The 57,671-nt window shown below is 73.2% G+C and carries 47 protein-coding genes (2 of these 47 only partly in view); 22 read left to right on the top strand and 25 right to left on the bottom strand.

Translation table 11 applies throughout. The features are described 5' to 3' along the window. Positions 1-1,008, bottom strand: the 5' portion of a protein-coding gene (locus IE207_RS18655) for a phosphatase PAP2 family protein (RefSeq protein ID WP_190185358.1). The gene continues 15 nt to the left of window position 1, outside the view; 1,008 of the gene's 1,023 nt are visible here — the first part of the coding sequence; its start codon is at positions 1,006-1,008; its stop codon lies off the left edge, out of view. Positions 1,009-1,247: 239 nt separating this feature from the next. Then, entirely contained in the window at positions 1,248-2,357 is a 1,110-nt protein-coding gene (locus IE207_RS18650) for a glycosyltransferase family 39 protein (RefSeq protein WP_190185357.1), read from the bottom strand. Positions 2,358-2,638: 281 nt separating this feature from the next. Here IE207_RS18650 and IE207_RS18645 point away from each other — a divergent pair, with 281 nt between their 5' ends. Together IE207_RS18645 and IE207_RS18640 are read left to right on the top strand one after the other, a co-directional pair. Then, positions 2,639-4,303, top strand: a complete 1,665-nt coding sequence (locus IE207_RS18645) for an MFS transporter (RefSeq protein ID WP_190185356.1) — start codon at positions 2,639-2,641, stop codon at positions 4,301-4,303. 151 nt (positions 4,304-4,454) lie between these two features. Continuing rightward, positions 4,455-5,624, top strand: coding sequence for an acyl-CoA dehydrogenase family protein (locus IE207_RS18640; RefSeq protein ID WP_190185355.1), 1,170 nt, complete (start codon positions 4,455-4,457; stop codon positions 5,622-5,624). Positions 5,625-5,633: 9 nt separating this feature from the next. Here the strand turns inward: IE207_RS18640 and IE207_RS18635 are convergent, their stop codons facing one another. Continuing rightward, on the bottom strand, positions 5,634-6,095 hold the full coding sequence (locus IE207_RS18635) for a cell division protein SepF (protein WP_136214944.1): 462 nt from the start codon (positions 6,093-6,095) through the stop codon (positions 5,634-5,636). 283 nt (positions 6,096-6,378) lie between these two features. On the opposite strand from IE207_RS18635, the gene IE207_RS18630 reads away from it, so the two are divergent. From IE207_RS18630 to IE207_RS18615, 4 genes are all read left to right on the top strand, one after another. After that, positions 6,379-7,704 carry a DUF5685 family protein gene (locus IE207_RS18630; RefSeq protein ID WP_190185354.1) on the top strand — a complete coding sequence of 442 codons (1,326 nt, stop codon included), beginning with the start codon at positions 6,379-6,381 and terminating at the stop codon, positions 7,702-7,704. Positions 7,705-7,783: 79 nt separating this feature from the next. Then, complete coding sequence (locus IE207_RS18625) at positions 7,784-8,617, top strand: DUF1684 domain-containing protein (RefSeq protein WP_190185353.1); 834 nt, start codon at positions 7,784-7,786, stop codon at positions 8,615-8,617. A gap of 144 nt (positions 8,618-8,761) precedes the next feature. Then, positions 8,762-9,643 (top strand): S1 family peptidase, encoded by an 882-nt coding sequence (locus IE207_RS18620; protein ID WP_190185352.1) that lies wholly within the window; start codon positions 8,762-8,764, stop codon positions 9,641-9,643. A gap of 89 nt (positions 9,644-9,732) precedes the next feature. After that, a complete protein-coding gene (locus IE207_RS18615; protein WP_190185351.1) occupies positions 9,733-10,212 on the top strand; it encodes an OTU domain-containing protein in 480 nt (159 codons plus the stop codon). 24 nt (positions 10,213-10,236) lie between these two features. On the opposite strand, the gene IE207_RS18610 is transcribed toward IE207_RS18615, so the two are convergent. From IE207_RS18610 to fxsA, 6 genes are all read right to left on the bottom strand, one after another. Then, positions 10,237-11,133 (bottom strand): DUF4231 domain-containing protein, encoded by an 897-nt coding sequence (locus tag IE207_RS18610; RefSeq protein WP_190185350.1) that lies wholly within the window; start codon positions 11,131-11,133, stop codon positions 10,237-10,239. Between the two features lie 94 nt (positions 11,134-11,227). Next, on the bottom strand, positions 11,228-15,202 hold the full coding sequence (fxsT, locus tag IE207_RS18605; protein ID WP_190185349.1) for an FxSxx-COOH system tetratricopeptide repeat protein: 3,975 nt from the start codon (positions 15,200-15,202) through the stop codon (positions 11,228-11,230). Then, positions 15,186-16,598, bottom strand: coding sequence for a TIR-like protein FxsC (locus IE207_RS18600; RefSeq protein WP_190185426.1), 1,413 nt, complete (start codon positions 16,596-16,598; stop codon positions 15,186-15,188). Before IE207_RS18600 ends, fxsT begins: the two co-directional genes overlap by 17 nt. Before the next feature lie 43 nt (positions 16,599-16,641). After that, positions 16,642-17,439, bottom strand: coding sequence for an AAC(3) family N-acetyltransferase (locus tag IE207_RS18595; protein WP_190185348.1), 798 nt, complete (start codon positions 17,437-17,439; stop codon positions 16,642-16,644). Beyond that, complete coding sequence (fxsBH, locus tag IE207_RS18590; protein WP_190185347.1) at positions 17,436-19,712, bottom strand: radical SAM/SPASM protein FxsBH, inactivated beta-hydroxylase extension form; 2,277 nt, start codon at positions 19,710-19,712, stop codon at positions 17,436-17,438. Before fxsBH ends, IE207_RS18595 begins: the two co-directional genes overlap by 4 nt. A 29-nt stretch (positions 19,713-19,741) precedes the next feature. Continuing rightward, positions 19,742-19,906 (bottom strand): FxSxx-COOH cyclophane-containing RiPP peptide, encoded by a 165-nt coding sequence (gene fxsA, locus IE207_RS33215; protein ID WP_229873806.1) that lies wholly within the window; start codon positions 19,904-19,906, stop codon positions 19,742-19,744. A gap of 297 nt (positions 19,907-20,203) precedes the next feature. Between fxsA and IE207_RS18580 the strand changes: the two genes are divergently transcribed. Further along, a complete protein-coding gene (locus IE207_RS18580) occupies positions 20,204-21,388 on the top strand; it encodes a hypothetical protein (protein WP_190185345.1) in 1,185 nt (394 codons plus the stop codon). Between the two features lie 17 nt (positions 21,389-21,405). On the opposite strand, the gene IE207_RS18575 is transcribed toward IE207_RS18580, so the two are convergent. Next, positions 21,406-22,269 carry an alpha/beta fold hydrolase gene (locus tag IE207_RS18575; protein ID WP_373304732.1) on the bottom strand — a complete coding sequence of 288 codons (864 nt, stop codon included), beginning with the start codon at positions 22,267-22,269 and terminating at the stop codon, positions 21,406-21,408. Positions 22,270-22,473: 204 nt separating this feature from the next. Here IE207_RS18575 and IE207_RS18570 point away from each other — a divergent pair, with 204 nt between their 5' ends. Then, positions 22,474-22,899, top strand: a complete 426-nt coding sequence (locus tag IE207_RS18570) for a VOC family protein (RefSeq protein WP_190185343.1) — start codon at positions 22,474-22,476, stop codon at positions 22,897-22,899. Positions 22,900-22,917: 18 nt separating this feature from the next. On the opposite strand, the gene IE207_RS18565 is transcribed toward IE207_RS18570, so the two are convergent. Then, the gene (locus IE207_RS18565; protein WP_190185342.1) at positions 22,918-24,015 is read right to left on the bottom strand and encodes a YhgE/Pip domain-containing protein; all 1,098 of its coding nucleotides are present in this window, start codon (positions 24,013-24,015) and stop codon (positions 22,918-22,920) included. A gap of 177 nt (positions 24,016-24,192) precedes the next feature. Between IE207_RS18565 and IE207_RS18560 the strand changes: the two genes are divergently transcribed. The 3 genes from IE207_RS18560 to IE207_RS18550 all read left to right on the top strand — a co-directional run bounded on the left by IE207_RS18560 (position 24,193) and on the right by IE207_RS18550 (position 29,779). Then, positions 24,193-27,651, top strand: coding sequence for a DNA polymerase III subunit alpha (locus IE207_RS18560; protein ID WP_190185341.1), 3,459 nt, complete (start codon positions 24,193-24,195; stop codon positions 27,649-27,651). Then, positions 27,648-28,631, top strand: coding sequence for a DNA polymerase Y family protein (locus tag IE207_RS18555; protein ID WP_190185340.1), 984 nt, complete (start codon positions 27,648-27,650; stop codon positions 28,629-28,631). The genes IE207_RS18560 and IE207_RS18555 overlap by 4 nt, the downstream gene beginning before the upstream one ends. A 287-nt stretch (positions 28,632-28,918) precedes the next feature. Then, positions 28,919-29,779, top strand: coding sequence for an esterase/lipase family protein (locus IE207_RS18550; protein WP_190185425.1), 861 nt, complete (start codon positions 28,919-28,921; stop codon positions 29,777-29,779). 19 nt (positions 29,780-29,798) lie between these two features. Here the strand turns inward: IE207_RS18550 and IE207_RS18545 are convergent, their stop codons facing one another. The 5 genes from IE207_RS18545 to IE207_RS18525 all read right to left on the bottom strand — a co-directional run bounded on the left by IE207_RS18545 (position 29,799) and on the right by IE207_RS18525 (position 34,666). Next, complete coding sequence (locus IE207_RS18545) at positions 29,799-30,824, bottom strand: lytic polysaccharide monooxygenase (protein WP_190185339.1); 1,026 nt, start codon at positions 30,822-30,824, stop codon at positions 29,799-29,801. 212 nt (positions 30,825-31,036) lie between these two features. Then, positions 31,037-32,533, bottom strand: coding sequence for a M4 family metallopeptidase (locus IE207_RS18540; RefSeq protein ID WP_190185424.1), 1,497 nt, complete (start codon positions 32,531-32,533; stop codon positions 31,037-31,039). Positions 32,534-32,785: 252 nt separating this feature from the next. Next, complete coding sequence (locus IE207_RS18535; RefSeq protein WP_190185338.1) at positions 32,786-33,091, bottom strand: hypothetical protein; 306 nt, start codon at positions 33,089-33,091, stop codon at positions 32,786-32,788. Positions 33,092-33,218: 127 nt separating this feature from the next. Then, positions 33,219-33,701 carry a ribonuclease FAU-1 family protein gene (locus tag IE207_RS18530; RefSeq protein ID WP_190185337.1) on the bottom strand — a complete coding sequence of 161 codons (483 nt, stop codon included), beginning with the start codon at positions 33,699-33,701 and terminating at the stop codon, positions 33,219-33,221. Then, a complete protein-coding gene (locus IE207_RS18525) occupies positions 33,698-34,666 on the bottom strand; it encodes a GNAT family N-acetyltransferase (protein ID WP_190185336.1) in 969 nt (322 codons plus the stop codon). Before IE207_RS18525 ends, IE207_RS18530 begins: the two co-directional genes overlap by 4 nt. Positions 34,667-34,736: 70 nt before the next feature. On the opposite strand from IE207_RS18525, the gene IE207_RS18520 reads away from it, so the two are divergent. Next, on the top strand, positions 34,737-35,129 hold the full coding sequence (locus IE207_RS18520) for a GntR family transcriptional regulator (RefSeq protein WP_229873805.1): 393 nt from the start codon (positions 34,737-34,739) through the stop codon (positions 35,127-35,129). A 175-nt stretch (positions 35,130-35,304) separates the two neighbouring features. Here the strand turns inward: IE207_RS18520 and IE207_RS18515 are convergent, their stop codons facing one another. Then, positions 35,305-35,847 (bottom strand): heme-binding beta-barrel domain-containing protein, encoded by a 543-nt coding sequence (locus IE207_RS18515; protein ID WP_190185334.1) that lies wholly within the window; start codon positions 35,845-35,847, stop codon positions 35,305-35,307. 96 nt (positions 35,848-35,943) lie between these two features. After that, positions 35,944-37,044, bottom strand: coding sequence for a DUF5925 domain-containing protein (locus IE207_RS18510; RefSeq protein ID WP_229873804.1), 1,101 nt, complete (start codon positions 37,042-37,044; stop codon positions 35,944-35,946). 205 nt (positions 37,045-37,249) lie between these two features. Here IE207_RS18510 and IE207_RS18505 point away from each other — a divergent pair, with 205 nt between their 5' ends. Then, a complete protein-coding gene (locus tag IE207_RS18505) occupies positions 37,250-38,056 on the top strand; it encodes an SGNH/GDSL hydrolase family protein (protein WP_190185423.1) in 807 nt (268 codons plus the stop codon). 22 nt (positions 38,057-38,078) lie between these two features. On the opposite strand, the gene IE207_RS18500 is transcribed toward IE207_RS18505, so the two are convergent. Then, the gene (locus IE207_RS18500) at positions 38,079-39,695 is read right to left on the bottom strand and encodes a serine/threonine-protein kinase (protein ID WP_190185332.1); all 1,617 of its coding nucleotides are present in this window, start codon (positions 39,693-39,695) and stop codon (positions 38,079-38,081) included. Between the two features lie 286 nt (positions 39,696-39,981). On the opposite strand from IE207_RS18500, the gene IE207_RS18495 reads away from it, so the two are divergent. Next, positions 39,982-40,251 (top strand): hypothetical protein, encoded by a 270-nt coding sequence (locus tag IE207_RS18495; protein WP_190185331.1) that lies wholly within the window; start codon positions 39,982-39,984, stop codon positions 40,249-40,251. 184 nt (positions 40,252-40,435) lie between these two features. On the opposite strand, the gene IE207_RS18490 is transcribed toward IE207_RS18495, so the two are convergent. The 3 genes from IE207_RS18490 to IE207_RS18480 form a co-directional block, all read right to left on the bottom strand. Continuing rightward, positions 40,436-41,695, bottom strand: coding sequence for a CaiB/BaiF CoA transferase family protein (locus tag IE207_RS18490; RefSeq protein ID WP_229873803.1), 1,260 nt, complete (start codon positions 41,693-41,695; stop codon positions 40,436-40,438). Positions 41,696-41,782: 87 nt separating this feature from the next. Further along, entirely contained in the window at positions 41,783-42,571 is a 789-nt protein-coding gene (locus IE207_RS18485; protein ID WP_190185330.1) for an ABC transporter permease, read from the bottom strand. Next, positions 42,568-43,542, bottom strand: a complete 975-nt coding sequence (locus tag IE207_RS18480; RefSeq protein ID WP_190185329.1) for an ATP-binding cassette domain-containing protein — start codon at positions 43,540-43,542, stop codon at positions 42,568-42,570. The genes IE207_RS18485 and IE207_RS18480 overlap by 4 nt, the downstream gene beginning before the upstream one ends. A gap of 78 nt (positions 43,543-43,620) precedes the next feature. Between IE207_RS18480 and IE207_RS18475 the strand changes: the two genes are divergently transcribed. Next, positions 43,621-44,337 carry a TetR/AcrR family transcriptional regulator gene (locus tag IE207_RS18475; protein ID WP_190185328.1) on the top strand — a complete coding sequence of 239 codons (717 nt, stop codon included), beginning with the start codon at positions 43,621-43,623 and terminating at the stop codon, positions 44,335-44,337. Between the two features lie 30 nt (positions 44,338-44,367). Here IE207_RS18475 and IE207_RS18470 read toward each other — a convergent pair whose 3' ends face one another. Beyond that, positions 44,368-45,495, bottom strand: coding sequence for a type ISP restriction/modification enzyme (locus tag IE207_RS18470; RefSeq protein ID WP_190185421.1), 1,128 nt, complete (start codon positions 45,493-45,495; stop codon positions 44,368-44,370). Between the two features lie 148 nt (positions 45,496-45,643). On the opposite strand from IE207_RS18470, the gene IE207_RS18465 reads away from it, so the two are divergent. Beyond that, entirely contained in the window at positions 45,644-45,811 is a 168-nt protein-coding gene (locus IE207_RS18465; protein ID WP_190185327.1) for a hypothetical protein, read from the top strand. 25 nt (positions 45,812-45,836) lie between these two features. Here the strand turns inward: IE207_RS18465 and IE207_RS18460 are convergent, their stop codons facing one another. Together IE207_RS18460 and hmgA are read right to left on the bottom strand one after the other, a co-directional pair. After that, positions 45,837-46,586: a GntR family transcriptional regulator gene (locus tag IE207_RS18460; RefSeq protein ID WP_190185326.1), complete on the bottom strand. Its 750-nt coding sequence runs from the start codon at positions 46,584-46,586 to the stop codon at positions 45,837-45,839. 92 nt (positions 46,587-46,678) lie between these two features. Next, a complete protein-coding gene (gene hmgA, locus IE207_RS18455) occupies positions 46,679-48,010 on the bottom strand; it encodes a homogentisate 1,2-dioxygenase (protein WP_190185325.1) in 1,332 nt (443 codons plus the stop codon). A 795-nt stretch (positions 48,011-48,805) separates the two neighbouring features. On the opposite strand from hmgA, the gene IE207_RS18450 reads away from it, so the two are divergent. The 6 genes from IE207_RS18450 to IE207_RS18425 form a co-directional block, all read left to right on the top strand. Beyond that, positions 48,806-50,950 (top strand): right-handed parallel beta-helix repeat-containing protein, encoded by a 2,145-nt coding sequence (locus tag IE207_RS18450; RefSeq protein WP_190185324.1) that lies wholly within the window; start codon positions 48,806-48,808, stop codon positions 50,948-50,950. 107 nt (positions 50,951-51,057) lie between these two features. Beyond that, positions 51,058-51,918, top strand: coding sequence for a cupredoxin domain-containing protein (locus tag IE207_RS18445; protein ID WP_190185420.1), 861 nt, complete (start codon positions 51,058-51,060; stop codon positions 51,916-51,918). Next, on the top strand, positions 51,915-53,285 hold the full coding sequence (locus IE207_RS18440) for a hypothetical protein (protein ID WP_229873802.1): 1,371 nt from the start codon (positions 51,915-51,917) through the stop codon (positions 53,283-53,285). The genes IE207_RS18445 and IE207_RS18440 overlap by 4 nt, the downstream gene beginning before the upstream one ends. A gap of 36 nt (positions 53,286-53,321) precedes the next feature. Further along, complete coding sequence (locus IE207_RS18435; RefSeq protein ID WP_190185323.1) at positions 53,322-53,942, top strand: TetR/AcrR family transcriptional regulator; 621 nt, start codon at positions 53,322-53,324, stop codon at positions 53,940-53,942. A 153-nt stretch (positions 53,943-54,095) separates the two neighbouring features. Then, entirely contained in the window at positions 54,096-56,387 is a 2,292-nt protein-coding gene (locus tag IE207_RS18430) for a molybdopterin-dependent oxidoreductase (protein WP_190185322.1), read from the top strand. 73 nt (positions 56,388-56,460) lie between these two features. After that, positions 56,461-57,671: the 5' portion of a CitMHS family transporter gene (locus IE207_RS18425; protein WP_190185321.1), read on the top strand. 268 nt of this gene lie beyond the right edge of the window; 1,211 of the gene's 1,479 nt are visible here — the first part of the coding sequence; the start codon lies at positions 56,461-56,463; its stop codon lies off the right edge, out of view.

The following is a 57,671-nucleotide window of genomic DNA, read 5'->3' as shown; positions in this document are numbered from 1 at the left end:
CGGGCGGGCCGCCGTGCTCCGGGCTCCGGCCCGTTCGGTGTGCGCCGGACGGCGGCTGCCGACCGGGGTGACCGGAGTGCGCTCGGACCGGATGACGTGCGGCCGGGCGGCGCCGTGCGCGACGGTCCGCGGCGCGGGGGCGTGGCCGCCGGCCGGGGCGTCGGCGGTGCGCCGCAGCTGCCACTTGCCGCCCGCGGAGACCAGCGGGATGAGCGCGGCGGCGACCGGCTCGGAGACCTGTCCCTCCTCCAGGCGGCTGCGCAGCCGCTCGCGCAGCTCGAAGACGTAGGCCTCGGTCCGGGCGATCAGCGGCTCGAACCAGGGCAGGGCGAGCAGCACCAGCAGACCGGCGGACCAGCCGAGCAGTACGTCGCTGACCCAGTGGGTGCCGAGGTAGACGGTGGTGGCGCCGACGCTCAGCGAGACGATGGCCGAAACCAGTGAGAGCACCCGCCGGGTGACCACGGTGGAGGCCAGGTAGGCCAGGATCCCCCAGGTGACGACGGCGTTGGCGGTGTGGCCGGAAGGGAATATATCGCCGCCCGCGAAGAGCTCGGCGGAGCCGATCTGGGTGGCGTAGTGCGGACCGAGCCGCCCGAGGCCGAGCTTCACGGAGCCCACGGTGATGTTCAGCAGCAGCAGAGCCACGCCGAGCGTGATCAGGGGCCGGAGCGTGTGCTGGCGCCAGGAGCGCCAGCCGAGCCAGGCCGCGACCATGACGGCGGTGGGCCCGCGCTGACCCAGGACCACGAGGTAGTCGAGGAAGGCGTGCAGCTGCGGCCACTGCTCGTAGGGCCGGAAGAACATGATCTGCCAGTCCAGCCGGACCAGCCAGGACGTGGTCAGTACGGCCACCACGATCGCGATGTAGAAGGCGAGGGTCGATGCCAGGAGCACGACGCGATGCCGGCTCATCCGCGGGGTTTGCAGATGGGCCGGTCGCTCTGGTTCCCGGTCCAGCCGGGCGAAGACCCGCTCCAGACGGGTCAGGATTTGGTCGGTACGCACTCAATCGACGTTACCGCGCGGCGAAGGGCGGCCCGGGCGAATCGCGGGCTTTGTGATGACCATGTGATGTGGAGTTGGTCTCACGCGGTACTTAATTCCCGTTATTCCGGCAGTGGTTGGAACTCGCGCGCGGTAATTGTCTGCACACTTACTCGCAGTTTATCGCCGCCGCTCGATCACTTTGCTCAAACATGGATCGGAATGATCCATTCCGTGATCACCCCGCCGGTCCGCGGCCCTTACGGGGGCCCCGACCCGTTCAGCCAGAAGGCCCCGTACACCGCCGACACCAGGGCCAGTGCACCCGGCACGGCGCCCGCCCGCCCCGTCCGCCACTCGGCCAGAGCCGCCGCCACCGGAAGCAACAGCGGGAAGGCGGGCAGCAGCAGCCGCGGCTTGGAGCCGAAGTACCCGGACGCGCACAGCGCCAGCGCCACCACGATCCCGCAGTACACCAGCAGGGCGGCGGGCTGGCGCTGCCGGACGCACAGCCCGTACAGCCACAGCACCAGCAGCACCCCGGCGACCAGCCCCACACCGGCGGGGAACGCCGGCGACGCCAGGCGGGCCCCGATGAACCGGGCGAAGGCCAGGCCCCCGTCGAAGCCGTTGCCCCAGCCGGCCTGCACGTCCAGGTAGCCGAGCAGTCCGGTCCCCGTGCGCGCGCCGACCCACAGGACGTACGCCGCCGCGCCCAACGGGGCCAGCAGGACCCCGGCCGCCATCCGCCAGGACCGCTCGCCGCGCCGCACGGCAGACGCGGCCGCCACCCACACCGCCGCGACCACCGCGGCGCCGACCGGGCGGGTCAGTCCCGCCCCGGCCGCGAGCAGGCCGGCCGTCAGCCACCGCCCGCGCAGCGCCCCGTACAGAGCCCAGGCGGCCAGCGCGGTGAACAGCGACTCGCTGTACGCCATGGACTGCACCACGGCGACGGGCAGGGCCGCCCACAGCGCCACCGCCAGAACCCCGGCCCGGCGCCCGTAGAGGTGGGAGGCGACGGCGAAGATCCCCCAGGCCGCCGCGAACCCCGCAACCGCCGACACCACCAGGCCCGCGGAGCCGTACGACAGACCGGTGGGCGCGGCGACGAGCCGCTCCAGCCAGGGCAGCAGCGGGAAGAACGCCAGGTTGGAATGGACGCCGCCGTTCGGCAGGACCACCTCGTACCCGTAGCCCTCGACGGCGATGCGGGCGTACCAGAGCGAATCCCAGCGCGCCGAGAGCAAGGTGTGCGGGCTGCTGCCGGCCGCCGCGCACCACACGGCGAGCACGGCCAGCCCGAGCAGCCGTATCGCCGCGAACGCGGTCAGAGCGGGCGCGGCCCGGCGCAATACGAGGTCTTTCACGGGGACGATTATCGACGCGCCGCGCGGGGGCCCCGGACCGCAACCCCGGACGGCCGCCGTGCGTGCAAGGAGAGGGGAGAAGCGGAGTGGCACACACCACAGGGAGGCCGTCGGGGCGATGAGAGCTTGACCACGTGTCGGACGGACGAACTCGCGTACGCTGACCCTTCACTCGCGCGAGTCGATGCCGGACCCCGCAGGACGCCGCAAGCGCACCACCCTCCGCGGCTCCACAAGACGCTGGTCCGCCGGGTGCGAGGGATCATCTGGGAGGTACATGCATGTCGGGGACGAACACGACCGGCGACGGTGAGCGCCCTCCGGTTTCCCCCGCCGCTGCCTGGCAGCGGATCAGCGCCGTCTCCGGCGGGACCAACCGCTGGCTGGTGCTGGGCGTGCTGTGCGTGAGCCTCGTGCTGGTCGCGCTCGACGCGACGATCCTGCACGTCGCCGTCCCCTCCGTCACCGAGGACCTGCGCCCCGGGGCGATGGAACTCCTGTGGATCGTCGACGCCTACCCCCTGGTGTGCGCGGCGCTGCTGATCCTCTTCGGCACCCTCGGCGACCGGGTCGGACGCCGCCGCATACTCCTGTGCGGCTACGGACTCTTCGGCGTCGCCTCCGCGATCGCGGCCCTGGCCGACAACGCGCAGGTCCTGATCGCCGCGCGCGCCCTGCTCGGGGTCGGCGGCGCGATGATCATGCCGGCCACCCTGTCGATCCTGCGCCAGGTCTTCCCCGACCGGCGGGAGCGGGCGCTCGCCATCGGGATATGGACCGCCGTCGCCGCGATCGGCGCGGCGAGCGGACCGGTGCTCGGCGGGTTCCTCGTCCAGCACTTCTGGTGGGGTTCGGTCTTCCTCATCAACATCCCGCTGATGGCACTGATCCTCCCGGTCGGCCGCTGGCTGCTGCCCGAGTCGAAGGGCTCCGCCGACGGGCCCTGGGACGTGCTGGGTGCGCTGATGGCGGCCGGCGGCGTGCTCGGGGCGGTGCTCGGGGTCAAGCGGCTCGGCGCGGAGCGGGCGCTCGCCGACCCGCAGGCGCTGCTGCCGCTGGCGCTCGGCGTGGCGCTGCTCGTGCTGTTCGTGCGGCGCCAGAGGCGGCGGGCCCACCCGCTGATCGACATGCGGATGTTCTCCCGCGCCGCCTTCTCGACGTCGGTCGGCTGCATCGTGCTGGCCATGCTGGCGCTGGTGGGCCTGGAGCTGATCGCCGTCCAGTACCTCCAGCTGGTGCTGCACCTGAGCCCGCTCCGGACGGGCCTGCGGCTGCTGCCGCTGACCTTCGCCGCCATGGCCGCCGGCGCGACCGGCTCGTACACGCTCCAGCGGATCGGGCCGCGCACGATGGTCTCGCTGGGCTTCGTGCTGACCGCCTGCGCGGTGCTGCTGCTGACGCTGATGGGCCAGCAGGACCGGCCGGTGCTGCTGACGGTCGGGTTCGTGCTGCTGGGCTTCGGGCTCCAGACGACGCTGTTCGCGGCGTACGAGTCCATGCTCAATGAGGTGCCGGCGGCCAAGGCGGGCGGGGCCGCCTCAATAGGGGAGACCTCGTACCAGCTCGGCGCGGGCATGGGCATCGCGCTGCTGGGGAGCGTGATGAACGCCGCGTACGCTCCGGGGCTGACGCAGGTACCGGGCGTGCCGGCCGGCGACTCGGAGAACGCGGCGCACTCCCTGGGCGAGGCGTACCGGATCGCGGCGCGGCTGGGCGGGGCGGCGGGGGAGTCGCTGTACGCGGCGGCGCGGAACTCGTTCGTGCACGGGCTGCACGTGACGCTGCTGGTGAGCGCGGGGCTGCTGTTCGTCGGGGCGGTGATGGCGTTGAAGCTGCCGAGGGTGATGGAGTGCGGTGAGCCGTCGGGCGAGGCGGTGCGGGTGCCGCCGCAGGGCCGCCAGGCCGGCGCGCAGGCCGAGTGCGACGCGGCGGGGCGCCGGGCCTGAGAGCGGCTCGAACGGAACGGCCGGCTCGCGAAGGGCCGGCTCGCGAACGGCCGGACCGGGCAGGGCCGGACCGGGCAGGGCTGGACCGGCGGGTCCCCGAGGGAGAAACTTGCGGCGCTAGGTTTCCGTCCCACGGCCGCCGGGAGGCCACGTGTCCTTCGTACCCACCGATCCGCTCGGGCTCGACGAGTTGCTCAGCCCCGAGGACCTCGCCATCCGCGACACCGTGCGCGGCTGGGCCACCGACCGGGTACTGCCGCAGATCGCCGACTGGTACGAGCGCGGTGAGCTGCCCGCGATCCGGGAGCTGGCCCGGGAACTCGGCGGCATCGGGGCGCTCGGGATGTCCCTGCAGGGCTACGGGTGCGCCGGGGCCAGTGCCGTGCAGTACGGGCTGGCCTGCCTGGAACTGGAGGCCGCCGACTCCGGGATCCGGTCCCTGGTCTCCGTACAGGGCTCGCTCGCCATGTACGCGATCCACCGCTACGGCTCCGAGGAGCAGAAGCAGCGCTGGCTCCCCGGCATGGCGGCCGGCGAAATGATCGGCTGCTTCGGGCTGACCGAGCCCGACGTCGGCTCCGACCCGGCCGCGATGCGCACCTACGCCAAGCGCGACGGCACCGACTGGGTGCTGAACGGCCGCAAGATGTGGATCACCAACGGCAGCGTCGCCGCCGTCGCCGTGGTGTGGGCGCAGACCGACGAGGGGATCCGCGGCTTCGCCGTCCCCACCGACAGCGCGGGTTTCTCCGCGCCGGAGATCAAGCACAAGTGGTCGCTGCGCGCGTCGGTGACCAGCGAGCTGGTGATGGACGACGTACGGCTGCCCGCGGACGCGGTACTGCCAGGCGTCACCGGCCTCAAGGGACCGCTGGGCTGCCTCAGTCACGCCCGTTACGGGATCATCTGGGGTTCCATGGGCGCGGCCCGCGCCAGTTTCGAGGCCGCGCTCGACTACGCGAAGACGCGCGAGCAGTTCGGCAAGCCGATCGGCGGCTTCCAGCTCACCCAGGCCAAGCTCGCGGACATGGCACTGGAACTGCACAAGGGCATCCTGCTCGCCCACCACCTGGGCCGGCGCATGGACGCGGGCACCCTGCGCCCGGAGCAGATCAGTTTCGGAAAGCTCAACAACGTCCGCGAGGCCATCGACATCTGCCGCACCGCGCGGACCATCCTGGGTGCCAACGGGATCTCGCTCGAATACCCCGTCATGCGGCACGCCACCAACCTGGAATCGGTCCTCACCTACGAGGGGACCGTGGAGATGCACCAGTTGGTGCTGGGCAAGGCGCTCACCGGCCTCGACGCCTTCCGGTGAAGGCCCTGCTCAGCTCTGGTTGAAGAAGTCGCGGGCGCGGCCGCCCGCTTCGCCGCTGACGATCTGGGTGTCGGCCGGGGTCAGCAGGAAGACCCTGGTCGCCACCCGCTCGATCGAGCCGCGGAGCCCGAAGGTCAGACCGGCGGCGAAGTCGACCACGCGCTTCGCGTCGGCCGGCTCCATGGACGACAGGTTCACGATCACCGGGACGCCCTCGCGGAACAGCTCGCCGATTCCACGCGCGTCACGGAAGCCGTCGGGGGTCACCGTCGCGATCCGCCGGCCCTGTTCGACCGCGGACTCCGAGGCCACCTTGACGCGCGGGTCGGTGACCCACTGGTCCCCGGGTCCGGACACCGAGCCGCCGTGCTGACGCTCCACGGCCTCCGCGTAGTCGTCGTCGTAGTACCGCTCGTCGTCGTTGTCCTCCACGAGACCCAACCAGGCACTCGCCTTGCGCACCGAACCCATGGACGCCTCCTTTCACCGCGGTCAGTTGTCTTCTCTTCCGCTGCCCCTATGGTCGTCCATGATGCTGACAACGCGCCAAGTGGATAGTCGGCGCGCACGGGTTTCGTGACGGTACTGGTGCAGAACATCCGTTGCACCGTCAAGCTCCCAGGCGCCTGCCGCTGCTGACTGAGTGAAAATACGACTGCGGACGCCGTCCGAGTGAGGGCTGCGGGCGTACGGGTGAACGGCCGGGCTCGGTACCATGCCCGCCGGGCACACGTATGACACGGGGGAAGCGCACTTGTTCGGCATCGTCAGACCTTGTACGCACCGGCTCGGTGAGCGGTTCAAGGCCGAGTGGACGGCCCATCTCTGCGGACTGTGCCTGGCACTTCGCGGTGACCACGGCCAGTTCGCCAGGGTGGTCACCAACTACGACGGGCTGCTGGTCTCCGTTCTGACGGAGGCTCAGTCGGCTCCGGCAGCCGGCTCCCGGCGCACCGCCGGGCCGTGTCCGCTGCGCGGGATGCGCAGGGCCGCGGTGGCCGACGGGGAGGGCGCCCGTCTCGCAGCCGCCGTCTCCCTGGTGCTGGCCTCCGCCAAGGTACGGGACCACGTCGCGGACCGGGACGGGCTGTTGGCGCGGGCCCCGATCGCGGCCGCCGCCCGCAAGGTCGCCCGGGGCTGGGACCGGGCCGGCGCCCGTACCGGGGCCTCGCTCGGCTTCGACACGGCGGTGCTCGTCGACGCCGTCGACCGGCAGGGCGGCATCGAGGCCCTGGCCGGGCCCGGCACGCCGGTGCTGGCGGTCACCGAGCCGACGGAGACCGCGACCGCGGCCGCCTTCGCACATACCGCGGTCCTCGCCGGACGGCCAGGCAACACCGCCCCGCTCGCCGAGGCGGGCCGCTACTTCGGGCGGCTCGCGCACCTCCTGGACGCCGTGGAGGACCAGGCCGCCGACGCCGCGGCGGGCGCCTGGAACCCCCTCACGGCCACCGGCACCTCCCGTACCGAGGCCCGGCGGCTGTGCGACGACGCCCTGCACGGCATCCGGCTCGCCCTGCGCGAGGCGGAGTTCACCGACGCGGGCCTCGCCCACCGGCTGCTGGTGCACGAACTGCGCGCCTCCGTGGACCGCGCCTTCGGGTCCGGCTGCGGTCACACCGGCGCCCACCCCGCCGGCCCCGGCGCGCCTCAGGGCTACGCGCCGCGCGGTCACGGGGATCCGGGGGCGGGCGGCGCCCCCTACGGCGGTGGTCCCTATGGCGGCGCCCCCTACGGCGGCGGTCCGTACGCCCCGGGCGCCCCGTACCCGCCGGCCGGGCCGGGCACGCCCCCGCCGATGGGCCCGGGCGGCCCCGGCGGCCCCGGCGGTCCCGGCTGGGGCGGTGGGGGCGGGCTGCCGCCGCAGAAGCCGCGCCGCGGGCTGCTGGCGGGCTGCGCGGTCGCCGTGGGCTTGTTCTGCACGTGCCAGCTGTGCTGCACCGACCACGAGGGCCCCTGGTCGCGCAAGAAGCGGGACGCGTGGTGCGACGACTGCGACTGCGGCAACTGTGACTGCGGCGGCTGTGACGGGTGCGGCTGTGACGGGTGCGACTGCTGCTGTCCCTGCGACGGCTGCTGACCGCCTGTCAGGTGACCCGCAGCCCCGGACGGAGTACCGGACGGTTCCCCCCGGGGCCCGTGTGGAAGGGCTGAGGGCCATGAGCGATCACGAAGCGGGCGGCCTCGCGGCGGACGGCCCGGACACCGCCTGGAAGCAGTGGCACGAGCGCCGCCTGGCATCCGTTTCCGCCCCTTACGGACCACTCTCCCTGACAGGCACGCACTGGCTCGCCGACGCCCCGGAGGGTCGAATTCCGGCCGTTCCGGGGCGCTGGCGCGCCACTGCGGGCGGGGTGGTCCTGAGCGCCGGACCCGGGGACGGGCTCAGCCTCGACGGCGAGCCCTTCGCGGGGGACGCCGTACTCGCCGCCGACGAGGGACCCGCCGGCGAAGCGCGGGTCGCGGCCGGGGACGTGCGCCTCGTCGTGATCCTGCGGGAGGGGGAGTGGGCGGTGCGCGTCTACGACCCGGCCGCGGAGGCCCGGCGCGCCTTCGGCGGTATCGAGGCGGGTCCCTACGATCCCGGCTTCGTGCTCCCGGGCCACTTCCGCCCCTATGGCGAGGACCAGACCGTCCAGGTCGAGAACGTCGACGGGCGCACCCGCGGGCTCGGCCTCGGCGGTGAGCTGAGCTTCGTGCACGGCGGCGTGGAGCACACCCTCCAGGTCGCGGTGGACCACGGGGACGGCAGCCTCTGGGCGGTCTTCGCCGACGCCACCAGCGGCACGTCCAGTTACCGCTTCCGGTTCCTGCGGCCCGGCGTCCCCACCGCGGACCGCTCGGTCACCGTCGACTTCAACCGGGCGCTGCTGCCGCCCTGCGCCTTCGCCGAGCACTTCATCTGTCCCTTCCCCCCGCCGGGCAACACCTTGCCGTTCGCGGTCGAGGCGGGTGAGCGGAGGCCGAAACGCGCCCTTGCCGCAGCAATCTGACGCCAGGACACTCCCGTCAGCGTCTCTCTAGGGACTTGTCAGGGGCACGGCGAACGCGAAGCGCTCCCCCGCCCCCGGCCGCTCCCTCACAGGCACCGGCACCCCCACAGCCGCCGGGCCCCGATCCCTTACCGGGAGGACGAAGTGAGGACCAAGATCACCCGCACCAGGCTGCTCGCGGCCGCCGTAGGCGCGGCTGCCGTCGCCGCGCTCGCGCTGCCCACCGCCGCCAGCGCGGACACCAAGGACAGCGGCTTCAGCGCCGCCCGGCTGGCTTCGGCCGAAGCCTCGGTCCTGCGTGCCGACGTCGCCGGCACCGCGTGGAACACCGACCCCGCCACCGGGACCCTCGTGGTCACCGCCGACTCCACCGTCACGGCCGCCGACATCGCCAGGATCCGCCGCGAGGCCGGGGCCGACGCCGCGGCCCTGCGCATCGAGCGCACCTCCGGCAAGCTGAGGAAGCTGCTCTCCGGCGGCGACGCCATCTACGCGTCCAGCTGGCGCTGTTCGCTCGGCTTCAACGTCAAGAGCGGCAGCGACTACTACATCCTCACTGCCGGGCACTGCACCGACGGCGCGGGCACCTGGTGGACCAGCACCTCCCACACGACCACCATCGGCACCACCGTCGGTTCCAGTTTCCCCACCAATGACTACGGCCTGATCAAATACGCCAGCAACTCGCCGGTCCCGCCCGGCACCGTCGGCAGCCAGGACATCACCAGCGCCGTCAACGCCACCACCGGCATGTCCGTCACCCGGCGCGGCTCCACCACCGGCATCCACGGCGGCACGGTGACCGGCCTCAACGCCACCGTCAACTACGGCAACGGCGACATCGTCTACGGCATGATCAAGACCAACGTCTGCGCGGAGCCCGGCGACAGCGGCGGCCCGCTCTACTCCGGAACCCGCGCGGTCGGCCTCACCTCCGGCGGCAGCGGCAACTGCTCCTCGGGCGGGACCACCTTCTTCCAGCCCGTCGTCGAAGCCCTCAACGCCTACGGCGTCAGCGTGTACTGAGCCACCCGCCCCCGTACCCCTGGACGTCCTCCCGCCTTCTGGGAGGATGTCCAGGGCGTCCGTGTCCCCGGGGGGAGGCAGGTTTGCGTATGAAACGCATCGGGGTGACCGGGCACCGGTCGATTCCCGTCGAGGCGCTCTCACACGTCAGGCAGGGTCTGCGTGGAGTGCTGTGCGGCCGCCAGGGGCCGTTGGAGGTGCTGTCCAGCCTCGCGGAGGGCGCGGACCAGCTGTTCGCCGGCATCGCCCTGGAATGCGGCGCCGACCTCACCGTGGTGATCCCCAGCGAGGACTACGAGGGCGACTTCACGGACGCCGGGGCCCTGGCCCGCTACCGGCAGCTCAGGCACCGGGCCGCCCAGGAAGTACGGATGGGCTTCGCCCGCTCCACCGACGAGGCCTACTACGCCGCCGGCACCTACATCGCCGAATCCTGCGACCGCCTCGTCGCCGTCTGGGACGGGCTGCCGGCCCGCGGGCACGGCGGCACCGCCGAGATCGTCGCCTACGCCCGGGCGCTCGGCAAGCCCGTCACCGTCATCTGGCGCGAGGGCGTGACCCGGCAGTGAGCCACGCCCCGTCCGGCAACGCGCTCAACTGCTGTGCCGGGCCAGCCAGTCCGTGTGCTGCGGAGAGACGTACCGCTCCGTCTCGTACACCGCGGACGGCCACTGCGACTCGGTGATCGTCGTCTGCATCACCACCATCATCGCCGACAGGTCCTGCTCGATCAGCGTGTGCGCCTCGATGAGCGGATGGTGGCGCCGCACCTCGTTCCAGGCGATCGCCGCCGCCGCGGCCGCGCTCAGCAGCGCCGTCAGCTCCGAGCCCGGACCCGAGCCGAACGCGCCGAACAGCGCGAACAGCAGCGCCAGGCACGTCAGCAGCACGATCGTCCACGACCAGAGCGTCGTCGCCCGCCGCGACACCTCCGTCTTGCGCTGGTACCAGTTGCGCTGCTCGATCAGCCGGTCCCGTACGTACGTCTCCCGGCGCACCTGGTACCCCAGTCCGCGCAGCCGCTGCATCGCCCCGGTGATCTCCCCGCCCTCCGGCACCAGGCCCGCGGCCCGGGGGTCCTCCCAGCCCATCTTGCGCAGCTCGTCCAGCCCGGCCTCCAGCCGGGTCCGGTACGTCGCCTCGGGGGCGCCGACGTCACTGCCGAACGGTGCCCCGTGCACCGCGTACCGCCAGGCCAGGGACTTGATGAACTCGGCCGCGCTCCGGTTGAGCTGCCACTGCGGGCGGGCCCGGCGCCGGGTCGCCCGTACGCCCACCGCCAGCACCCCGGCGTAGGCCAGCGCGCTCAGGGCGCCGAACAGGTGCAGCGAGCCCACGGCGGGCCCGGACGGCAGGGCGGCCGCCGCCGCGGCCGCGACCAGCAGCACCAGCTGCCGGCGCGTGGCCCGGGTGGACTCCCGCTGCCGGGAGATCGCCGCCTGGTCGGTGTGGTGGAAGAGGGCCGGCAGGTCCTCGTTCCGGAAAGTCATGCTGTCGCTCACAGCGAACCCCCAGGTCTGCTGTAGGGGCGCAGGGCGGCCCGTGCGGGGGCCGCCCTGCGTCGGATCACACGGCGGGGCCGGATCACACGGCGAGCGGCTCCAGGTCGCGGTGGACCCGGCGCTCGTCGCGGGCGTAGCGGGTCAGGCCGTGGTCCTCGCCGAGCAGTCGCGTCAGCTCGGCCACCGCCTCCGCCCGCACCCGGGCCGCTTCCTCCTTGCGGCCCATCATGTCCAGGCTGACCGCCATGTTGGAGGCGGCCGCCAGGGTCTCCGGGTGGTGCGAGCCCAGCGCCTCGCGCAACCGCAGCACCACCATCCGCTCCAGCTCCAGCGCGCCCTCCGGGTCCCCCAGGTCGGCGAGGGCGTTGGCGAGGTTCAGGTTCCCGAAGATGGTGTGCGGGTGGCTGTCGCCCAGCACCTCGCGCATGTGCCGGATCGTCTGGCGCAGCATCGGCTCCGCCGTGTCCGCGGCGCCCGTGCCCCAGTGGAACACCGCCAGGTTGTTGACGGCGGCGAGCGTGTACGGGTGCCGCTCGCCCGGCACCTTCACGTACTCGTCCACCACTTCCTGCGCCAGGTCCCGCGCCGCGCCCGGGTCTCCGGTCGCGAACAGGTCCGCGGCCAGGTTGAGTTCACAGGCCAGCAGGTCGGGGTTGACCGAGGTGTACTTGGCGCGGTAGCGGTTGCGGGTCGCGGTCGTCAGCCGCAGCGCGTCCTCCAGGTCGCCCGCCCGGCGCAGCGACACCGCCAGGTTCTTCGCCGCGGACAGGGTGCCCGGGAAGGCCCGGCCGAGCGTCCGCTTGTAGATGTCGTACGTCCGGCTCAGCAACTGCACCGAGTCGTCGTACCGGCCCACCTCGCGCAGGTCCCGGGCCAGGTTCTGCGCCGAGGACAGGGTGTACGGGTGGTCCGGGCCCAGTACCTCGGTGCGCCGGTCGAACACCTCCTGGTCGATCTCCCGGGCCCGGGAGTACTGCCCGACCATGCGCAGGTTCAGGGCGAGGTTGTTGGCGGCGGCCAGGGTGCGCGGGTGCGCCTCGTGGAATATCTGCCCGAAGCCCTCGTGCGCGGCCGTCGCCAGCTCCATCGCCTCGCCGTAGCGGCCGAGCGCCCCCAGGTCCATGGCCAGGCCGCTGGTGGTCATGTACGTGTGCGGGTGTGAGGGGCCGAGCGCGGTCCGCTGCCGCTCCAGCGTGACCTCGTCCAGTTCCTTCGCCTCCACGAACCGGCCCTGCGAGCGCAGGATGTTCGACAGGTGGAACCGCAGGTACAGGTACTGGAGGTCGCTGTCGCCCAGCATCTCCTTCCACACCTCGCGCAGCTCCTCGCCGAGCTGGTACGCAGCCTTGAAGTCGCCGCGCTTCCACAGGTAGCGCACGCGGTCGATCAGCAGCCTGCGGGTCTCAGGCTCCTTGCAGAACCGGGCCTCGGAGGGCGTCAGGTGCGGCCAGATGGTGTTGAAGCGGGGCCAGGTGGCCGGGTTGTCTATGGGCTCGTCGTCATCGGGCCGGGCGCCCGCCAGGATCCGGTGCACGGCGTGCCGGGCCTCGCGCTGTTCCTCCTGCGACAACTGCGCCCGGATCACGGCCTGGACGAGGCGGTGCACCTGGATGCTGTTGCCGACCTGGTCGACCTTGGCCATCGCGAACCGGCCGATCTCCCGGATCACCCGGCCCAGCATCAGCTTCTCCTGGAGCGAGGAGTCGTACGGCTTGAGGGCGTTGATCATCTCCTTGCTGTAGAGGAGGTTCGCGGATATCGGCTCCGGCGCGAAGAAGGCGCACAGCTGCAACAGCCGCACCGCGGCCGGGGAGCGCTGCTGGAGCCGCTCGATGGAGACGTTCCAGGTCGCCGCGACCGGTTCCGGATAGCCGGCCGGCTGGTTCAGCCCCAGCACGCTCGCTGCCTGCTGGGCCAGCTGTTCCAGGTACGCGGACACGGGCGTGGCGGTCTCCGCGATCCAGGCACCCGCCTGCTCGACGGCGAGCGGCAGGTCACCCACCGCCACGGCCACCTGCTCGGCGTCCTCGTGCGAGAGCCCGGGGGCGCGTCGCTGGAGGTGCTCGATGGACTCCTCGCGCAGGAACACGTCCACCGGCAGCGCGTCCCCGTACTGCGACCAGGACTGGTTGCGGGAGGTGACCAGCACGTGCCCCGGGCCGCCCGGCGGGAAGAACCGCTTGAGCGTCTCGGGGTCGTCGGCGTTGTCGAAGACCAGCAGCCAGCGCGAGGTGGGCACGCCCCGGCGCAGCAGGTCGATAGCCTCCTGGGACGCGGCCGCCATGTCCTCGCCGGTCTGGGCGCCCAGCCGTACGGCCAGCTCCGCGAGGGCCGCGACCACGTCGTCGGTCTGCTCCGAGGAGATCCACCAGACCAGGTCGTAGTCCGCCATGAACCGGTGGACGTACTCCAGGGCCACCTGCGTCTTGCCGACGCCGCCGAGCCCGTACAGGGTCTGCGGCTGCGGCAGCACCACGGCCATCCCCCCGCCGAGCTGGTTGCGCATCCGCTCCAGCACGATGCTGCGCCCGGTGAATCCGGTGTTGCGGGGCGGGGCGTTCCAGATCTTGGGCACGGTCCCCGGGAACCGGGGGCCGGGCTGGGAGGCGCTGTTGACCGTGTCGTTCAGGGCCATGGGCCGCTCCACCGCGCGCAGCAGAGCCGTCGTCGCGTGCACCTCGTCGAGACGGAAGAGGTCCACCGGGTTGCGGTCGATGTAGGGGGTCGCGAGCCGTACGTCGCCCACCCGCAGCGGCACCAGCTGGCGCCGGCCCCCCGTCGGGTCCTCGGCGGCGGCCCGGTTCCACACGTCGACGGCGCGCGCGGACTTGAGGAAGGCGCTGGAGAGCAGCACGACCGTACGGGCGGCGCCGTCGACGGCGATGCCCGATCCGCCGAGGGTGTCCCCGGACGGGGCGGGCGCGGCTTCCGCCGAGACGTCCTTGGGCACCACGCGGAAGCCGGCCCGGGTGAGCACCGACTCGATCCAGTCGGCCCACATCCGGTTCTCCGCGACGTAGCAGAGGAACAGGTCGGCCGGCAGGGCCGGGCGGCGCCGGGTGAAGGCGTCGCGGATCCGCATCCGCACGTCCTCCGCGATGGCCGGCATGGAGGTGATCTCGCCCTCGGTGACCACGGCGGTGAGCCGCTCGAACGCCGAGAGCAGGGAGTTGGTGAGCCCGGCCTCGTCGCCGAAGGTGGCCAGGGTCTCCTCGTAGGCGTAGTAGGGCCGGTACGGGATCTCCACCGCGCCCCAGTAGGAGGTCAGGTCGTCCCCGACGAGGCCGCCCGGGAAACGGTCGAACTTGATCCGGGCCAGGGCCCGGCCCGCGTCGGCCTTCTCCTTCTCGCCCTCGTCGATGCGCATCGGCACCGGGTAGATCTTGATGCCGCGGTCGTTGAACCGCTCGTCGATCTGCCGGGCCACGGAGGCGGCGCCGTCTATGGACTGGTCGGAGAGGGTGAAGCAGTCGACCAGGACGTCGGGCAGGTGCACGGTGCAGATGTCGGCGATGTCGGACAGGCCGGTACGGCTGTCGATCAGCACGTAGTCGTAGTTCTTCTTCATGTCGGCGCGTAACGCGTCGAAGAAGAGACCGCCGCCGAGACGGTCGTAGAAGTTGTCCCAGTCGAAGGTGGACACGGTGGCCGAGTACTCGCGGTTCTGGCGGCCCGCCGAGACGAAGTCGAGGGTGCCGCCGTCGGGGAACTCCCAGCCCAGCGTCTCCGGGGTGAGGGAGACGGCGTGCGGCTGGATCCGCGCGTAGTCCTTGTGCCAGTCGTCGGCGCGCTGCACCGGGCTGGTCGCGGCCCAGGCGTACTCGCTGATCAGGTCGATGACCCCGGTGGTGGCCCCGAGCGTGGAGGGGTCCAAGAACGGGTGGAAGAAGCGGTGCAGACCCGGCGCCTCCAGGTCCCAGTCCACGGCGAGCACCCGCTTGCCGTTGGCCGCCAGGATCCAGGCGGTGTTCGCGAGCGCCATGGTGCGGCCCGTACCGCCCTTGTAGGAATAGAAGGTGACGATGCGTCCGCCACGGCTGTCACGACCGGCTGTCATCCGTGTCCCCCCGCTCTGTGTCGCTGACGTCGTTGGTGTCGGTCCCGCGCGGTGCGTCACCGCCCGCCTCGGTGTCGGGCGGAAAGGGAACGCGCGGCGGCAGTGGCGGGGGCGGCTCGGCCATCCCCATCGGCCCGATCAGCCGCGGCCGTTCGGTGTGGGTGCCGCCCGCGGGCGGGTACACCTGGGCGTGTCTGAGGAACTGCTGGGCGGCGGCCTCGACCACCTGGGGCAGGATCTGCCCGAGCATCTCCATGTTGGCGACGCCGTTCGCGGCGGCCCGGCAGGCGGCGCGGCCCTGGCTCATCTTGACCGGCATCGTCCCCTCCAGCCGGTCCGCCAGTTCGCTCTCCTTCGCCCGGCCCTGGTGGTCGTACCGGTTCCAGGGCACCACCACGTTGATCCACGGCCGGTGTTCCTGGTCGAAGGCGGCCAGGCGCTGGCGGCGCTGCTCGTCCTCCACCGCCCAGCGGTCGACGATCAGGATCTCCGGGCGCGTCGGCGGCTGCTTGCTGTCGAAGTGCCCCGCCTCGTCGTCGAACGAGCCGAGGCTGGTCTGGTAGTTGAGGTTGCGGATCACGTCCTCGGCCACGTAGGCGATGGGCCGTTGCGCCACCGGGTGGTACGGGTTCCACTCCAGCGCGTTGTCCCCGTAGTACTCGGGGCTGCGGCCCTCCGGGAGGTCGTGCCGGGAGGCGGCGGCGACCGTGATGTGCAGGGTGCGGGCGGGGTTGCCGCCGCTGCTGCCGAAGGCGCTGGGCACCACCCGGTAGTCCAGCGGCTTGATCGGGTCGATGCGGACGGTCTCGGCGACGTGCACGATGCGTTTGGCCAGTTCGTACACGGCCGCCTCGTACTGCTCGGCGTAGCTGCGGAGTTTGATCAGCCCGTACAGGCCGTCGGTGACGTAGCGCTCGCCGAAGGTGTTGTGGTTGAACTGCAACCGCGAGGCGGGGCCCGGCATGTGGGTGGCGGGCACCGGGACCCACAGGGCCGGCACGATGGCCTCGGGCGGCGGCTCGTTGTGGCGCGCGCCGTGCTGGATCGCGCGCTGCGCGAAGGCGAACCACTCCTTGCCGCACATCTCACTGGCGAAGTAGCGCGGCGAGAACAGGGGGACGAAGACCCGGCAGGTGGCGAGCGCCGCCGCGAGCCGTTCCGACCAGCCCTCGCCGCTGCGTATCTCGCGGTCCATGAAGCCGGCCTCCGAACCGGCGGGCAGGTCGGTCAGCGCCATGACGTGGTTGCAGAGGTCACGGAAGAGCCGCTCGACCCACATGTCGGGGTCGGGCCCCCCGGCCCCGAATCTCGGCGTATGCGCATAGCTGAGAAAGAAGTACGGCTGCACTGATGCGGGCACACGACCCCCGTCCCGAAGATGCGAGCGAAGAAACATCATTCCGGAGCTGCTTCGCCACATCCCCTCATCGTTCAGTCAATCAGCGTCTGTTTTCGGTCATCCAGTCGAGTGCGTGATCAACGGCATCGGGAATCGAGAAGAGTACGGCCCCCGCCCCTCCCAGCCGGCCCCTGCGCACATGCGAATCCGGGAACGCTTCGCCGATCCGTGCGAAATCACTGTCGTCCAGCGCGACGTCCTCGTACGTCGTCCACCCCTCCCCGCGCCGTCCCCCCGGAAGGTTCACCTTCACCACACAGTCGTACATGCGCAAGGGGGGATCGGGAATTCGGTACTCCGCCAGATGGAAAGCAGTGCAGGACGAAAATCCCACATTGATCATGAGTACCTGCCCGCCCTCCCCGCACATTTTCCCCAGGGGTGACTCCTCACCCAGGTGGCATTCGAGGCGGTGACCGGCGCAAAGCTCGCGGGCGTCCTTTCCCAGCGCCGCGAAGGAGGTCTGCGGGTGGGCGCTGCGCTCGGCGCCCGGGGTGGTACGGACGGTCTCGGCGAAACGCCCCACGCCCTGGCTCGGGGTCCGCAGCGGGTCGAACGCGGGCATCCGCGCCCGGAACTCCCGCACCTGCGGCTGCGAAAGCCCCGCGATCCGCTCCAGGTGCGCCGCCGAGGTGCGGGAGTTCTCCGAGGTGAAGGCGGGCACCACCACGGTGCCGTGCGGTCCCAGTACGCCCGTGAGGGCGTCGCGCAGCGGCTCGGCCCGCAGGCCGGTGCCGCCGAGCGCGGCGTGCACCAGCAGCCGCGTCCCCGGGCGCACCCCGAGCCGGCGTAACTCCCCGGCCAGCGCGAGCGCGCCCGGAGCCCCGGGGGACGTCACGCGTCGACCGCCTTCGACTCCCAGCGCAGCTCCGCCACCAGCCGTTTGCCGGTGCTGGTCAGCTCGGCCGCACCGGCCAGCCGGTCCAGCGCCCGCTGGATCCGGTCCGACGCGCCCGGTTCGGGGGCCGCCGTCGCCCGCCGGTACGCCTCCACCGCCACCCGCTCGTGCACGTCGGCCAGCAGCCGGGACACCGGGACCGGGCGCTCCCGCCACGGCGAGGGGTGCTGCCACTGCCCGTCGAGCGCGTACAGGTCGGCCACCTCGGTCAGCGCCCGCAGCCTGGCCCGGCGCCGCCCGGTCAGCAGTGCGAGGGCCGTCTCCCGGACCCCGGCGCCGTACGGGACCCCGAGCGCCCCGGGGCCGTGCCGCCCCGCCTCGCCCCAGCCGTGGGCCCGTGGACCGCCCGCGAGGGGGGTCAGCGTCGTCAGCCCGGCGGCGGCCGCCCGGGCGAACTCCGGTACGGCGCTGTGCAGCAGCGTCCAGGCCGCGCCGAGGCGGGCCCGCCACTCCTCTGCCTCCCCGGCCCCCAGCCGGAGCCTCGGCGGGCGGGCGAAGCAGTTGCGGTGCGGATCGAGGTCCTCCAGCGCCACCGGGGCGGTGTCCGGCCCGGGCGGCGACCAGCTCCGTACGGGCAGCCAGCGCGCGTCCCCCGCCGCCGGGCCGAAGCGGTGTTCGGCGCGGCCGTCGCGGACGGCGTACCCCGTCCCGGTGGCCCGCAGCGCGGCCCGGCCCCGCGTGCCCGGCGCCCCCAGGCGCAGCAGCCCCAGCGTCGGGAGGTACACCTCGCCGTCCCGGTAGGGCACCTCGGCCGGCAGGTCGAGCCCGCCCCGCAGCACGGCGGCGGCGGCCAGGGCGGCCAGCCTGCGCGCCGCGTCGGGGGCGCCGGGGGTGCCGGGGTGCCCGTCCCGCCCGGCGTCCAGGGCCTCCAGGACCCAGGTACGGGTGAACGGGTGGCCCAGTACGGCCCCCAGGGCGTCCGCGCCCGCCTCCCCGGCCCGCTCCACGCATGCCAGCAGCTCCCAGGACCGCGCCCATTCGGGATCACCCGTACGGTCGGCGTTCAGCCGGGCGAGCAGGACCCGGGTCAGCTGCTCCTGGGAGCGGGCCAGTTCGGCCGGGTCGGTGAGTTCCGGTGCGGTCTGCCGGGACGCGGTGCGGCCCTCGACCCCGTCCACCAGCTCGCGCAGGTCGGTGCAGTACACCGAGGGGTGGCCGAAGCCGCCTCCGCCGTCCGGGTCGGCCCGGTAGCGGTGGGTGTAGAGGCCGCCGCCGCACGAACGTACGACGGGGCAGCGGCGGCACGTGGCACTGACACCGTCCAGGCCCAGCTGCCGGGCCCGCACCCCGGGGTGGGCGGCCACCTCGTCGAAGGAGTGGGCGAAGACGTCGAAGCCGGTGGCGGCGGCGCCCTCGTAGGCGCTCTTGAGGGAGTCGACCTGCTCCAGGGTCCCGTCCGTCTCGACGACGACGAGGTCGGTCGGCGCGAGACCGAGGGACTCGGTCAGGCTCGGGCCGCCGCGCAGGGTGGACAGCAGGGACTCGAAGAGCCGTACGGAGACCGGCCGCCCGAGCCGCTCCCAGTGGTCGAAGACCCGCAGCAGCCAGCGCGCGTACGCGTCGGGGGCGCCGTCGGGGCGGACGGGCGGGGTTTCCCACGTGGCGTGCGGGAGCAGGAAGTCCACCCGGGGCGGTTCCAGCTCGACGAGGGCGTCCAGCACGGCGATGGGGTCGTTGGCGACGTCCACGGTGCAGAGCAGCCCCTGGTAGAGGTGGCGGTAGGGCTCCGAACGCAGCAGTGCGACGGCGGCCAGGACCAGGGGGTGGCTGGTGCGCCCGTCGGCGAAGCGGCGGTGGCGGTCGTTCGCGGCGCGGTCCCCGTCGAGCGAGATGCCCACGCGGACGCCGAACTCGGCGAAGAGGTCGAGGTAACGGCGGCTGAGCTGGAGTCCGTTGGTATGGATGCGCAGATCGAGACCGGCGGTCCCGGCGAGTGCGCGGGTGAACTCCTCGCACACGAGGCGTAGTCGGGCGGTGCCCGCCAACAGGGGTTCCCCTCCGTGGAGAATCACCGTGACGGAGGGGAGTGCATGGTCACGGGCATGTTCGGCGAGCCGCGACGCGGTGTGCGAAATGACCTCGGGGGAGATCACTTTCGGCCGGGCTCGCCAGCTCTGATCAGCGTGTTCATAGACATAGCAATGATCACAAGCGAGGTCGCATCTGCTGTGAACCTTGAGGACGATCTCGCGAAATGCGATCAGGCCGGTCATTCCACCAGTCTAGAGCGCGGGCTCCGTTGTCAGAGCGCGGAGTTGAAGATCGGTGCCTGAACGTGACGGCCGTTTTCCGAAGGGAGGACGCGTCCGAGCGTCCGGGCCGCCGAGGCGCTGTGGACGTCGATCCGGTCGAGCGGGACCAGGGGGGTCTTGACCGTGCTGGTCGCGGGGGTTGCGGAAGTGTTCACGACACCGTCCTCGGGGAGGCCATGTGAAATGGGCAGGGGAGCGGCACCAGCGGTCCCGCTGGTGTCAAGCGTGGACTTTACTCGTCCACACCTTATTGGCAACCGAGGCATGACGCCTGGTCAAGCGTTCTATGGAAAGGCTCCCGCAATTCTCCAGGTGCGGTAATCGGCCGTTTGCCGTACATCAAGATCCTTCATGCCTGACACCGGGTCACCGCCGATGCCGATCACCGGACGAGCGCGGTTTAGCATGTCCACGCCACCCCCTTGACCTGCCGTTCGGCCGAAAGCACCCTCATGCGCCTCCAGCGGACCCTCGCCGCGACCGCCCTCCTCGCCGCCCTCCCCTCACTCGCCGCCTGCCAGGGCGACCCGGCGCCGCCCGCCGGCCGTGCGGGCGCGAGCCCCTCCCCGTCCGTCGCACGGCCGTCCGCCGGCGGATCGATCATCGAAGCGCAGCAGTACGTACGGCAGTTCACCTCCTGCGAGGACCTCAGCGGCGAACCGGACGACCCCCGGCTGCCGACGAGCGAGTTCACCCGCGTCGGACAGTGGTCCGTGACCCAGCGGGGCGTGTGCAGCGACCGGCCCGCGCACGGTGAGCTCGTCTTCTACGTCGCCTCCGACATGAAGGAGTTCCAGGAGCGCTACAAGCAGAAGGTCATGGACGCGATCAAGGGCGGCGACGGGGCCTCCGGCCTCAACAGCCGGGTCTTCGTCGGCAAGGGCTACGTCGTCACCCCGACGCAGACCAAGTCCGCCCTCGCCCTCGCCCGGTCCGACCTGCGGATCCTCACCTGCAACCCGACCTTCGCCGTACCCAAGGGGTACAAGAAGGAGAAGGCGCTGGTCGAGGGCTGTGTCCTCAGCGACTTCGTGGGCAGCTCCGACGGCTCCGGGAGTCCGAACCTGGAGACGCCGCAGGACCCGGGCGGCGAGAAGCCGGGACAACCGGCCCAGGGCAGCCTCGGGCTCGCGCACGCCGGGAGCATCGCCGAGCTGAGGAAGCTGGTGCAGTACAGCGTGGACTGCTCGCACTTCTCCACCGACCCCGGCACCGTGGCGATCCGATCGATCGACTACGCGCCCGTCGTGGATGGCAACCCCCTCGACTGGGGCGTGAACGGCCGGGCCCTGTGCGGGGAACCGGGGGGTGCCCAGCGTGCCCACGACCTCAACTGGCTGGATATCGTCGGCGACATGAAGAGGCTCCAGACCAAGGCGAAGGCCGCCCAGCTCGCCGACCTCAAGGACGACGGCGCGCTGAGGCACACCGCCAGTCTGCTGCTCGTCGGTGACGGCGTCGCGGTCGAGAGCAACAACCCGAGCGTCCGGTTCGGCCTGTACCAGGCGCAGTTCCTCTACCTGAACTGCACGCCCGGCTTCTCCGCCCCGGCCGGTTACCGGCTGGAGCGGTCGCAGGTGGAGGGGTGCGTCCTGACCAACTACGAGCCCGAGCACCCCGTCGAGGGCGGTCGCTGAACGGTGTCCGGCCCCGCTCAGGCGGGCAGTTGCTCGCCCAGCGGGGGTACCGGCAGGTCGCGCAGCAGCCAGGTCAGTACGCCGGGCAGCGCGCGCAGGGCCGCGAAGTGGGCGGCGGCCGGATCGAAGGTGGCGGCGGCGCCCGGGATGCGGCGGGCCAGCCAGCGGGAGTGGCCGACGGGCGAGAACACGTCCAGCTCGCCGTGCCAGATCAGCACCGGGCAGCGGATGTCGGCGGGGTCGAAACCCCACGGGCCGCTGAACGCGATCGCGTCGTCGATCCAGCCGTACGCCGACGTGCGCACGCCTTCCCGGTAGTTGCGCAAGAGCATCGCCCGCAGGCCCGCGTCGGCGACGATCATCCGGTCGTTCTCCGTCAGCTCCCGGCGCAGCTCCTCCAGCAGCCGGCGGGGATCCTTGCGGATGCCCGCGGCGCGGGGGATCAGCCGGGCGGCGAACTCCTCGGGATCGTCGTAGGCCCTGGTGTACTCCTCGACGTTGGAGGCGGCCATGCCGTCGAACCAGTCGAGATCCTCCGCGTCCCGGGGCGCGAGCGGCACCAGGGCCGCCGTACGGGTGACCCGGTCCGGTAGCAGGGCGGCGCAGGCCAGCGCGCCCGGGCCGCCGCCGGAGCGGCCGGCGACGGCGAAGCTGTCCAGGCCCAGGGCGTCGGCGATCGTGGCCACCTCCTGGGCCACATCGGCGACCGTGCGGCCCGGGTGGCGGTCGGAACCGCCGTAGCCGGGACGGTCGTAGGCGATGAGCTGTACCCGCCGCTGGTAGAGGACCATGCCTCGGGGTGCCGGCCCCAGGCGGCTGCCCGGGGTGCCGTGGAGGAGGAAGACGGGCTTGCCGCCCGGGTCCCCCCAGCGCTCCACCATGAGAGCGCGGCCGTCGGCGGTGCGCACCTGATCGCGCACGCGCTCCCTCCCTCACGTTCGACGCGGGCAGTCAGGGTGATTGTGCGCTTCGGGGCACGGGTGCGGTAGAGCGCGCCCGGCGGCAATTTCCCGGCGCGCCCAGGGGCGCCGTCCCGCCCCTGGCGCCTTCGCACCTGCGGGCGGCGCTCACGGCACAGTGGGGACATGAACGCAGACGACGAGAACGTGCTGGCCCGGGGACGTGTGGCGACCAGGCTCCCGGCCGGGGACCTGGACCGCGCGCGGCGCTTCTATTCCGAGCGGCTGGGCCTGGAGCCCGTGGACGAACGGCCCGGCGGGCTGCTGTACCGGTGCGGCAGCACGGAGTTCGCGGTGTTCCGGTCGACGGGGACCTCGCCCGGCACCTTCACCCAGATGGGGTGGGAGGTCGACGACCTGGACACGGCCGTGGCTCAGCTCAAGGGGCGCGGCGTGGTCTTCGAAGAGGTCGACGTACCGGGGCTGCGGACGAGGGACGGTATCGCCGAGATCGAGGGCAACTACCCGAGCAGGGGCGTCCGGGGCGAACGCGCCGCCTGGTTCCGCGACAGCGAGGGGAATCTGCTGGGCATCGGCGAGCCGGTCGCCTGATGGCCGGCGGCGACCCGGTCACGGCCCCGGCGCCCGGGCGGCGGCGGGGCCCGTCGCGCCGCTGCCCACCGCCGGACCGCCCCTGCCCTGGTGGAAGACCGCGCAGACCATGGTGACGGCCGAGCCGAGGACCGCCCAGGCCGACAGCACCAGCATCGCCGGGCCCGCGTCGTTGCCCCGGAAGTAGGTGATCGAGCGGGCGGCGTACGTACCGGCACCCGGTGGCAGGGCCGGCCCGATGGCCCTCCAGAACGGCGGGAGGAGCGGGTAGGGGTAGGCGCCGCCCGCGCTCGGGTTGCCGAAGACCACCACCAGCAGGATCGCCAGCCCGATGCCCACCACCCCGGCCACGCCCTGGAACGCCAGTGTGATCGCGCCGACGGCGAAGACGACCAGCGTGCCCAGCCCCCACAGGGCCATGACGTTGCCGGGCAGCGCGCCCAGGACCGGCCCGGCGACGACCGTGCCCAGCAATCCGGCGGCGATCGCGTACAGCAGCAGCGAGCCGAGCCGGATGACGGCGCGGGCGGAGTTCGCGGGCCGCGCGCCGGCGCTGATCGCGAGGATCGCGGCACACAGGTAGCCGCCGACGCACCAGCCCACGACCAGGTAGAAGGAGCTCAGGCCGCGGGCGTCCCCGGCTGCGGCCGGGGCCACGTCGACGACCCGCACGCCGCGCCCCTGAGCCGCCCCGGCCCGGCCGACGATCCCTTCGAGCGCCTGGGAGAGCGAGGCCCCGGCGCCGCTCGCGACCAGCAGCCGGTCGGTCTTGCCGGCCGGGTCGACGACCAGTGCCCCGTCCACGCTCCGGTCCTCGATCCGTGCGCGGGCCGCCGCCTCGTCCGGGACGGTGCGGGTGTCGAGCGGGTCGCCGGGCAGGGCGCCGAGGCTTCGGGCGACGCGGGTGGCGACCTCTTCGGCCGGGGCGGCCACCGCGAGGGGGATCCGGCTCGGTTCGGGGTGGTGGAAGGCCCCGATGTAGGAGGTGATGAAGGCGAGCTGGAGCGCCAGCACCCCCAGCACCAGCAGGAAGGCCCGGGTGCTGACGGCGTCCTTGATCTCGGCGAGGAAACCGCCGGAGGGACCCGCGGGTGCGGCGGTGGTGGGCTGCGTCATGTCTCACACGCTCGGCGGAGCGGGGGCCGGGCGCAGCAGGGGTGGGCCGAACGGGGGCCGGAACCGGCGGGCGGACCACGGAATGGATGATCGAACAAGTGTTTCGCACGGATATTCGAATTGCTCTATGGTGGAGACGGGGGAGGTGTTCAGTCGAGGGAAAGCAGGAGGCCGCGGGTGCCCGGTTTTACGCATCTGCACACCGTTTCGGGGTTCTCCATGCGCTACGGAGGCTCCCACCCGGAACGGCTGGCGGAACGCGCCGCCGAGCGGGGCATGGACGCCCTCGCCCTCACCGACCGCGACACCCTCGCGGGTACGGTGCGCTTCGCCCGGGCGGCGGCGGAAGCGGGGATCCGGCCCCTGTTCGGGGTCGACCTCGGGGTGGCCGGCAGCCCCGCGGCCACCGACCGCGCCGATTTCGGGGAGAGCGCATCCTCCCGGCGGCGCAACCCCGTCAGGGGCGGCGCCTTCGTCGACGAGTCCGCGGCCCGGGCCGTCTTCCTCGCCCGCGACGGCGCCACCGGCTGGGCCGAGCTGTGCCGCATGGTCACCGCCGCCCACGCCGGCGCCCCCGACGTCCCGCTCCTGCCCTGGGAGGAGCTGCGCGGCGCGAGCGGCGTGTACGTCCTGCTCGGCCCCGGCTCCGAAGTGGGCCGGGCCCTCGCCGCGGGCCGGCCGGACCGGGCCGCGCGCCTGCTCGCACCCTGGCGGGAGGTCTACGGCGACGACCTGCGCCTGGAGGCCGTCCACCACGGCCGCACCGGCACCGGTCCCGGCTCGCTGCGCCTGGCCGCCCGTACGGTCGGTTTCGCCGCCGAGCAGGGCGTCCCGGCCGTGCTCACCAACGCCGTCCGGTACGCCGACCCCGGCCAGGGGCCCGTCGCCGACGTCCTCGACGCGGCCCGCCGCCTGGTCCCCGTCGACCCCCGCAAACCCCTCGACAGCGGCGAACGCTGGATCAAGGACCCCGCCGCCATGGCCGAGGCCGCCGACCTGATCGCCCGGGCGGCCGGACTGCGCCCCGCCGACGCGCGCCGACTGCTCGCGCAGACCCGTCGGACCGCCGAGGCCTGTGTCGTGGACCCCGAGGACGACCTCGGGATCGGGTCCGTGCACTTCCCCGAAGCCCGGCTCGTCGGGGCCGCCCACCGCACCGCCCAGCGGGTCCTCGCCTCCCGGGCGGCCGCGGGTATGGTGCTGCGCGGTTACGCCGGCGAGCGCCGGTACTGGGAGCGGATGCACGAGGAACTCGACGTCATCGCCTACCACGGCTTCGCCTCGTACTTCCTGACGGTCGCCCAAGTAGTGGACGACGTAAGGGAGATGGGTATCCGGGTGGCGGCCCGCGGCTCCGGCGCGGGTTCCCTCGTCAACCACCTCCTCGGCATCGCGCACGCCGACCCCGTCGCCAACGGCCTGCTGATGGAGCGCTTCCTGTCCAAACGCCGCCGGGTCCTGCCCGACATCGACATCGATGTGGAGTCCGCCCGGCGGCTGGAGGTCTACCGGCGGATCATCGACCGGTTCGGCGCCGAACGCGTCGCCACCGTCTCCATGCCCGAGACCTACCGGGTCAGGCACGCCATCCGAGACGTGGGCGCCGCCCTGTCCATGGACCCGGCCACCGTTGACCGGCTCGCCAAGGCCTTCCCGCACATCCGGGCCCGCGACGCCCGCGCGGCCCTCGCCGAACTGCCCGAACTCCAGGGCGTGCGGGGGGAGTCGCACGGGCGGCTGTGGGAGCTGGTCGAGGCGCTGGACGGACTGCCGCGGGGCATCGCCATGCACCCGTGCGGGGTGCTGCTCTCCGACGCCTCGCTGCTCGCCCGCACCCCGGTCGTGCCGAGCAGCGGCGAGGGCTTCCCCATGTCCCAGTTCGACAAGGACGACGTGGAGGAACTCGGGCTGCTCAAACTCGACGTGCTGGGCGTACGGATGCAGTCCGCGATGGCGCACGCCGTCGCGGAGCTGCGGCGTGCCACGGGGGAGGAGCTCGACCTGGACGACCCGGCGCAGGTGCCGCCGGGCGACGAGGCCACGTACGAGCTGATCCGCTCGGCCGAGACGCTGGGCTGCTTCCAGATCGAGTCCCCGGGCCAGCGCGACCTGGTGGGGCGGCTCCAGCCCGCCACCTTCCACGACCTGGTCGTGGACATCTCGCTGTTCCGGCCCGGCCCGGTGGCCGCCGACATGGTGCGCCCGTTCATCGAGGCCCGGCACGGGCGCGCCCCGGCCCGCTTCCCGCACCCGGACCTGGCGGACGCGCTGCGGGAGACGTACGGGGTGGTGGTCTTCCACGAGCAGATCATCGAGATCGTGCACGTCATGACCGGCTGCGGCCGCGACGAGGCGGACCGGGTGCGGCGCGGGCTGTCCGACCCCGACTCGCAGGGCCGGATCAAGGTCTGGTTCGCGGCGACGGCGCGGACGCGCGGCTACTCCCCCGAAGTGATCGCCCGGACCTGGGAGATCGTGGAGGCCTTCGGCTCGTACGGGTTCTGCAAGGCGCACGCGGTGGCCTTCGCCGTCCCCACCTACCAGTCCGCCTGGCTCAAGGCCCACCACCCGGCCGCCTTCTACGCCGGGCTGCTCACCCACGACCCCGGCATGTACCCGAAGCGGCTGCTGCTGGCGGACGCGCGGCGCCGGGGCATACCCGTGCTGCCGCTGGACGTGAACCGGTCCTCGGTCCACCACCGCATCGAACTGGTGTCCGAGATGCCGCCGCTGTGGGGGCTCCGGCTCGCGCTGGCCGACGTCCACGGCATCAGCGAGGCCGAGGCCGCCAGGATCGAGGAGGGCCAGCCCTACGCCTCCCTGCGCGACTTCTGGGACCGGGCCCACCCGGGCCGGCCCGTGGCCGAACGGCTGGCCCAGGTAGGGGCGTTGGACGCGTTCGGCGCCAACCGCCGCGACCTGCTGCTGCACCTGGGGGAACTGCACGGCGCCCAGCGCGCCGCCGACGCCCGGGGAAGCGCCCAGCTCCCCCTCGGCGGCGGCCGGTCCACCGCCGCCGTCGGGCTGCCCGACCTCAGCGAGGCCGAGCGGCTCAGCGCCGAACTGGGCGTCCTCGGCATGGACGCCTCACGGCACCTGATGGCGGACCACCACGCCTTCCTCGCCGAACTCGGCGTGGTCCCGGCCCGGCGGCTGCGCGACACCGGACACGGCCGGACCGTGCTGGTCGCCGGCGCCAAGGCCGCCACCCAGACCCCGCCCATCCGCTCCGGCAGGCGGGTCATCTTCACCACTCTCGACGACGGGACCGGCCTGGTCGACCTGGCCTTCTTCGACGACAGCCACGAGGCCTGCGCCCACACCGTCTTCCACTCCTTCCTGCTGCTGGTGCGCGGAGTGGTGCAACGGCGCGGACCGCAGAGCCTCAGCATCGTCGGAGCAGCCGCCTGGAACCTCGCCGAACTGGTCGAACTGCGCGCGCAGAGCGGCCTGGAGGCGGTCACCGCCCGGCTGTCCGAACCGGTGCGCGAAGGCGCCGAGCCCCCCGCCCCCGGCCGCCGGATCCACCTGCCGACCGGCTACGAGATGAACCCGTGGGCCGACCTCCAGCCGCCCGGGACGGGCCCGGCGACCGGACGCAAGCTGTGGCACTCCAGCCCCGGGAGCGCGGGATGAACAGCGCGATCCTGCACGTGCGGTGCGCCCCGGCGCTGACCGGCGAGGGCTACCGGGAGGTCCTGGAACTGCTGCGGGAGTTCTCCCCGGTGGTACAGGCCCTGCCGCCGCGCGCCGCGCTGGTCCAGGCAGGCGGCGCGCAACGCTACTTCGGCACGGACGCCGCCCGCATCGCCGAGGTGGTCCGGCTGCGCGCGGTGGCCCGGCTGGGCACCGACGTCCGGATCGGGGTCGCCGCCACCTGGGCCGTGGCCGCGACGGCCTCCGCGCGGGTGCCCGGACCCGGCGGGATCCTGGCCGTCCCCGAGGAGGCGGTGCCCGGCTTCCTCGGGCCGCTGCCGGTGGAGGCGCTGTACGGGCTCGGCTCCCGCCAGGCCGAGGCGCTGCGCGGATACGGACTGCATACGATCGGGGCACTCACCGAGGTGTCACCCGGGGTCGTCGAGCGGATCCTCGGCAAGCGGGCGGGCCGGCTGGTCGTGGAGCGCGCCCACGGGAGGGACCCGCGGCCGGTCACCCCGAGGGACCTGCCCTCCTCGGCCGCCGTCCGCGCCCGGTTCCCCCGGGAGGAGCTGGACGGCCCGCACGCCCGGGCCGCGCTGCTCGCCCTGGTCGTCCGGCTCGGCGCCACCCTGCGCGGGCGCCACCAGGCCGCGCGGGCGCTGACCCTGACCCTCCAGTTCGCCGGCGGGACCCGCTGGGAGAAGACCCGGCGGCTGACGGAACCCTCCGCCCACGACGAAGACCTGCGGGCCATGGCGTACCGCCTGATGGACGCGGCCGGCCTGCAACGGGCCCGGCTGACCGGCATGGTGCTCCGGGCCGAGGACCTCACCGGCGCCGAGGGCGTGGCCCGCCAGCTCACCCTGGACCCCGTCCGCGAGTCCCGTCTGACGGTCGAGGCGGCGATCGACCGCGCCAACGCCCGCTTCGGCCCGGGCACGGTCCGGCCGGCGGCCACCTTCGGCAAGGCCTCGTAGGGCCGTAGGCCGGTCCCTTCCGTACGTCCGCCGGCTCGCGGTCGTATGTTCGTCGGCTTCACGTCCGTACGCGGGCCGGCTTCACGTTCGTACGCCGGCCGGCTTCACGTTCGCGCGTCCGCCGGCCTCGCGCAGGACCGGAGGGCAGCTCGACGCACGAGTTTTTACCGACGCGTAACTTCCAAGTCTTGCTACTCGCCCGTAATTTATCGGCAGCAGCCCCCCTTGTGATCCGGATCACGGGACAAACCCCCCGCACCATCCCCATGACGCAAGGAGACCACTCGATGCTGCCCTGGCGCCGCCTGCTCCGCCCGCTGGCCGTCCTGACCCTCGCAGCCGCCGCGCTCGTCGCCCCCACCGGCACCGCGCAAGCCGCCTCCGCCCCCAGCAGCGGCTGGAACGACTGGACCTGCAAGCCCTCCGCCGCGCACCCGCGCCCCGTCGTACTCGTACACGGCACCCTCGGCAACTCCGTCGACAACTGGCTCGGATTCGCGCCGTACCTCGTCCACCGCGGCTACTGCGTCTACTCCCTCGACTACGGTCAGATCCCCGGCCAGTCCTTCTTCAACGGCCTCGGGCCCATCGACAGGTCCGCCGTGCAGCTCGGCACGTTCGTCGACCGGGTGCTGGCCTCCACCGGCGCCGCCAAGACCGACATCGTCGGCCACTCCCAGGGCGGCATGATGCCCCGCCAGTACCTCAAGTCCCCCGGCGGCGCCGCCAAGGTGAACGCCCTCGTCGGACTCGCCCCCGACAACCACGGCACCACCCTGTCCGGCCTGACCCAGCTGCTCCCCTACTTCCCCGGAGCCGAGGACCTGATCAGCTCGGCGACCCCGGGCCTGGCCGACCAGATCGTCGGATCCCCCTTCGTCACCCAGCTCAACGCGGGCGGGGACACCGTCCCCGGAGTCGCCTACACGGTGATCACCACCAAGTACGACGAGGTGGTGACCCCGTACACCAGCGGCTTCCTCAGCGGGCCGAACGTGCGCAACGTCGTGATCCAGGACCTGTGCGCCCTCGACTTCTCCGAGCACGTCGCCATCGGCCTGACCGACCGCATCGCCTGGCACGAGGCGGCCAACGCCCTCGACCCGGCCCACGCCGAACGCACCACCTGCGCCTCGGTCTTCCAGTGACGGACCCCGGCCGGCTTCGCTAGCGGCCGTGCCGGCCCGTCGCGCGGCGGCGGGCCACGGCGAAGAGCACGGCCGAGCCGACGGCCAAAGTGCCCGCCCCGGCGATCGCGATCACCGGGGCGGAGCCGTCGCCGCCCGTCTGCGCGAGGTCCCCGGCCCTGGCCGCCGCCGTGGACGGCGAGGCGAGCGGGGGCTCGCCGGTCGTGCCGTTCGTGTTCGGGTCGTTGTCGCCGTGCCCGCCGTGCTCCACGGTCGACTTGGCCGCGCCCTCGGAGATCTGCTCGTCCGTCGGCGGCTTGGCGACGGGCCCGTCCGACGGCTTGGCACCGGGGACCGCGCTGCCGGCGCTGCTCGGCTTGGAACTCGGCTTGCCGCTCCCGGCCCCGGTTCCCGTCCCGCTGCCTGTGTCCTTGCCGAAGACCACGTCCGAGCAGCTGTAGAAGGCCTCCGGGCTGTCCGAGCGCTGCCAGATGCCGTAGATCAGGTGCCGCCCGCTCTTCTTCGGGACCGTGCCGGAGAAGACGTAGTCACCGCCCCGCATCCCCGGGTCGGTGACCTTCACGAACGGCTCGGCCTCCAGGTCGGCCCACTTGAGCGGCTTCGACGGGTCGTAGCCGTCCTTCGTCACGTACAGCTCGAACGTGCCCTTGTGCGGGGCGGTTCCCTTGTAGCGGAAGGTGTGCGCGCCGGACGTCATGGCGCCGGCCGGCCAGTCCGCGCGGGCCAGGTCCAGGCCCCGGTACTTGTCGTTCCCCGCGGAACACAGCTGCCCGTTCGGAATCAACGCCCGGTGGTTGCCCGCCGCGTTGGCGATGTTCACCGCGTTCCAGTCGTAGAGGGCCTGCGTTCCGCCCGCCGCGACCGCCGCCTTGCAGGCCGCCGAACGCGGGGACTCCGGGCCCTCCGCGTAGCAGGCGGCCACCCGGCTGACCGGGTCCGTCATCGAACCGTGCGCGACTGCGGGGCCGGCGGCGTACGCGGCCACCGCGAGCGGGGCCAGACCGGCGACGGCGATGCGGCCGACGGTGCGGGTGACGGTACGCATGGTGGATCTCCTCCGGGCGGTGGCGTCATGGGGTACGCCAGGGGGGCCGGGCGGCGCGTCCCCGGACACGAGGTGTCTCCGACGCCGCTCCGGCCCTCCCTGGCCCCGCCAACCTAACGGCCCCGACCTGCGGTTTCCCGCGGATCGGGGCCATCGAGGCGATCCTTAGGCCCCCCTTAAGGCGCAGGTAAGCGTCCCCTGAGGAAGGGGGCTCACTTCACGTTGACCGCGGTCCAGGCCGCCGCGACCGCCTGGTACTCGGTGCCACCCGTTCCGTACAGGTCCGCGGCGGCCTTGAGGGTCGCCGTGCGCGCCCCCGCGTAGTCCGTCGAGGAGGTCATGTACACCGACAGCGCCTTGTACCAGATCTTGTACGCCTTGGTGCGGCCGATGCCGGCCACGGCGGAGCCGTTGGCGGTCGGCGAGTCATAGCTGACGCCGTTGACCGTCTTGGCACCGCTTCCCTCGGACAGCAGGTAGAAGAAGTGGTTGGCGACACCGGAGGAGTTGTGGACGTCGAGGCGGCCGACGTTCTTGTCCCAGTAGTCGGCGGAGGCGCCGTCGCGGCTCGGCTTGTCCATGTACCGCAGCGGCGTGCCGTTCCCGTGGATGTCGATCTTCTCGCCGATCAGGTAGTCACCGGGGTCGGAGGGGTTGTTGGCGTAGAACTCCACCGAGGTGCCGAAGATGTCGGAGGTGGCCTCGTTGAGGCCGCCGGACTCCCGGGTGTAGCGCAGCCCCGCCGTCGAGGCGGTCAGGCCGTGCGACATCTCGTGGCCGGCCACGTCGAGCGAGGTGAGCGGCTTGGTGTTGTTCGAGCCGTCGCCGTAGGTCATGCAGAAGCAGCTGTCGTCCCAGAACGCGTTGACGTAGGCGTTTCCGTAGTGGACCCGGGAGTAGGCGGCGACGCCGTCACCTCGGATGCCCAGCCGGCCCAGTTCGTTCTTGTAGAAGTCCCACGTCACGGCGGCGCCGTAGTGGGCGTCGACGGCGGCGGTCTGCCGGTTGGCGGGGGTGCCGTTGCCCCAGGTGTCGTCGGCGTCGGTGAACAGGGAACCGGTCCCGTTGGTGCCGCCGGCCAGGTCGTAGGTCTTGTGGCCGCCGCGGGTGGCGTCGTTCAGCTCGAACTGCGAGCCGCTGGCCTTGGTGGCGAGGGTGACCGAGCCGCTGTACTCGCTCGCGCCGATGCCCGTCTCGATGGCGTCGTACGAGTAGAGCACCTTGCCGCTGCGGGCGTCGGTGATGGTGTGCAGTTTGCTCGGCGTGCCGTCGTCCCCGACGCCCTCGGAGACGCTCTCCCAGGCCAGGACCGGTGCTCCGCCGACGGCCCAGACGACCTTGCGGGCGCCCTTGGGGGACGCGAGGGAAGCAGTCTTGGTGTCCACGGATATCCGGGCCCCGTAGGCCTTGGTGGTGGAGCGCGCGCCGTTCTTGGCGTGCACGACCAGGTCGCCGCCGAGTACCGGCAGACCGGCGTAGGTGCGCTCGTAGCGGGTGTGGACGGTGCCGTCCGCGTCCTTGACGACGTCGCGGGCCACGAGCCCTTCCTGGTCGCCGAGGCCGATGGCCTTGGCGGTGGACGGGGCGTCGGACTGGGCCTGGGCGATCGCGGATGCGCGCGCCGTCCCGGTCAGCGAGACGGCCGTGGCGCCGGCCTCGCGCTCGGCGGCGGCGTTGGCGGGACCGCTCTGCACGGCGAGGGCGACCATCGCGGCCGAGGCGACGAGGGCGGCGGCGCGGAGGGCGTGAACACGGCGCGGGGAGGCGGCGGTTGAGGACGGCGTGGGGTGAGTCACTCGTTGCTCCTTGTTGCCAGTGGGGGGCAGTGGTGGAGACAGTGCCAGGAAGTCACCCCTGATTGGCAGGTGCGCAACAAGAATTTGACCTTGCTGTTGTCCGCAGAACGCAAAGCGGTGTCCGCTCGGCGGTGAATGCGTCCGTTTTCGGAGGGAGTTGCTCCGCTACCGCCCCGGGACGACGGCCCGGGGCGGCAGCAGCAGTGCGCGAGCGCAGTCGGTGTCGACGCGGAAGCCGAACTGCGCTTTGACGATGATCCGGTCGACCGTGCGGGCACCCAGCGCACCCCGGATGCCGAAGGGCCCGCGCGACCGGATCTCCCCGTCGACGTGCACCTCACCGACCCGGTCGGCGTACACCGTCGATCCGCCGCAGACAGTGCGGGCCGCGCTGTGGCCGGCCGCGTCCCGGTCGCCGACGCACGCCAGGTCCGTCTTGCGCGGCCACCCGTATACGTCGTCCGCGCGCACCGACTCTTCGCCGAGGGGCCGGTGTCCGGGCGGCCGGGCGGAGTGCGGCGATGGACGGCGTCGTGATCCCCGCCCATGCCGACTCCCCCGTACCGGAGGCGGGACGGGCGTGACGGGGCGGTGGGGCCTACGCGAGCAGCGCGGACAGTCCGGCAGGGGTCCTGGCCTGGGCTTCGAGAGCGTCGAGGGCCCGTACGGCCTGGGTGGCGGCCTCCGGGTCCCGCTCGGCGAGGCCGCTCGCCGCGAACTCGTCCTCGTCCAGCCGCAGAACGCTCGCCCCGTCCCCGGAGACCCACAGGTCGAGGTCAAGGTCCTCGACCACGACCTCGCCGTCGCGGACCACGGCCGGCCGGGTCACGTCGCAGTACCAGCCCTTGAGCCGGCCGTCGCCCGTCCGCACCTCCTTGACCGCGTACCAGCGGCTGCGCCAGAAGTGCTCGGTGAACACGTCGCCCGGCTCGAAGCGCACGAAGCCGAAGTCCCGTACGCCCTCCGCCGCCCAGGGAGCGCGCACGGAGAGCCGGTCGCCCGTGTCGGCGAGCAGCTCGGCCGGATAGCGGATCTTGGTGCGCCCCGCCTTGACGAGGGCGACGGTGAGCATGCCGGTCATGCGGTCACTTCCTTGGGGTTGACATCGAAGGGGGCGAGCCGCTTCGCGAAGCGGGTCTCGGTGGCGCGGATCTCGTACCCGAACCGCTTGTTGACGGCGAGCATCGCCGCGTTGCCCGCGTCGTTGCCGGTCAGCGCCTCGGTGCAGCCCGTCGCGAGGGCACGGTGCAGAGAGGCGGTCTTGGCGAGCTTGGCCAGCCCGCGGCCCCGGTGGGCGCGGCGCGTGCCGGTCATCGCCGAGCCGTAGCGGCCCGCCCCGTCGGTCCGGGCGGCCGAGAAGGCGGCAACGACGCCGTCGACGAGGACGACCGTCGTCAGGTCGTGGTCGAGGGAGGGTTCGTGCCACACCTCGGCGAGCCAGTTTTCGTAGTCGTCCAGTTCCACCGGCACGTCACCCGGCTCGTCCAGCGAAACCTCGGCGTCGGCTTCGTACAGCGGGCGCGGATCGTCCGCGAACGCGGAGGCGGCGCGCAGCTCGACGCCGGGCGGCAGGACGGCCGGGTACGGCGGCAGGGTCCGCTCGGACAGCTCCAGGCGCAGGAAGTGGGCGGAGCGGCCGGGCCGGTAGCCGTGCCGCGCGGCGAAGGCGTGATCGCGAGGCCCGTCCAGGACCCAGGCGTACGAGTCCACGGCCCCGGCGGCGACCAGATGCTCCTCGGCCGCACGCAGCAGGGCGCTTCCGACGCCGAGACCGCGGTGGGCTGGATGCACCTGGAGGTTGACGAAGCCGAGGCCGGGTTCGGGACTCTCGTGCGCGATGCCGACCTGTGCGGTGGCGACGGGCAGGCCGTCCGCGTGCTCGGCGAGGAGGATCCGGTACCGCTTGGCGGGGTGGGCGGAGGTGACCTCGTAGGCCACGCCGGCCGAGGTGGTGATCATGAACGGGAGGACGGTCCGGCGCAGGTGTACGACGGCCTCCACGTCCCCGGGGTCGCCGGGACGCAGGTCTCGGATCGAAACGGTCATGGGGGCGACGCTAAGGGCGGGCCGCCGTCGGCGCCTGCGAATTACCGGGCGGTGGGGGACAATCGGCGCCGTGACCTCGACTTCGCCCAACCTAAAGATCAAGATCGACGGGTCGGCCGGCTCCGCCGCCCCCTACGAGCAGCTGCGCGCGCAGATCGCGGACGCGGCCCGGACCGGGCGGCTGCCGGTGGGGTTCAAACTGCCGACCGTGCGGGGGCTGGCGGAGGAACTGGGGCTCGCTGCGAACACGGTCGCCAAGGCGTACCGGGCCCTGGAGGGCGACGGCGTGATCGAGACGCGGGGGCGGGCCGGGACGTTCGTCGCCGCCGCCGGGGACTCCGCCGCGCGGGAGGCGGCCGCCGCGGCGCAGGCGTTCGCCGAGCGCGCCCACCGGCTGGGCCTGACCCGGGCGGAAGCCACGGCCGCGGCGGGAGAGGCCCTCCGGGCGCGCTACGGCACCTGAGCCCGGGCTGTGCGGCGGCCTGAGCCCGGGCGGTGCGGCGGCTTGAGCCGCAGGCGGTACTGGGCCGGGCGGGACCTGAGGCCCGGGCCGTACGGCACCTGAGGCCCGGGCCGTGCGGGGCCTGAGCCGCAGGCGGTGCGGGCCTGCGGCCTGCGTTCCGCCGCGGGCGGGGCTGTCAGGGGTTGCGGGGGGTGAGCCGGGCCATCAGGTGGTGCTGCATCGGCTGGCCCACGGCCTCCATCTCCTGAACCACGGTCAGCTCCCCGCCCTCCAGGGTGTACCGGCGGCGCATCGCGGTCACCTCCTTGGCCCGGGGCGTCACCGACACGCTCCGGGTGGCCATCTCGATACCGGCCCCCGACACCTGGCCGTCGTACGTCTCGACGATCCCCGTCGGGTGGGCCAGCACCACCTCCAGCGAGGCGTCCGGCATCACCCGCCACCAGCCGACCTCCCGCCCCGACGGCCGCAGGGCCGCGCCCGATCCGTCGATCAGCCAGGCGCGGGACTCGTAGCGCAGGAACGGCCTCCCGTCATGGCTGAACGTGATCTCCTGCTCGTAGCGGAACCCGTGCTCCAGGGTCGGGTACTCGCCGCTGCCCCGGCCGTGCCAGCGCCCGATGAGCTGTAGCACGGGCCGCAGCTGCGGGTGCGGCTCGGGGCCCTCGCCGAGGACGAGGGTGTCGGGGTAGGGGTTCTCCTGCGCCGGTTCGGGCACGTGGACTCCTGTTTCGGTGTGCCCGGGGGACGCCGGGCACGACGGGGCGTGGCCTTCGCGGCCATTGTCGTCGCACCGGGGCCGCGGGGACGGGACCTACAGGTAGAGCCCCGGCTCCGCGCCGTGCCCCTGCGGCGGCAGGACTGCCGCCGTCGGACCGCTACCGCGGCGCAGCGCGAAGAGCTCCGCCAGGGTCGCGCCCTCGCGGGAGACGCCCTCGTCGGTGCCGAGCCAGTCCACCGCCTCACGGTGCGTCAGCCGGCCGACCTCGATCCGGGCCAGACAGCGGCCCGGCCGGACCACCGCCGGGTGCAGGCGCTCCAGGTCCTCGTTGGTCGTCACCCCGACCAGCACGTTGCGGCCCTGGCCCAGCAGTCCGTCCGTCAGGTTCAGCAGCCGCGACAGCGCCTGCCCGGCCTGGTGGCGGGCCTCGCCGCGGATCAGCTCGTCGCAGTCCTCCAGCAGCAGCAGCCGCCAGCGCCCCTTGGCCGTGCCCTCGTCCTCCCCGATCGCGATGTCCATCAGGTAGCCCACGTCGTTGAACAGCCGCTCCGGGTCCAGGACGCAGTCCACCTGGCACCAGTCCCGCCACGACCGGGCCAGCGTCCGCAGCGCGGAGGTCTTGCCGGTCCCGGGCGGCCCGTGCAGCAGGAGCAGCCGGCCCGCGATGTCGTCCGGGGTCACCTTCATCAGCCGGTCCATCGCCTCGGCCACCGGCGCGGTGTAGTTGGGCCGCACCTCCGCCCAGGTGCCCGCCGCGATCTGCCGGGTCGTGCGGTAGGGGCCGCGGCGCGGGGAGACGTACCAGAACCCCATCGTGACGTTCTCCGGCTGCGGTTCGGGCTCGTCCCGCGCCCCTTCCGTGGCCTCACCGAGCACACCCGTGGCGAGTTCGTCGCTGACGGCCGTCACCGTCACGTCCGCGCCCCGGCTCCAGCGCGACACGAGCATCGTCCAGCCCTCGCCCTCCGCGAGCGTGGCGCTGCGGTCGGTGTCGCGCGCCGAGCGCAGCACCGTCGCTCCGGGCGGCAGCAAAGTGGCCTCCGCCTTGACCCGTTCGATGGAGACGCTGTGCGAGTACGGCTGCTCGCCGGACGCGAACCGGCCGAGGAACAGGGCGTCGACGACATCCGACGGCGAGTCGCTGTCGTCGAGGGTGAGCCGGATCGGCAGCGCGTCGTGCGGGTTGGCTGACATGGCGCCCATGATCCGGCACGAACTGCCCTCCTGCACCCGTGTTTCGCCGGATCGAGTGTCAGAGTGCCCTCTTCAAACCCCTCGCCGGTGAAGATTCGGAGCGGACTCCGCTCCGAACATTCTTGGCATGAACACTTCCAGCCAGGCCGTGCGCCCTGTACCAACGACTCAGGAGTAACCCCCACTAGGAGCCGCACACATGAGCATGAGACTGTCGCGCTTCGCCACCCTCACCTCCGCCCTCTTACTCGCCGCGGGCGCCGCCCTGTTCGGCGCAGGCCAGGCGGCCGCCTCCGCCCAGGCCGACTTCGGCTACGTAGCCCTCGGAGACTCGTACTCCTCCGGCGTGGGCTCCGGCAACTACGACAGCGGGAGCGGGGACTGCAAGCGCACCTCCCGGGCCTATCCGGCCCTGTGGGCCGCCGCCCACTCCCCTCAGACCTTCTCGTTCACCGCCTGCTCGGGTGCCCGGACGGGTGACGTCCTCTCCGGTCAGCTCGGCCCGCTGAACTCCGGCACCGACCTCGTCAGCATCACCATCGGCGGCAACGACGCCGGCTTCTCGGACGTCATGACGACCTGTGTGCTCCAGTCGGAGTCCACCTGCGTGTCCCGCGTCAACCAGGCCAAGGCGTACGTGGACTCCACCCTCCCCGGTCAGCTCGACCAGGTCTACAACGCCATCTCCGCCCGCGCCCCGGCCGCCCACGTGGTGGTGCTCGGCTATCCCCGCTTCTACCAGCTGAACGGTTCCTGCGTCGCGGGACTGTCCGAGGGTGAACGCAGCGCCATCAACGGCGCCGCCGACTACCTCAACGCCGCCATCGCCAAGCGCGCCGCCAACCACGGCTTCACCTTCGCCTCGGTCACCAGCGCCTTCACCGGCCACGAGATCTGCTCCGGCAGCGCGTGGCTGCACAGCCTCAACTGGGCCAACATCGGCGAGTCCTACCACCCGACCGCCACCGGACAGTCGAGCGGCTACCTGCCCGTGTTCACCGGCAAGGCATAGGTCCCTCCGGGCCGCCCGGCCCTCACGGCGTTTCCCCCGGGCCCGGCGTCGGGCCCGGGGAGCCGGACGGAGCCGGGGGAGCAGAGGAGGAGGAGGCCCCGGCCGTCGGGGTCTCCTCCTCGCACGTGACGGAGAAGTCCAGCCACGCCGACACCGCCCGGGCGGGCAGGCGCACCTCCAGCCGGACCGCGTCCGCGAAGCTCCCGCCGGCCCCGGATTCCGTATGGTCGAACTGCCGGGTCTTCGCGCCGCCCGCCTCGTACGTGACGCCCTGCCAGCCCGCGTCGGAGCCCGTCGCGCCGCGCGTCACCCAGCGGTACTCCACCACGGCGGGGACGGCGTCCACCGCGATCGTGCCGGTGAAGGCGGGCGCACCGGCCGGGGGAGGAGGGCAGGTGCCGCGGTAGGCGCCGTACAGGGTGTGGACGTACAGGGTCACCTGCTGCCCGGCCGTCGGGCTGCCGCTCGCCGAGGGGGAGCCGGACGGGGCCGGCGGCCGGCTCGTGGGCGCGGGCGCAGGCACCGTCGGGCCGCTCCCGCTCCCGCTGCCGCCGGAGCCGCCGTCCGGCTTCCCGCGGGTGTCGAGCAGCAGCCAGCCGAGCGTCACCACCGCCAGGAGCAGCACCACGATCCCCGCGGTCAGCACCAGCCCGGCCCGCCTGCGCCCGGACCGCGGAGCGGCATCGCGGGTGGCGAGGGGCGTGGTGGGCGCCGGGCCGTAGGGGCTCCGCTCCGGCAGTGCCGCCGTCGGCGCGTCCGGCCCCGGCACCGGGCCGTCCGGGGAGCGTACGGTCCCTACCGCGCCGTCCGGGGGTACGGTCCCTCCCGTGCCGATGACGCGCAGCATCCGGGCCGCCTCCGCCGCGGGCAGCCGCCGGTCCGGGTCCTTGCGCAGCAGCCCCTCCAGTACGGGCGCCAGCGGCCCGGCCCGGTGAGGGGTCGGCGGCTCACCCTCCACCACCGCGCGCAGCGTGGCCATCGCGGTGTCCCGGCGGAACGGCGAAGCCCCCTCGACGGCCGCGTACAGCAGCACCCCGAGCGACCACAGGTCCGACGCCGGTCCCGGCGACCGGCCCAGCGCCCGCGCCGGCGCGAGGAATTCGGGGGACCCGACCACCTCTCCCGTCATCGTGATCGAGGAGGAGCCCTCCAGGCTCGCGATGCCGAAGTCCCCGAGGAGGACCCGGCCGTCGTTGGCGATCAGCACGTTGGCGGGCTTGACGTCCCGGTGCACCACCCCCGACTCGTGCGCGGAGCGCAGTGCGGCCAGTACCTGTTCGCCGATGTGCGCGGCGCGCTGCGCAGTCATGGGTCCCTCGGCCTCCAGGACGTCCGCCAGCGAGAGCCCGCGCACCAGCTCCATCACGATCCAGGGGCGGCCGTCCTCGGTGGCCACGTCGTAGACGGTCACCACCCCGCGGTGCGAGATCCGCGCCGCCGCCCAGGCCTCCCGCTCCAGCCGCCGGTACATCCGCTCCGCCTCGGCCGGGTCCGGCCCGGCGGGCGCCCGGACCTCCTTCACCGCGACCTCGCGGCCGAGCACCTCGTCCCGGGCCCGCCACACGATGCCCATGCCGCCGCGGCCCAGCGGACCGAGCAGCCGGTAGCGGCCGGCGATGACACGCCCGTCCTCATCCATGTTCCCGCTCACACGAGCCCCCCGTGTCCGTCACCGGATGATCACTCCAAGTTAGCGCAGCGGGGGTGCTGTGACACCCGTCGTGACGGGACCGCCGCAATGGAGCCCCCGGTGCGGTCCGGAGGGCATCGCGCCTGTGCGGAGAGTGATCGCCGACTGCGCTGAGTAATCGTCAACTCCCCGTAGGTATAGGGGTAATTCGCACCACCGGGATACCCGAGGGCGACGCCGGGGCGATAGGGTTAGCCTGCCCGGGCCGGGTGCCCTCGTACGGGTGGGGAGAGACATGGAACAGATAGCAATGCGCAGCAGGCCGCCTCGCGTGCCTGCCATCACCTGTGGCAGCAGTGCGACCAGCTCGCGCCTCGACCGCCACCTCGCCGTGCTGGGCGGTCCCGCCGTCCCGCACCACGAGAGCGCGGAGGCGACGCTGCTGATGCGCGAACTCACCTCCCGCGACCACACGCACGTCCAGCGGAGCCGGAGCGCGCGCGTCGCGCTGTTCGCGCCGCTGCGCCGGCTGCGGCGCACGCTCTTCGGCAGCCGCCGCTCGTAACTGCCCCTGCGAGGCGGCCGGTCGGCCCGGCCGCACCCCCGGCCCCGTCTTGATCCACGGCGTACTCCGGCAGCGTCTCGACCTGGGGCGGCCTGCCCAGGCGTGCTCCGGCCCCTCCCGGCGGTCCCAGGTGTCCCGGCCACCCGGCGTGCTCGCGCCGGGCGGCCGGGCCCCGCCGGCACCCTCAGGCGATCACACCGTCCCGGCGCAGCGCCGTGATCCGCTCGTCCGTCATCCCCAGGCCGCGCAGCAGCGCCTCGGTGTGCTCGCCGAGCGCGGGCACCGCCCCCATCCGCGGCGGCGGCCCGTCCGGAAGCCCGATCGGCGGCAGCAGGGCCCGCAGCGGGCCCACCGGTGACCCCACCTCCCGCCAGCGGTCGCGGGCCGCCAGCTGTGGGTGCGCGGCCAGCCGGGCCACCGGGTTCAGCCGCGCACAGGCGATACCCGCCGCTTCCAGGCGGGCGATCGCGTCGTCCGCGTCCAGCGCCGCCAGGGCCTTGGCCACCACCGCGTCGGTCGCCTCCCGGCCGCGGGTGCGCGCGGCGTTCGTCGCGTACGCCGGGTCGTCCGCCAACTCGGGCCGCTCCAGAACCTGTTCCGCGAGGCGGCGCCACTCGCGGTCGTTCTGCACGGACAGCAGTACGCGGTCCCCGTCGGCCGTCGGGTAGGCATCGTAGGGTGCGATGACGGCGTGGGCGAGGCCGGTCCGTACGGGCTGCCGGCCGCCGTGCATCGTGTGGTGCAGGGGGTGGCCCATCCACTCGGCGAGGGCGTCCAGCATCGACACCTCCACCCTGCCCCCGCGCCCGGTGGTCCCGCGGCGCAGGAGGGCGGCGAGCACCCCCGAGAAGGCGTACATGGCGGCCGCGATGTCAGCCGCCGGAATCCCCGCCTTGACGGGCTGCTCCGGGGTGCCGGTCACCGACACCAGCCCCGCCTCGCACTGCACGAGCATGTCGTAGGCGCGCTTGTGGGCGTACGGGCCCTCGGGGCCGTACCCGGAGATGTCCACGGCGACCAGCCGCGGGTAACGGGCGCACAGCGCCGCCGCGTCGAGGCCGAGCCGGGCGGCGGCTCCCTGGGCGAGGTTCTGGACGAAGACGTCGGCGCCCTCCAGGAGGCCGTGCAGGACCTCCCTGCCGCGCGGATCCTTGAGGTCCAGCGCGATCGACTCCTTGCCGCGGTTGGCCCAGACGAAGTGCGAGGCGAGGCCCCGGGCGGTGGTGTCGTAGGCGCGGGCGAAGTCGCCGCCGTCGGGCCGCTCGACCTTGACCACCCGCGCTCCCAGATCGGCGAGCTGGCGGGTGGCGAAGGGGGCCGAGACGGCCTGTTCGACGGCGACGACGGTGATGCCTTCGAGGGGCAGCGGATCGGCGGCGGGCGGCGCGGGATGCGGCGCCGGAAGCGGTGCGCAGTGCGGAGCGGGGTGCGTGTCAGGAGCCATGACAGCCTGCCTACCTGCTCGGACCCGGGGCTGTCACCCCGCACCGTGCCGAGAACTGCGCGGCATCGCTCGCGGTGCGCGCCGGTTTCAGCCCGGGCCGCGGGTGAAACGGCGCGCGGCCGCCGGGGCGGACAGTGCCAGCAGGACCAGGGACCAGAGCACCGCCCCCGCCACCGGATGGGCCGCCGGCCAGGCGGCGCCCGCCGCAGCCTCGCCGCCGGCGTTCCCGCACAGCACGCGCACCGCGCTCGCGACCGCGCTGATGGGGTTCCACTCGGCCACCGCCCGCAGCCACCCCGGCAGTCCGGCGGTCGGCAGATACGCGCTGGAGAGCATCGGCAGCACGAAAGTGGCGCTGCCCAACTGGCCCGCCGCCTCCTCGCTCTTGCTCAGGAGCCCCAGGTACGTGCCCGCCCAGGCCGTGGCGAAGCGGAACAGCAGCAGCACCCCGAGGGCGCCGAGCGCGCCCGGCAGGCCGTGCTCGATCCGCCAGCCCATCGCCAGTCCCACCAGCATCAGCGGCACCATGGACAGCGCCGTCGTCAGGAGGTCGGCGGCGGTCTGCCCGAGCGGTACGGCGGCCCGGCTCATCGGCAGCGTACGGAAGCGGTCCATCACCCCGCGGTGGGCGTCCTGCGCGGCCGTGAACATGCCGGTCATCAGGCCGTTCGCGGCGGTGGCGGCGAGCAGCCCCGGCACCAGGAACTCCCGGTACTCGGAGCCCGGCATGGCGAGCGCGCTGCCGAAGACGTAGCCGAAGAAGAGCAGCATCGTGATCGGCATCGTCTGGGTGAGGATCAGCAGTGCCGGCGCGTGGCGGGCCTTCTGCAACTGCCGGGTGACGACGGCGCCGCCGTCGGACAGGAGGGTGCTCATGCCGCGTTCTCCTTCGCGTGGCCGCTGGTGGCACTGCGGACCCGGGTGAGGCGCAGGAACACCTCGTCGAGGGTGGGGGGCCGCAGTGCGGCGTCGGTGACCGGGATCCCGGCGGCGTCGAGGGCGCGGATGATCCGGGGCAGCGTCAGGGCGCCGTCCAGGACCGTTGCGCCGGCCGTGAGGTGCTCCTCGTCCAGGACGGGCGTGCCGCCGGTGAGCTGGTCCAGTACGACCGCCGCTCCCGCGAGGGCCGAGCGGTCGGCGACGGTGACCTCGGCGCGGGCGCCTATGCGGGCCTTGAGTTCGGCGGGGGTGCCGCCGGCCACGACCCGGCCGCCGTCGACCACCACGATGTCGTCGGCGAGCCGGTCGGCCTCCTCCAGGTACTGGGTCGTGAGCAGCACGCCCGCGCCCTCGTCGGCGAGTTCCCGTACGGCCGCCCAGATGTGTTCGCGGGCCCCCGGATCCAGGCCCGTCGTCGGCTCGTCGAGGAACAGCACCCGGGGGCGGTTGATCAGCCCGGCGGCCAGGTCCAGGCGTCGTTTCATGCCGCCCGACCAGGTGGACGCGACCCGGTCGGCCGCCCCGCCCAGGCCGAAGCGGTCCAGCAGCTCGTCGGCGCGGGTCCGGGCGGCCGCACCGCGCAGGCCCGCCAGGCGGGCGAAGAGCCGCAGGTTCTCGCGGCCCGTCAGGTCCCCGTCCACCGAGGCGTACTGGCCGGTGACCCCGATGGCGCGGCGGACGGCCGCCGGATCGCGAGTGACGTCATGGCCGGCGACCAGGGCGCGGCCGCCGGTGGGCGCGGTGAGGGTGGTGAAGGTGCGGACGGCGGTGGTCTTGCCCGCGCCGTTGGGGCCGAGGAGACCGCAGACCGTGCCGTACGGCACCGCCAGGTCCAGTCCGCGCAGGGCGTGGACCTCTCCGTAGTTCTTCTCCAGACCCTCACTAAGTACGGCGTACGTAGTTGTCATGGTCGGTACCCTATCGCATTGCGTACGGTGTACGTAACTACGATGGGGCGATGGAAGAAGCGACGAGGTGGTGAGCCGATGACGCCCGGCGGCCGCACTGCCGGACCCGAAGTGATCTGGGCCCGCCCGCAGCGCGCGGGCCGGGGCCCCCGCCCCGCGCACAGCCGTGACTCGATCGCGGCCGAAGCGGTGCGGATCGCCGACGCGGAGGGGATCGACGCCGTCTCCATGCGCCGGGTGGCGGCCGGGATCGGCGCCGGGACGATGTCCCTGTACAACTACGTGCCGCGCAAGGAGGACCTGTACGAGCTGATGGTCGACGCGGTGAGCGGCGAGTACTCCTACGCCCCGCCGACCGGCGACTGGCACGCCGACCTGCTGGCCCTGGCCCGCCAGACGCGGGCGCTCATGCACCGTCACCCCTGGCTGCCCCGGCTGCTGAGTCCGGCCCACGGGTTCAGCCCCAACGCCCTGCGGTACCTGGAGCACAGCCTGGCCTGCCTGGAGCCGCTGGAGGTGCCGGACGGGGAGAAGCTGGAGCTGATCGCCGCGGTCAACGGGGCGGTGGCCACGTACGTGGCGAGCGAACTGGCCCTGGCCGAACGGGCGCGCACGCTGCCCTGGAGCGAGGCCGAGGAGCAGAGCGCGCGGACGGCGTGGCTCGGCTCGCGGATCGCGACGGGCGAGTACCCGAGGCTGGCCGCCGCCCTCCAGGGCTGGACGGGCATCCCCGCCGACCTGGGCGAGGCGTTCGACCGCTCGGTGTCGCGGCTGCTGGGGGCGTGGGCGACGTAGGACGGCCGGGGCGGCAGGCTCGCGGGACTGCTACAGCAGGGCGAACTGGCCGCCCGGGCCCTCCTCCTGGTGGTCCAGGACCGAGGCCGGGCGCCGGGCCCAGCGCGGCGCGGGCAGCACCCCTGCGGCTTCGAGACCGGCGGCCGACAGCGGCGGCCCCGGCTCGAACGCCGCCCGCAGCGGGGCCACGTCGGCGAGCAGCGCCAGGCTCGTCACCAGGGACAGCAGCTCCGACGTCCAGGCCTGCGGCCACTCGGACGGGCCCAGCGCCTCCAGCCCCTGCGCCTGCGCCGCCCGGTGCGCGGCGCGGGCGGCGAACCAAGCCTCCAGCACCCGGGCGCCCTGCACCTCGTACTGCCACGCCGCTTCGGGGACGGGGGAGATGCTGCCGTCGCCGAGGGCCAGCGTCTCGCTCTCCGGGTCGTACGCGAGGGCGCCCGGCCAGGCCGTGACCGCGGCGCGGACGTACGGCCGGCGCCCGCCCGGCAGCCGGGGCGCGTCCCCGCCCCGCGCGCCGCGCAGCTGCACCGCGAGCAGCCGGTGGCCCAGCTCCAGCCCGGTGCGCCAGCGCTCCGGGTCGGCGGTGAGCGGGACCTCGTACGCCCCGCGGGCCCCGGGGCGGGCAGCCGCCAGGACCCAGCACAGGACGTCCTGCGGGGTGACCGGGACGCCGTACCGCCCGCCCAGCAGGGCCGCCAGCCCCGGCGCGAGGTTGGGCTCCGCGCCGCCGGGACGCCGGTACAGGGGGCGCACGCGGCCGAGGCGGCCGACCGGCAGGTACGCGGTGACCAGCGGCTGCTCCGGGGTCTCCACGAGGAACAGTTGGTGACCGTCGAGGACGCGCCACAGCTCGGGGCGGGCCGCGTCGATGAGCCGCTGGTCCGGCAGGAGCCACTGTTCGTCGAAGGGGGCGCGCAGGACCCGTACGGGCTGCGGGCAGGGGCCCGGCGCGGCCGCGAAGGGGGCGGTGGCGGAGCGCTGCCCGGGCAGGGCGGCCGCCCCGGTGGCGGGCGTACGGCCCCGCGCGGGGCGGAACAGCCGCTCCTGCTCCGCGCCTTCGGCGGCGGCGAGCGCCGTCCAGCGGGCCCGCAGGGTGGCGGGATCGGGGGCGGCGACCCAGTCCCGCCCCAGGCGCGCGGGGCGCACGGCCCAGGGCATCAGATCGTCCAGCAGCGGGTTCTGCGGCGGTACGTCGGTGCTCACGCGGCCGATGGTATCGACGGGGAGCGGTGGCCGGGCCCGGCCCCGGTCGAAGCGTTAGGCTCCTTGTGTAGGCCTCTGTACGCATATCCGGCAGGAGACGGCCATGAGTCAGTACGACGAATACTCGACCCCGTCGCAGGCCGAGGGTGAGCGCCTCGACGAAGACATGGACGAGAAGGAGAAGGCGCAGCGCCACCCGCAGACCATGCGCGGCACGCCGTCCCAGGCGGAGGGCGAGCGCGGCGCGGAGGGCGAGGAGAAGAAGAGCTGACTTCTTTCTGCCGGGTGGCGTCCTGCTAAGTGGCGTCGACCGTCACGGTGAAGGAGAACCGGTCGCCGCGGTAGCGGATCCGCGCGACGTCCACCACCCGGCCGTCCTCGTCGTACGTCACGCCCGTGTAGTGCAGGATCGGGCTGAGCAGCGGGACGTGCAGCAGCTCGGCCGTCTCCGGATCGGCGAGCCGGGCCTCGACCGTGTCCGTGATCCGGCTGATCCGCACGCCCACGATGTCCCGGATCACCTTCGTCATCGGCCAGCGCTCCAGATCCGCCGGATCGATCGCGGAGGCCAGCTCCGGGAGGACCGCGTTCTCCGCCCAGTTGCTCGGTTCACCGCTCTGGCTGTCATGGCGCAGCCGGCGGTACGTGACCACCTCCGCGGTGTCCGGGAAGTGCTCCAGCAGGTCCCCGGCCACCAGCTCCCGGGAGTGGCCGAGAACCGTCGTGCGTTCACCCGACTGCTGGGCCACGATCGCGTCCACCGAACCGAGCAGCCGCACGGGGGCCCCGCGCCGGGCGCCCGGTTCGATGAACGTGCCGCGCCGCCGGTGCCGGCTGATCAGCCCCTCGCCCTCCAGTTCCTTGAGCGCCTGGCGCATCGTCAGCACGCTCACCCCGTAGTGCTCGGCCAGCTGCTCCTCGGTGGGCAGCCGCAGCGAGGCGTCCGGTGTGCGCCCCAGTATCGAGGCGCGCAACGACTGGGAGACCTGGTACCAGAGCGGAAGCTTCCGGTTCAGCACCAGAGAGTCGGGGGCGAAGGCGGTCACGGTGTTTCTCCGTACGGGCGGACATGCGGGGACTCGGACGAGACCGGAGCCGCTGGGTGGGTTGCCGGCTGGACGGCTGGACGGCTGGACGGCTAGGCCCGGAAGTGGCGCTCCAGACCCTGCCACACGTCGTCGTAACCGCGCTGGAGGTGCTCGGCGCCGGCCGCCTGGGCGGTGGCGGTGACCGGCCAGCGGGTCTCGAACATGAAGGCCAGGCCGTCGTCGATCTTCTGTGGCTTGAGCTCCGCGGCGCTCGCACGGTCGAAGGTCTCCCGGTCCGGCCCGTGCGCGGACATCATGTTGTGCAGCGAGCCGCCGCCGGGCACGAAGCCCTCGGCCTTGGCGTCGTAGGCGCCCTCGATCAGGCCCATGTACTCGCTCATCACGTTCCGGTGGAAGTACGGCGGGCGGAAGGTGTCCTCCCCGACGAGCCAGCGGGGCGCGAAGACGACGAAGTCCACCCCCGCGAGCCCCGGGGTGTCCGAGGGCGAGGTCAGGACGGTGAAGATCGACGGGTCCGGGTGGTCGAAGCTGATGGAGCCGATGACGTTGAAGCGGCGCATGTCGTACACGTACGGGGTGTGCGTGCCGTGCCAGGCGACCACGTCCAGGGGTGAGTGGTCGTACGTGGCGGACCAGAGGTTGCCGCAGAACTTGTTGACCACCTCGGTCGGACGCTCGATGTCCTCGTACGCGGCCACGGGGGCCCGGAAGTCCCGTGCGGCGGCCAGCCCGTTGGCGCCGATCGGGCCGAGGTTCGGGAGTTCGAAGGGCTGCCCGTAGTTCTCGCAGACGTAGCCGCGGGCGTCCTCGTCCAGCAGCTCGACGCGGAAGCGGACGCCGCGCGGGATCAGCGCCATCTCGCCCGGGCGGGCGCTGAGCAGACCGAGTTCGGTGCGCAGCAGCAGGCCGCCCCGCTCGGGGACGATGAGCAGCTCGCCGTCGGAGTCGCTGAACACCCGGTCCGTCATGGGGGCGTTGGCAGCGTAGAGGTGGATGGCCATGCCGGTGCGCTGGGTGGCGTCGCCGTTGCCGCCGACGGTCCAGAGGCCGGCCAGGAAATCGGTGTCGGGGGCGGGGTCGGGGAGCGGGTTCCAGCGCAGGCGGTTGGGGTCGGGGACGGTCTCGGTGAAGGGCGCGGTGCGCAGGGCGCCGTTGTCGGTGCGGGTGAAGGGCGGGTGCGCGGCCGAGGGGCGGATCCGGTAGAGCCAGGAGCGGCGGTTGTGGGTTCGCGGCTCGGTGAATGCGCTGCCGCTGAGCTGCTCGGCGTACAGGCCGAGGGGGGCGCGCTGGGGCGAGTTCCGGCCATGGGGGAGCGCCCCGGGAACGGCCTCGGAGCTGTGCTCGTTCCCGAAGCCGGTGAGGTACGCCAGCCCCTCCGCGATCTTCCTGGCCTGCTCGCTGCTGCTACCGCCGTCACTCATGCAACGCTCCCGGGTCTGCCGTAGGAATCCTATGCCTGACAGTAGGATTCCTCCTCCCCTTAGTCAACGCCCCCCGTCCCCCGCCCGGCACCCGTACGCGGCCCGACCGCACAGCAGACCCGCCGCGGGCCCGGCAGGTCGCCTGCACCGTGCCCGGAGTCGCCGCCCGGCGCGAGGGCCGCTCCCGCGGCCCGGGCGCGGTCCGGCCACCGGGCCGGGGGATGGGTGCTCGGGCTGCTCCGGCGCGGCCCCGGGCGCGGTCCGGCCCCGACCACCCAGCCCCGCCGGCGATTGAGGCGCGGGCCCGGGCGGAGTCCGGGCACGGAGGGGGCTGCTGGGCGTCGTGCGTCGGGCTCCGACGGATGCGGACCTGGCCCCCTTCGCAGCGAGCCCGGAGCGGGCCGGGTAGGGCGCCTGTGCCGTGCCCGGGGTCGCCGCCCGGCGCGAGAGCCGCTCCCGCGGCCCCGGGTGCAGCCCCGGGGTCGGGGCCCGGCGGGGCTGGGCCCCGACCATTCAGCCCCGCCGGCGATTGAGGCGCGGGCCCGGGCGGAGTCAGGGCCCGGGCGGCGGCTGCTGGGCGTCGTGCGTCGGGCTCCGAGCCCCGGTCGGGCGCCCCTGCTCGGCCCGACCGGTCCGGTGGCGTTCTCGCGCCAAGCGACGCGCTCGACCCCAGGCCGGCCGCGGCGGGCGGGAGCTTCACCGACTGGAGCCGCAGCGGCTCGGCGGGCGGCGGCAGCCGGACTGTTCATGCCCGAGGGGATCCAAAAAGATGAACATTGCTCTACTCTCTCGCGCATGCCGTGGACCCGCAGGATTCCTGCCGTGCCGGCGGCGCTCCTCGCCGCCCTCCTCGCTCTCCTGTCCCTCCTCGCCGCCGCGCCCCCCGCCGCCGCCCACGAGGAGCGCCCCGTCACCCTCCCCGACGGAACCGGCTCCGTCCCCGAGTACCGCAGCGCCGAGCCCGACCTGCTGGTCTGCAAGACGGACCGGCCGGACTTCGAGCGCCGGATATCCGCCTTCCCCGAAGACCTCAAGCAGCGCAACCTCGCCCTCTACGCTCTCTGCGAGAAGACCGGCTACCGCCACCTCCAGGACGCCGTCGACGCCGTCGACCGCGCCGGGATGAACATCGCGATCCTGCCGGGCCTCTACGAGGAGGAACCTTCCCTCCCCAAGCCGACCGGTGAATGCGCCCGCCTCAAGGCCCCGAACTCCGCACTCGGCTACCAGATCCTGTCCTACGAGCAGCAGGAACAGTGCCGCCACAACCAGAACCTGGTCGCCATCCTGGGCAAGACGAACCTCCAGATCGAAGGCACCGGCGCCTCCCGCCTCGATGTGGTCATCGACGCCAAGTACCAAAAGCTCAACGCCATCCGCGCCGACAAGTCCAACGGCATCTACTTCCGCAACTTCACCGCCCAGCGCACCACCTTCAACTCGCTCTACGTACTCGCGGGCGACGGCTTCGTCATCGACGACGTCCTCACCCGCTGGAACGACGAGTACGGTTTCCTGACCTTCGCCAGCGACCACGGCCTGTACAAGAACTGCGAGTCGTACGGGAACGGGGACTCCGGCATCTACCCCGGCAGCGCCTCCAACATCAACGACGGCCGCGGCTACGACGCCCCGCGCTACTCCATCGAGATCACCGGCTGCCGCAGCCACCACAACATGGTCGGCTACTCCGGCACCGCCGGGGACTCGGTCTGGGTGCACGACAACGAGTTCGACCAGAACATGGGTGGCGCCTCGATGGACAGCGCCTTCCCCGGGCACCCCGGACTCCCTCAGAACCACGCCAAGTTCGAGCGGAACCTGATCCACGACAACAACGCGGACTACTACCCGAACGTCGCCGACGGCACCTGCGCCAAGCCGCCCATCGAGCGCGGCTACGAACAGGGCGTGGTCTGTCCCCAGATCTCCATGCCGCCCGGCACCGGCATCATCACCGCGGGCGGGAACTGGAACCTTTACGAGGACAACTGGGTGTACGGGCACCAGCGCGCGGGCTTCTTCCTCAGCGCCGTGCCCGCTTTCATCCGGGGCGAGGAGGCGTGGTCGAAGCAGGCGGACACCTCCCACCACAACCGCTACGCCGGCAACATCCTCGGCAGGGACAAGGCGGGCGCCTCGCGGCCCAACGGCATGGACGTGTGGTGGGACGGCCAGGGCCGGGGCAACTGCTGGCAGTCGGGACCGGACGGCTCGACACCCGGCACCCTGCCCGTGTGCGGAGACCGCCGCGGAGCGGTCTCCGGCGGCTCCGCGCGCCTGGTCGGCGAACCGGTCAAGCTGGTCCAGCTGCTCGTCTGCGCCGACTACAACGTCCAGGCGCGCAAGCTGCCCGCCGGCTGCGACTGGTACGGCGCCCGCGGCCTGGAGCGCGTCGAGACCCAGATCGCGCTCGCCGTGGCCGGCGTACTGCTGCTGGTGGGCGGCGTGCTGTGGTGGCGCCGGCTACGGCACTCGCGGCTGGGGACGGCCGCTTCGCTGCTGGGCCTGGCCGGGCTGGTGCTGGACGTCGCCGGCTCCACCATGACGCTCAACCCGACCTTCGTCCCGGCGCTCGCCCTGCTGCTCCTGGGCCTGTGGTGGACGGGAGCCGGCGTGGCGCTGCGGCCGGACCGGCCCTGGCTGGCCCGGCTGACCCTGCTGCTGGGTGCACTCACCCTGCTCGACGCCTTCGACAAGGCCGTCCTGATGGTCCCCTGGATCCCGCTGAGCCCCGCCTGGATACGAGGCGTCGTGGCGGTGCTCTGGATCCTCTGGGCGGTCGTCGCCTCCGCCCGCCCGGGCGCCGCCCCGGCCCGCCCCGCCGGACCCGGCGGAGATCCGGACGGCGACCGAGCCCCGGCCCCGGCGGATCCGCCGCCGGCCTTGAGCGCCGCAGCCACCCCGAACGCAGCGGACACCACCGGAGGCACCCCGTGACCGACGACGCTGCCGCCCGGCCCGTCGCCCGCGTCACATGCGACGCCTGCGACCCCCTGCCCCGCCCCGCGTCACGCGCACCCCGCCGGACGACCCGCACCGCTGCCCTGGTCGCACTCCTCCTTCTGCTCGCGGGCGGGGCGACCGGCTGCGGGGGTCGGGCGACCACCCACCACAAACCCGGCACCAGCCACGAGCAGGCCTCCGGTAACGTCGGCACCCTGCTCCCGGCCCAGGACGGGGCCGGCCACCACCTGCGTGAGGTACCGGCCGAGGGCGCGCCGCAGGTACGCCTCACCGCGCGCCCCGACTCCGAGGACGGGTGGAACCTCCAACTGGCCGTGACGGACTTCCGCTTCACCCCCGACAGCACGGGCGGCGCTGCCCTCCCCGGCACCGGCCACGCCCACCTCGAGCTCGACGGCCACGAGCTGGCCCGGGTGTACGGCCCTTGGTTCCACCTGCCCGCGGCGCAGGTGCCCGAGGGCGCACACACCCTGACCGTCCGCCTCTACGCCGACGACCACACCGCCTGGGCCGTCGGCGGCAAAGCGGTGGAGGCCTCCGTCCCGATGACCGGCGGAGCACCCGGCGAAGCCGGCCACACCCACACCGCGCCCACCCCGCCATCGCCCACCCCGCCATCGCCCACCGCGCCGTCGCCGAGCCCGCTGTCGCCCACCCCGTCGTCGGCAAGCCCGGAAGCCGACCGGACCATCACCCTCACCGTCCGGGCCGGCAAGGTCTCTCCCGCCCCCGGCCGGGTCGAGGTGAAGCGCGGCGAACGCGTGGCCCTGCGGGTCATCAGCGACCGCGCGGACACCCTGCACGTCCACGGGTACGACAAGGAACTCGCCCTGCCCCCAGGCCAGGAAGCCACCCTGGTCCTGACGGCCGACCGCACCGGTCTGTTCGAGGTCGAGACCCACGAGTCCGGCCTGGTCCTGACCCAGCTCCTCGTCCGATGACCCCACCGCGACCGCTCCTGGTCCCCGTCCTGTGCGCGGGAGGTGACTGCGGTGGCCGGGACGTGGTCCCGGACCCGGCCGATCCGGCCGTCACCCTCCTCGCGCACGGGATCGGATCCCAGCACGACCTGCCCATATCTCCCTTCTACGCCTTCGCCGGTGCCTTCGCCGCGCTGTTCGTCTCCTTCCTCGCCCTCGGCCTGCTCTGGTCCACCTCCCGCTTCCGCGGCGACCGCTCCGGCCTCGCCCTGCCCGCCGGGCTCCGGCGGGTGGCCGACGCGCCGGCCACCCGCACCACCCTGCGCGGACTCGGCCTCGCCGGAGCCCTCGCCGTACTCCTCCACCTCCTCCTCGGTCCCGACGACCCCACCCGAAACCCCGCTCCGGGCGCCGTCTACGTCGTCTTCTGGGTCGGACTCGTCCCCGCCTCCCTCCTCTTCGGCCCCGTCTGGCGCCTCCTCAACCCCCTGCGCTCCCTGCACCGGCTGCTCGCCCGGGCCCTGCCCCGCCAGGGCCCCGGCCGGCCGCTCCCCGCCAGGCTCGGCCAGTGGCCCGCCGCGGCCGGACTGTTCGGCTTCACCTGGCTCGAGCTCGTCTCACCCGATCCCGCATCAACCACCACCCTTCTGATCGCCCTCGGCGGCTACACCGCCCTCCAACTCGTCCTCGCCGCCCGCTTCGGCGAGAACTGGTTCGCCGACGGAGACGCCTTCGAGGCGTACTCCACCCTCCTGGCCCGTCTCTCCCCCCTCGGCCGCCGCGACGACGGCCGCCTGGTCCTGCGCAACCCCCTCCACGGACTCGACGCGACGCCCGAGCGGCCGGGACTCGTCGCCACCGTCTGTGTCCTGCTCGGCTCCACCGCCTACGACGGCTTCTCCGACAACCCCTCCTGGATCAACGCGATACAGACCTCCCCCCTCGGCCGCACCCCCGCGGCCACGCTCGGACTCCTCGGTTCCATCGCCCTCGTCGCCACCCTGTACTGCCTGTGCGCGGCGGCCACCCGCCTCGTCAGCGGCCCACACCCCGGCCCGCTGACCGCCTTCGCGCACTCACTCGTGCCGATCTCGCTCGGCTATCTCACCGCCCACTACTTCTCCCTCCTCGTCACCGAAGGACCACGCACAGTAATCATGGCACTGGGTACTGACAACGCCCCAGAACCCTTGGCGCCACTGGGCCCAGGGGCTCTCGCGGCCTTCCAGGTCATCGCCGTCGTCACCGGTCACGTCGCCGGGGTCGTCGCCGCCCACGACCGCTCCGTCCGCCTCTTCCCGCCGGCGAAGGCCGTCGCCGGCCAACTGCCGCTGCTCGCGCTGATGATCACGTACACCATCGGCGGGCTCGGCCTCCTCCTGAACTGAGACCGCCGGCCCCGAGCGCCCGACAGGAGCGGCATGATGGACCCCGTGCCCCCCGCCCAGCCCATGCGCCGGACCCCGATCCAGCAGCGCAGCGCCGACCGCCTCGCCCGCATCCTCGACGCCTGCGCCGAACTGCTCGACGAGACCGGGTACGAGAACCTCAGCACCCGCGCCGTGGCCCTGCGCGCCGGAGTGCCCATCGGGTCCGTCTACCGCTTCTTCGGCAACAAGCGGGCCATGGCCATCGCCCTCGCGCACCGCAACCTCGACCGTTACGCCGAGGGGATCCAAGAGCGGCTCGCCGCGCTGCCCCGCACACACTGGCGGCCCGTCGTGGACGCGGTGCTGGACGAGTACCTGGCCATGAAGCGCAGCGTCCCGGGCTTCGCCCTCGTGGACTTCGGAGTGCCCGCGCCGCCGCCCGACGGTCCTGCGGCCGACCCGAACCACCTGGTCGCCGTCCGGCTCACCGAGCTGCTCTCGCACCACCTCGGGCTCGTCCCCGACGCCGCCCTCGAACGGGCGGTCCTGGTCGCCGTCGAAGCCACCGACGCACTCATCCAACTCGCCTTCCGGACCGACCCGGCGGGGGACCCGGGCATCGTCGCCGAAACCCGCGCCATGATGCAGGCGTACCTCGCGCGGGTACTGGACTGACCCCGCCCCGCCGACGGCTCAACCTCGCCGCCCGGGTCCCGCGTGATCGGCACGATTCCCGCCCGGCGCACCCTCTCCCCAACCTCCCTACCGGTCGGTATGCTCGCTGGACCGTCGCCCGCACCGCCGCAGCCTGCCGCCCCCGGAGGGTCCATGCCCCGCACCGCCCTGCGCATCTGCCCCTTGTGTGAAGCCACTTGCGGCCTCACCCTCACCATCGACGGCACCACCGTCACCGGCGCCAGGGGCGACCGCGACGACGTGTTCAGCCGCGGCTTCATCTGCCCCAAGGGCGCCTCCTTCGGTGCCCTCGACGCGGACCCCGACCGGCTGCGCGCCCCCCTCGTCCGCCGCGACGGGCACCTGAGAGAAGCCACCTGGGCAGAGGCGTTCGACGCCATCGCCGAAGCCGTGCCCGCCCTGGTGCGGCAGCACGGAGCCCAGTCGGTCGGCGTGGTCCTCGGCAACCCCAATGTCCACACCATGGCGGGAGCGCTCTACCCGCCGCTCCTCCTCAAGGCCCTCGGCACCCGCAACCTCTTCACCGCCAGCACCCTGGACCAGATGCCCAAGCACGTCTCCAGCGGCCTGCTCTTCGGCGACCCCTTCGCCATCCCGGTGCCCGACCTGGACCGCACCGACTTCCTCCTGCTGCTCGGCGCCAACCCCGTGGAATCCAACGGCTCCCTGTGCACCGCTCCCGACTTCCCCGGCCTGCTCAAAGCCCTGCGCGCACGCGGGGGCAAGCTGGTCGTCGTCGACCCGCGCCGCACACGCACCGCCCGGCTCGCCGACCGGCACCTCGCCCCGCGGCCCGGCAGCGACGCCCTGCTGCTGGCCGCGCTCGCCCAGACCCTGCTCGCCGAAGGGCTGGCGGCACCCGGAGCGCTCGCGGAACACACCGACGGCCTCCGGGAACTCGGCGCAGCGCTCGCGAGTTTCACTCCTGAGGCCGTCGCCCCCGCCTGCGACCTCCCGGCCGACGAGATCCGTGCCCTCGCCCGCGAACTCGCGGCCGCGCCCACCGCCGCCGTGTACGGGCGGATCGGGAGCTGCACCGTGGAGTACGGCACCCTCGCCAGCTGGCTGGTCGACGTACTGAACATCCTCACCGGCAACCTGGACCGCCCGGGCGGCGCCCTCTTCCCGCTCCCGGCGGCCGGCCCCCGGCCCCGCCCCGCGGGCGCCGGCAAGGGGTTCGCCATGGGCCGTTGGCACAGCCGGGTCAGCGGCCACCCCGAAGTCAAGAGCGAACTGCCCACCGCCGCACTGGCCGAGGAGATCGAGACGCCGGGGGAGGGGCGCATACGGGCACTGATCTCCATCGCGGCCAACCCGGTGCTGTCCGCCCCCGACGGCCGCCGCCTGGACGGGGCGCTGGCCGGCCTCGACTTCATGGTCAGCGTCGATCCGTACCTCAACGAGACCTCGCGCCACGCCCATGTGGTCCTGCCCCCGCCGCCACCCGCACAGAGCGCGCACCACGACTTCGCCTTCAACGGCTTCGCCATCCGCAACCAGGTTCGCTACACCCGGCCTGCCGTCGCCCTCGAAGCGGACCGGCTAGACGAGTGCGAGATCCACGCCCGTCTCGTCCTCGCCGTCTCCGGCATGCACGGCGCCGCCCCGTCCGACGTCGACGAGTCGGTGATCCGGGCCACCCTCGCCAAGGAGACCGCCGACCCGCACTCCCCGCTGCACGGCGAGGAACCGGAGCGCCTGGCCGGCCTGCTCTCCGGTGACAACGGCCCCGAGCGGCGCCTGGACCTGATGCTCCGCCTCGGCCCGTACGGCGACCGGTTCGCCCCCGCCCTGCGCGCTGACGCCGACGCGGCGGCGGGTACGGGCATGCCCGAGGCCGGGGCCGACGGCACGCCCGAGGCGGCCCTGAGCCTGGACCGGCTGCTCGCCCACCCGCACGGCATCGACCTGGGTCCGCTGCGCCCCCGGCTCCCCGGTGTGCTGAGGACCCGCAGCGGCAGGATCGAGCTGCTGCCCGACCCGATCGCGGCCGAGCTGCCCAGGCTGCGCGCGGCGCTCGCCGAACGCCCCGCCGCTCTGGTGCTCGTGGGCCGCCGCCATCTCCGGTCCAACAACAGCTGGCTGCACAACGTCCCGGCCCTGGTCGGAGGTTCCAACCGCTGCACCCTCCACGTGCACCCGCACGACGCGGACCGGCTCGGGCTCACCGACGGCGGCCGGGCCCGGATCACCGCAGACGGTGGCGCCCTCGACGTTCCGGTCGAGGTCACGGACACCGTGCGGACCGGAGTCGTCAGCCTCCCGCACGGCTGGGGTCACGACCGGGCCGGCTCCCGGCTGTCGGTGGCCGCCACCGATCCCGGGGTCAACGTGAACCAGCTCCTGGACGGCACCCGGCTGGACCCGCTGTCCGGTACCGCCGTGCTCAACGGGTTCCCCGTCGAGCTGGAACCCCTGCCCTGAGCTGGGGTTTTGCTCGTATTGCTCACACGCGCACGTCTTGTTGGCCCCAGGAGGAGGAGCCTACGTTCCCTGCATGCTGACTCTCCTCGGCTTCGCCATGATCGGGACCTTCCTCGTCCTGATCATGCTGAAGAAAATGTCGCCCATCGCGGCCCTCGTCCTCATCCCCGCGCTCTTCTGTGTGTTCGCGGGGAAGGGCGCCCACCTCGGCGACTACGTCATCGACGGCGTCGGCAAACTCGCGCCGACCGCCGCCATGCTGATGTTCGCCATCGTCTACTTCGGCGTGATGATCGACGTCGGCCTCTTCGACCCGGTCGTGCGGGGCATCCTGCGGTTCTGCAAGGCCGACCCGATGCGCGTCGTGGTCGGCACCGCGGTGCTCGCCGCGATCGTCTCGCTCGACGGCGACGGCTCGACCACCTTCATGATCACGGTCTCGGCCATGTACCCGCTCTACAAGCGGCTCGGGCTGAGCCTGGTGGTCATGACCGGCGTCGCGGCCACTGCCAACGGCGTCATGAACACCCTGCCCTGGGGCGGCCCCACCGCTCGCGCGGCCACCGCTCTCAAGCTCGACGCCGCCGACATCTTCGTACCCATGATCCCGGCCCTCGCCATGGGGCTGGTGTGCGTGCTCGTCCTCGCCTACGTGCTCGGCGTGAAGGAACGCCGCCGCGTCGGCACCCTCGTGCTTCCCGGCGACGAGGCGCACGAGGCGCACGAGACGCACGAGGCCGTGCTCGTGGCGGAACCCGCCGAGGCGCAGCCCGTCACGGTCGCGGCCGGCCCGGGTGCCGGCGCCGGCTCCGCCCCGGCGGTTCGCGCCGGTTCGGGCGAAGGCACGTCCCCCCGCCCGGCCTCCGCGGCCGCCCCGGCCCCGTCCACCGGGGAGGGGAACGCCGACGGGATGCAGGGCCTCGACCCGAACCGGCCGACCCTGCGCCCCCGCCTCTACTGGTTCAACGCCGCCCTGACCGTCGCGCTCCTCACCGCGATGATCATGGAGCTGCTCCCGATCCCCGTGCTGTTCCTGCTCGGCGCCGCCCTGGCCCTCACCGTCAACTTCCCCCACATGCCGGACCAGAAGGCCCGCGTCGCCGCCCACGCCGACAACGTCCTGAACGTCGCCGGGATGGTCTTCGCGGCAGCCGTCTTCACCGGCGTGCTCACCGGCACCGGCATGGTCAAGCACATGGCCGACTGGCTGGTCGGCGCGATCCCCGACGGCATGGGCCCGCACATGGCCCTCGTCACCGGACTGCTCAGCCTGCCCCTGACGTA

It is taken from the genome of Streptomyces cirratus (assembly GCF_014650775.1).
Taxonomy (GTDB): Bacteria; Actinomycetota; Actinomycetes; order Streptomycetales; family Streptomycetaceae; genus Streptomyces; species Streptomyces cirratus.
Note: the sequence above shows the minus strand (reverse complement) of the source record. Positions and strands in the feature narration are given on the sequence as shown.

What these genes read in the sequence shown, in the direction of transcription:
- hmgA (WP_190185325.1), bottom strand. Translation starts at nt 48,010, where the DNA reads ATGAGTGACGGCGGTAGCAGCAGCGAGCAGGCCAGGAAGATCGCGGAG.
- IE207_RS18435 (WP_190185323.1), top strand. Translation starts at nt 53,322, where the DNA reads ATGGACCCCGTGCCCCCCGCCCAGCCCATGCGCCGGACCCCGATCCAG.
- fxsBH (WP_190185347.1), bottom strand. Translation starts at nt 19,712, where the DNA reads ATGACCGGCCTGATCGCATTTCGCGAGATCGTCCTCAAGGTTCACAGC.
- IE207_RS18635 (WP_136214944.1), bottom strand. Translation starts at nt 6,095, where the DNA reads ATGGGTTCGGTGCGCAAGGCGAGTGCCTGGTTGGGTCTCGTGGAGGAC.
- IE207_RS18565 (WP_190185342.1), bottom strand. Translation starts at nt 24,015, where the DNA reads ATGACGCAGCCCACCACCGCCGCACCCGCGGGTCCCTCCGGCGGTTTC.
- fxsT (WP_190185349.1), bottom strand. Translation starts at nt 15,202, where the DNA reads ATGACAGCCGGTCGTGACAGCCGTGGCGGACGCATCGTCACCTTCTAT.
- IE207_RS18600 (WP_190185426.1), bottom strand. Translation starts at nt 16,598, where the DNA reads ATGTTTCTTCGCTCGCATCTTCGGGACGGGGGTCGTGTGCCCGCATCA.
- IE207_RS18440 (WP_229873802.1), top strand. Translation starts at nt 51,915, where the DNA reads ATGACCCCACCGCGACCGCTCCTGGTCCCCGTCCTGTGCGCGGGAGGT.
- IE207_RS18505 (WP_190185423.1), top strand. Translation starts at nt 37,250, where the DNA reads ATGAGACTGTCGCGCTTCGCCACCCTCACCTCCGCCCTCTTACTCGCC.
- IE207_RS18615 (WP_190185351.1), top strand. Translation starts at nt 9,733, where the DNA reads ATGAAACGCATCGGGGTGACCGGGCACCGGTCGATTCCCGTCGAGGCG.
- IE207_RS18490 (WP_229873803.1), bottom strand. Translation starts at nt 41,695, where the DNA reads ATGGCTCCTGACACGCACCCCGCTCCGCACTGCGCACCGCTTCCGGCG.
- IE207_RS18580 (WP_190185345.1), top strand. Translation starts at nt 20,204, where the DNA reads ATGCGCCTCCAGCGGACCCTCGCCGCGACCGCCCTCCTCGCCGCCCTC.
- IE207_RS18570 (WP_190185343.1), top strand. Translation starts at nt 22,474, where the DNA reads ATGAACGCAGACGACGAGAACGTGCTGGCCCGGGGACGTGTGGCGACC.
- IE207_RS18530 (WP_190185337.1), bottom strand. Translation starts at nt 33,701, where the DNA reads ATGACCGGCATGCTCACCGTCGCCCTCGTCAAGGCGGGGCGCACCAAG.
- IE207_RS18645 (WP_190185356.1), top strand. Translation starts at nt 2,639, where the DNA reads ATGTCGGGGACGAACACGACCGGCGACGGTGAGCGCCCTCCGGTTTCC.
- IE207_RS18575 (WP_373304732.1), bottom strand. Translation starts at nt 22,269, where the DNA reads ATGGTGGAGCGCTGGGGGGACCCGGGCGGCAAGCCCGTCTTCCTCCTC.
- IE207_RS18430 (WP_190185322.1), top strand. Translation starts at nt 54,096, where the DNA reads ATGCCCCGCACCGCCCTGCGCATCTGCCCCTTGTGTGAAGCCACTTGC.
- IE207_RS18475 (WP_190185328.1), top strand. Translation starts at nt 43,621, where the DNA reads ATGACGCCCGGCGGCCGCACTGCCGGACCCGAAGTGATCTGGGCCCGC.
- IE207_RS18450 (WP_190185324.1), top strand. Translation starts at nt 48,806, where the DNA reads ATGCCGTGGACCCGCAGGATTCCTGCCGTGCCGGCGGCGCTCCTCGCC.
- IE207_RS18480 (WP_190185329.1), bottom strand. Translation starts at nt 43,542, where the DNA reads ATGACAACTACGTACGCCGTACTTAGTGAGGGTCTGGAGAAGAACTAC.
- IE207_RS18555 (WP_190185340.1), top strand. Translation starts at nt 27,648, where the DNA reads ATGAACAGCGCGATCCTGCACGTGCGGTGCGCCCCGGCGCTGACCGGC.
- IE207_RS18525 (WP_190185336.1), bottom strand. Translation starts at nt 34,666, where the DNA reads ATGACCGTTTCGATCCGAGACCTGCGTCCCGGCGACCCCGGGGACGTG.
- IE207_RS18625 (WP_190185353.1), top strand. Translation starts at nt 7,784, where the DNA reads ATGAGCGATCACGAAGCGGGCGGCCTCGCGGCGGACGGCCCGGACACC.
- IE207_RS18540 (WP_190185424.1), bottom strand. Translation starts at nt 32,533, where the DNA reads ATGGTCGCCCTCGCCGTGCAGAGCGGTCCCGCCAACGCCGCCGCCGAG.
- IE207_RS18495 (WP_190185331.1), top strand. Translation starts at nt 39,982, where the DNA reads ATGGAACAGATAGCAATGCGCAGCAGGCCGCCTCGCGTGCCTGCCATC.
- IE207_RS18550 (WP_190185425.1), top strand. Translation starts at nt 28,919, where the DNA reads ATGCTGCCCTGGCGCCGCCTGCTCCGCCCGCTGGCCGTCCTGACCCTC.
- IE207_RS18610 (WP_190185350.1), bottom strand. Translation starts at nt 11,133, where the DNA reads ATGACTTTCCGGAACGAGGACCTGCCGGCCCTCTTCCACCACACCGAC.
- IE207_RS18510 (WP_229873804.1), bottom strand. Translation starts at nt 37,044, where the DNA reads ATGTCAGCCAACCCGCACGACGCGCTGCCGATCCGGCTCACCCTCGAC.
- IE207_RS18465 (WP_190185327.1), top strand. Translation starts at nt 45,644, where the DNA reads ATGAGTCAGTACGACGAATACTCGACCCCGTCGCAGGCCGAGGGTGAG.
- IE207_RS18470 (WP_190185421.1), bottom strand. Translation starts at nt 45,495, where the DNA reads ATGCCCTGGGCCGTGCGCCCCGCGCGCCTGGGGCGGGACTGGGTCGCC.
- IE207_RS18545 (WP_190185339.1), bottom strand. Translation starts at nt 30,824, where the DNA reads ATGCGTACCGTCACCCGCACCGTCGGCCGCATCGCCGTCGCCGGTCTG.
- IE207_RS18485 (WP_190185330.1), bottom strand. Translation starts at nt 42,571, where the DNA reads ATGAGCACCCTCCTGTCCGACGGCGGCGCCGTCGTCACCCGGCAGTTG.
- IE207_RS18500 (WP_190185332.1), bottom strand. Translation starts at nt 39,695, where the DNA reads ATGGATGAGGACGGGCGTGTCATCGCCGGCCGCTACCGGCTGCTCGGT.